Origin of the sequence: Methanobrevibacter sp. (assembly GCA_022775905.1) — an archaeon.
Classification (GTDB): Archaea; Methanobacteriota; Methanobacteria; order Methanobacteriales; family Methanobacteriaceae; genus Methanocatella.
Window position 1 is genome coordinate 1 of sequence record JALFJX010000014.1, and the last position, 50,509, is coordinate 50,509.

General features: G+C 31.4%; 52 protein-coding genes and 1 pseudogene. 27 read left to right on the forward strand and 26 right to left on the reverse strand.

Annotated elements, in window-relative coordinates; translation table 11 throughout:
• The first annotated feature begins 281 nt into the window (after window positions 1–281).
• A complete protein-coding gene (locus tag MR875_04870; GenBank protein ID MCI6994173.1) occupies window positions 282–851 on the forward strand; it encodes a hypothetical protein in 570 nt (189 codons plus the stop codon).
• 37 nt (window positions 852–888) lie between these two features.
• Complete coding sequence (locus MR875_04875; protein ID MCI6994174.1) at window positions 889–1,803, forward strand: DUF4868 domain-containing protein; 915 nt, start codon at window positions 889–891, stop codon at window positions 1,801–1,803.
• Between the two features lie 269 nt (window positions 1,804–2,072).
• Here MR875_04875 and MR875_04880 read toward each other — a convergent pair whose 3' ends face one another.
• The 5 genes from MR875_04880 to MR875_04900 form a co-directional block, all read right to left on the reverse strand.
• Window positions 2,073–2,879: a hypothetical protein gene (locus tag MR875_04880; GenBank protein ID MCI6994175.1), complete on the reverse strand. Its 807-nt coding sequence runs from the start codon at window positions 2,877–2,879 to the stop codon at window positions 2,073–2,075.
• A 43-nt stretch (window positions 2,880–2,922) separates the two neighbouring features.
• Complete coding sequence (locus MR875_04885) at window positions 2,923–3,468, reverse strand: hypothetical protein (protein ID MCI6994176.1); 546 nt, start codon at window positions 3,466–3,468, stop codon at window positions 2,923–2,925.
• Between the two features lie 62 nt (window positions 3,469–3,530).
• Window positions 3,531–3,839, reverse strand: a complete 309-nt coding sequence (locus MR875_04890; GenBank protein ID MCI6994177.1) for a hypothetical protein — start codon at window positions 3,837–3,839, stop codon at window positions 3,531–3,533.
• Between the two features lie 59 nt (window positions 3,840–3,898).
• Window positions 3,899–4,141, reverse strand: coding sequence for a hypothetical protein (locus MR875_04895; GenBank protein ID MCI6994178.1), 243 nt, complete (start codon window positions 4,139–4,141; stop codon window positions 3,899–3,901).
• A gap of 256 nt (window positions 4,142–4,397) precedes the next feature.
• Window positions 4,398–5,420 carry an aminopeptidase P family protein gene (locus MR875_04900; GenBank protein MCI6994179.1) on the reverse strand — a complete coding sequence of 341 codons (1,023 nt, stop codon included), beginning with the start codon at window positions 5,418–5,420 and terminating at the stop codon, window positions 4,398–4,400.
• Between the two features lie 59 nt (window positions 5,421–5,479).
• Here MR875_04900 and MR875_04905 point away from each other — a divergent pair, with 59 nt between their 5' ends.
• Genes MR875_04905 through MR875_04915 form a run of 3 tightly spaced genes read left to right on the forward strand, consistent with a single transcriptional unit; the run spans window position 5,480 to window position 7,983 of the window.
• The gene (locus MR875_04905; protein ID MCI6994180.1) at window positions 5,480–6,121 is read left to right on the forward strand and encodes a site-2 protease family protein; all 642 of its coding nucleotides are present in this window, start codon (window positions 5,480–5,482) and stop codon (window positions 6,119–6,121) included.
• A gap of 1 nt (window position 6,122) precedes the next feature.
• A complete protein-coding gene (locus MR875_04910; protein MCI6994181.1) occupies window positions 6,123–7,325 on the forward strand; it encodes a YcaO-related McrA-glycine thioamidation protein in 1,203 nt (400 codons plus the stop codon).
• Between the two features lie 4 nt (window positions 7,326–7,329).
• Window positions 7,330–7,983 (forward strand): TfuA-related McrA-glycine thioamidation protein, encoded by a 654-nt coding sequence (locus MR875_04915; protein ID MCI6994182.1) that lies wholly within the window; start codon window positions 7,330–7,332, stop codon window positions 7,981–7,983.
• Window positions 7,984–8,401: 418 nt separating this feature from the next.
• Here the strand turns inward: MR875_04915 and MR875_04920 are convergent, their stop codons facing one another.
• The 4 genes from MR875_04920 to MR875_04935 are packed head-to-tail and all read right to left on the reverse strand — an operon-like array spanning window position 8,402 to window position 11,381.
• The gene (locus MR875_04920) at window positions 8,402–8,863 is read right to left on the reverse strand and encodes a hypothetical protein (GenBank protein MCI6994183.1); all 462 of its coding nucleotides are present in this window, start codon (window positions 8,861–8,863) and stop codon (window positions 8,402–8,404) included.
• Between the two features lie 7 nt (window positions 8,864–8,870).
• Window positions 8,871–9,716: a CBS domain-containing protein gene (locus tag MR875_04925; GenBank protein ID MCI6994184.1), complete on the reverse strand. Its 846-nt coding sequence runs from the start codon at window positions 9,714–9,716 to the stop codon at window positions 8,871–8,873.
• Window positions 9,717–9,761: 45 nt separating this feature from the next.
• A complete protein-coding gene (locus tag MR875_04930) occupies window positions 9,762–10,184 on the reverse strand; it encodes a universal stress protein (GenBank protein MCI6994185.1) in 423 nt (140 codons plus the stop codon).
• Between the two features lie 42 nt (window positions 10,185–10,226).
• Complete coding sequence (locus tag MR875_04935) at window positions 10,227–11,381, reverse strand: amidohydrolase family protein (GenBank protein MCI6994186.1); 1,155 nt, start codon at window positions 11,379–11,381, stop codon at window positions 10,227–10,229.
• A 283-nt stretch (window positions 11,382–11,664) separates the two neighbouring features.
• Here MR875_04935 and MR875_04940 point away from each other — a divergent pair, with 283 nt between their 5' ends.
• Window positions 11,665–12,090: a zinc ribbon domain-containing protein gene (locus MR875_04940; protein MCI6994187.1), complete on the forward strand. Its 426-nt coding sequence runs from the start codon at window positions 11,665–11,667 to the stop codon at window positions 12,088–12,090.
• Window positions 12,091–12,109: 19 nt separating this feature from the next.
• Here the strand turns inward: MR875_04940 and carB are convergent, their stop codons facing one another.
• On the reverse strand, window positions 12,110–15,286 hold the full coding sequence (gene carB, locus MR875_04945; protein ID MCI6994188.1) for a carbamoyl-phosphate synthase large subunit: 3,177 nt from the start codon (window positions 15,284–15,286) through the stop codon (window positions 12,110–12,112).
• Window positions 15,287–15,309: 23 nt separating this feature from the next.
• Window positions 15,310–16,392, reverse strand: a complete 1,083-nt coding sequence (carA, locus tag MR875_04950; GenBank protein MCI6994189.1) for a glutamine-hydrolyzing carbamoyl-phosphate synthase small subunit — start codon at window positions 16,390–16,392, stop codon at window positions 15,310–15,312.
• A gap of 228 nt (window positions 16,393–16,620) precedes the next feature.
• Here carA and MR875_04955 point away from each other — a divergent pair, with 228 nt between their 5' ends.
• Window positions 16,621–18,141 (forward strand): DEAD/DEAH box helicase, encoded by a 1,521-nt coding sequence (locus MR875_04955; protein MCI6994190.1) that lies wholly within the window; start codon window positions 16,621–16,623, stop codon window positions 18,139–18,141.
• On the opposite strand, the gene nadC is transcribed toward MR875_04955, so the two are convergent.
• Window positions 18,136–18,966 carry a carboxylating nicotinate-nucleotide diphosphorylase gene (gene nadC, locus MR875_04960; protein ID MCI6994191.1) on the reverse strand — a complete coding sequence of 277 codons (831 nt, stop codon included), beginning with the start codon at window positions 18,964–18,966 and terminating at the stop codon, window positions 18,136–18,138. The genes MR875_04955 and nadC overlap by 6 nt on opposite strands.
• Before the next feature lie 69 nt (window positions 18,967–19,035).
• Here nadC and rnz point away from each other — a divergent pair, with 69 nt between their 5' ends.
• From rnz to nadA, 3 genes are read left to right on the forward strand one after another with little or no spacing between them, the layout of a single operon-like run.
• Window positions 19,036–19,929 carry a ribonuclease Z gene (gene rnz / locus MR875_04965; GenBank protein MCI6994192.1) on the forward strand — a complete coding sequence of 298 codons (894 nt, stop codon included), beginning with the start codon at window positions 19,036–19,038 and terminating at the stop codon, window positions 19,927–19,929.
• Window positions 19,930–19,939: 10 nt separating this feature from the next.
• A complete protein-coding gene (locus tag MR875_04970; protein MCI6994193.1) occupies window positions 19,940–20,686 on the forward strand; it encodes a mechanosensitive ion channel family protein in 747 nt (248 codons plus the stop codon).
• Complete coding sequence (nadA, locus tag MR875_04975; protein MCI6994194.1) at window positions 20,686–21,603, forward strand: quinolinate synthase NadA; 918 nt, start codon at window positions 20,686–20,688, stop codon at window positions 21,601–21,603. The genes MR875_04970 and nadA overlap by 1 nt, the downstream gene beginning before the upstream one ends.
• A 40-nt stretch (window positions 21,604–21,643) precedes the next feature.
• Here the strand turns inward: nadA and MR875_04980 are convergent, their stop codons facing one another.
• The 4 genes from MR875_04980 to MR875_04995 form a co-directional block, all read right to left on the reverse strand.
• Entirely contained in the window at window positions 21,644–22,270 is a 627-nt protein-coding gene (locus MR875_04980) for a hypothetical protein (protein ID MCI6994195.1), read from the reverse strand.
• 36 nt (window positions 22,271–22,306) lie between these two features.
• The gene (locus tag MR875_04985; GenBank protein MCI6994196.1) at window positions 22,307–22,618 is read right to left on the reverse strand and encodes a hypothetical protein; all 312 of its coding nucleotides are present in this window, start codon (window positions 22,616–22,618) and stop codon (window positions 22,307–22,309) included.
• Window positions 22,619–22,713: 95 nt separating this feature from the next.
• A complete protein-coding gene (locus tag MR875_04990) occupies window positions 22,714–22,992 on the reverse strand; it encodes a hypothetical protein (protein ID MCI6994197.1) in 279 nt (92 codons plus the stop codon).
• Window positions 22,982–23,932: an alpha/beta fold hydrolase gene (locus tag MR875_04995; protein ID MCI6994198.1), complete on the reverse strand. Its 951-nt coding sequence runs from the start codon at window positions 23,930–23,932 to the stop codon at window positions 22,982–22,984. Before MR875_04995 ends, MR875_04990 begins: the two co-directional genes overlap by 11 nt.
• Before the next feature lie 126 nt (window positions 23,933–24,058).
• Here MR875_04995 and nucS point away from each other — a divergent pair, with 126 nt between their 5' ends.
• Window positions 24,059–24,841: an endonuclease NucS gene (gene nucS, locus MR875_05000; protein MCI6994199.1), complete on the forward strand. Its 783-nt coding sequence runs from the start codon at window positions 24,059–24,061 to the stop codon at window positions 24,839–24,841.
• Here nucS and MR875_05005 read toward each other — a convergent pair.
• Window positions 24,838–25,317: a hypothetical protein gene (locus tag MR875_05005; protein ID MCI6994200.1), complete on the reverse strand. Its 480-nt coding sequence runs from the start codon at window positions 25,315–25,317 to the stop codon at window positions 24,838–24,840. The two genes, nucS and MR875_05005, sit on opposite strands and share 4 nt — an antisense overlap.
• A 92-nt stretch (window positions 25,318–25,409) precedes the next feature.
• Between MR875_05005 and MR875_05010 the strand changes: the two genes are divergently transcribed.
• On the forward strand, window positions 25,410–26,126 hold the full coding sequence (locus tag MR875_05010) for a zinc ribbon domain-containing protein (GenBank protein MCI6994201.1): 717 nt from the start codon (window positions 25,410–25,412) through the stop codon (window positions 26,124–26,126).
• 45 nt (window positions 26,127–26,171) lie between these two features.
• Window positions 26,172–26,999, forward strand: a complete 828-nt coding sequence (locus MR875_05015) for a carbon-nitrogen hydrolase family protein (protein MCI6994202.1) — start codon at window positions 26,172–26,174, stop codon at window positions 26,997–26,999.
• Here MR875_05015 and MR875_05020 read toward each other — a convergent pair whose 3' ends face one another.
• Together MR875_05020 and MR875_05025 are read right to left on the reverse strand one after the other, a co-directional pair.
• Window positions 27,000–27,848: a HEAT repeat domain-containing protein gene (locus tag MR875_05020; GenBank protein ID MCI6994203.1), complete on the reverse strand. Its 849-nt coding sequence runs from the start codon at window positions 27,846–27,848 to the stop codon at window positions 27,000–27,002.
• A gap of 77 nt (window positions 27,849–27,925) precedes the next feature.
• Window positions 27,926–28,695 (reverse strand): annotated as a pseudogene (locus tag MR875_05025) (SDR family oxidoreductase).
• 316 nt (window positions 28,696–29,011) lie between these two features.
• Here MR875_05025 and MR875_05030 point away from each other — a divergent pair.
• Genes MR875_05030 through MR875_05045 form a run of 4 tightly spaced genes read left to right on the forward strand, consistent with a single transcriptional unit; the run spans window position 29,012 to window position 32,912 of the window.
• Window positions 29,012–31,609: an ATP-dependent helicase gene (locus MR875_05030; protein MCI6994204.1), complete on the forward strand. Its 2,598-nt coding sequence runs from the start codon at window positions 29,012–29,014 to the stop codon at window positions 31,607–31,609.
• Window positions 31,610–31,617: 8 nt separating this feature from the next.
• Window positions 31,618–32,079, forward strand: coding sequence for a flavodoxin (locus MR875_05035; protein MCI6994205.1), 462 nt, complete (start codon window positions 31,618–31,620; stop codon window positions 32,077–32,079).
• A 20-nt stretch (window positions 32,080–32,099) separates the two neighbouring features.
• Complete coding sequence (locus MR875_05040; protein ID MCI6994206.1) at window positions 32,100–32,468, forward strand: DUF5518 domain-containing protein; 369 nt, start codon at window positions 32,100–32,102, stop codon at window positions 32,466–32,468.
• 18 nt (window positions 32,469–32,486) lie between these two features.
• Window positions 32,487–32,912 (forward strand): hypothetical protein, encoded by a 426-nt coding sequence (locus MR875_05045; GenBank protein MCI6994207.1) that lies wholly within the window; start codon window positions 32,487–32,489, stop codon window positions 32,910–32,912.
• Between the two features lie 72 nt (window positions 32,913–32,984).
• On the opposite strand, the gene MR875_05050 is transcribed toward MR875_05045, so the two are convergent.
• Window positions 32,985–34,076: a formate--phosphoribosylaminoimidazolecarboxamide ligase gene (locus MR875_05050; protein MCI6994208.1), complete on the reverse strand. Its 1,092-nt coding sequence runs from the start codon at window positions 34,074–34,076 to the stop codon at window positions 32,985–32,987.
• A gap of 136 nt (window positions 34,077–34,212) precedes the next feature.
• On the opposite strand from MR875_05050, the gene MR875_05055 reads away from it, so the two are divergent.
• Both MR875_05055 and MR875_05060 read left to right on the forward strand, forming a co-directional pair.
• Entirely contained in the window at window positions 34,213–34,743 is a 531-nt protein-coding gene (locus MR875_05055; GenBank protein ID MCI6994209.1) for a metallophosphoesterase, read from the forward strand.
• Window position 34,744: 1 nt separating this feature from the next.
• Window positions 34,745–35,383 carry a 23S rRNA (uridine(2552)-2'-O)-methyltransferase gene (locus MR875_05060; GenBank protein ID MCI6994210.1) on the forward strand — a complete coding sequence of 213 codons (639 nt, stop codon included), beginning with the start codon at window positions 34,745–34,747 and terminating at the stop codon, window positions 35,381–35,383.
• On the opposite strand, the gene MR875_05065 is transcribed toward MR875_05060, so the two are convergent.
• Window positions 35,380–35,799 (reverse strand): hypothetical protein, encoded by a 420-nt coding sequence (locus tag MR875_05065; GenBank protein ID MCI6994211.1) that lies wholly within the window; start codon window positions 35,797–35,799, stop codon window positions 35,380–35,382. The genes MR875_05060 and MR875_05065 overlap by 4 nt on opposite strands.
• A 131-nt stretch (window positions 35,800–35,930) precedes the next feature.
• Between MR875_05065 and MR875_05070 the strand changes: the two genes are divergently transcribed.
• From MR875_05070 to MR875_05090, 5 genes are all read left to right on the forward strand, one after another.
• Window positions 35,931–37,931, forward strand: a complete 2,001-nt coding sequence (locus MR875_05070; GenBank protein ID MCI6994212.1) for a minichromosome maintenance protein MCM — start codon at window positions 35,931–35,933, stop codon at window positions 37,929–37,931.
• Window positions 37,932–38,062: 131 nt separating this feature from the next.
• A complete protein-coding gene (locus tag MR875_05075; protein ID MCI6994213.1) occupies window positions 38,063–38,470 on the forward strand; it encodes a translation initiation factor IF-2 subunit beta in 408 nt (135 codons plus the stop codon).
• Window positions 38,471–38,503: 33 nt separating this feature from the next.
• The gene (locus tag MR875_05080) at window positions 38,504–39,547 is read left to right on the forward strand and encodes a hypothetical protein (GenBank protein MCI6994214.1); all 1,044 of its coding nucleotides are present in this window, start codon (window positions 38,504–38,506) and stop codon (window positions 39,545–39,547) included.
• A gap of 8 nt (window positions 39,548–39,555) precedes the next feature.
• Window positions 39,556–40,518 carry a tyrosine--tRNA ligase gene (locus MR875_05085; GenBank protein MCI6994215.1) on the forward strand — a complete coding sequence of 321 codons (963 nt, stop codon included), beginning with the start codon at window positions 39,556–39,558 and terminating at the stop codon, window positions 40,516–40,518.
• Window positions 40,519–40,728: a hypothetical protein gene (locus MR875_05090; GenBank protein MCI6994216.1), complete on the forward strand. Its 210-nt coding sequence runs from the start codon at window positions 40,519–40,521 to the stop codon at window positions 40,726–40,728. It abuts the gene before it with no gap.
• A gap of 18 nt (window positions 40,729–40,746) precedes the next feature.
• Here MR875_05090 and tmk read toward each other — a convergent pair whose 3' ends face one another.
• On the reverse strand, window positions 40,747–41,325 hold the full coding sequence (gene tmk / locus MR875_05095; protein MCI6994217.1) for a dTMP kinase: 579 nt from the start codon (window positions 41,323–41,325) through the stop codon (window positions 40,747–40,749).
• 79 nt (window positions 41,326–41,404) lie between these two features.
• Here tmk and MR875_05100 point away from each other — a divergent pair, with 79 nt between their 5' ends.
• The 3 genes from MR875_05100 (at window position 41,405) to MR875_05110 (ending at window position 48,325) form a co-directional block, all read left to right on the forward strand.
• Window positions 41,405–43,903 carry a DUF3656 domain-containing protein gene (locus MR875_05100; GenBank protein ID MCI6994218.1) on the forward strand — a complete coding sequence of 833 codons (2,499 nt, stop codon included), beginning with the start codon at window positions 41,405–41,407 and terminating at the stop codon, window positions 43,901–43,903.
• Entirely contained in the window at window positions 43,903–46,320 is a 2,418-nt protein-coding gene (locus MR875_05105) for a U32 family peptidase (GenBank protein ID MCI6994219.1), read from the forward strand. The genes MR875_05100 and MR875_05105 overlap by 1 nt, the downstream gene beginning before the upstream one ends.
• Window positions 46,321–46,399: 79 nt before the next feature.
• On the forward strand, window positions 46,400–48,325 hold the full coding sequence (locus MR875_05110) for an endonuclease MutS2 (GenBank protein MCI6994220.1): 1,926 nt from the start codon (window positions 46,400–46,402) through the stop codon (window positions 48,323–48,325).
• 31 nt (window positions 48,326–48,356) lie between these two features.
• Here MR875_05110 and MR875_05115 read toward each other — a convergent pair whose 3' ends face one another.
• The 4 genes from MR875_05115 to MR875_05130 form a co-directional block, all read right to left on the reverse strand.
• Complete coding sequence (locus MR875_05115; GenBank protein MCI6994221.1) at window positions 48,357–48,914, reverse strand: sensor histidine kinase; 558 nt, start codon at window positions 48,912–48,914, stop codon at window positions 48,357–48,359.
• Window positions 48,915–48,976: 62 nt separating this feature from the next.
• Window positions 48,977–49,153 (reverse strand): hypothetical protein, encoded by a 177-nt coding sequence (locus MR875_05120; protein MCI6994222.1) that lies wholly within the window; start codon window positions 49,151–49,153, stop codon window positions 48,977–48,979.
• Window positions 49,132–49,503, reverse strand: a complete 372-nt coding sequence (locus tag MR875_05125) for a hypothetical protein (protein MCI6994223.1) — start codon at window positions 49,501–49,503, stop codon at window positions 49,132–49,134. Before MR875_05125 ends, MR875_05120 begins: the two co-directional genes overlap by 22 nt.
• 100 nt (window positions 49,504–49,603) lie before the next feature.
• Window positions 49,604–49,864 carry a hypothetical protein gene (locus MR875_05130; protein ID MCI6994224.1) on the reverse strand — a complete coding sequence of 87 codons (261 nt, stop codon included), beginning with the start codon at window positions 49,862–49,864 and terminating at the stop codon, window positions 49,604–49,606.
• Window positions 49,865–50,509: the final 645 nt, after the last annotated feature.

Below are 50,509 nucleotides of genomic sequence, written 5' to 3' on the forward strand. Positions count from 1 at the left end.
TCCAAAAAACAATGCCAAAATCAAGGAAACGAACATTCAAGACCAAACGAGGTGTTTTAAAACGAATATATCGCAGAGATTTAATTTGGAACCAAAATCGAAAAAACGATTTTGAAAATCAACAAAGTTTTTGAAAGAGTCTCATTTTATATTTTTTATTATATTATTTATTATATTTTATATATAAAATATATAATATTTTTTTATATGAGTTTGATAAAAAATAAGTCACTTAATATATTCCAACAAATTAATAACTTTGAAAATTCAATTAATATAATATGAATGCCACTAAAGAGTTAAAAAGAACATTGTCAATAAATAAATTATTATTATTTATTAGTGCATATAGTCCTTTATTATTAATCATTGCCATTAAAACAAGTCATTACAAAATAAAAATTCTTTTAAATAACGTATTGTACGAGATTCATATTGTATCAATAATATTTGTAGCTTTATTCATAATATTTATTTTTATTTCATATAAAATGATAAACAATTCTAAATCAAATACAAAAAAATATTTCAATGTAAATAAAGTAGATGAAAAAACAGACATAATTTTATCTTATTTAATCCCATATATAATATCCTTTATATCATTAGGAACCCCTGAAGAGATTTTTTCTGCAGCAATCATATTTACATTTGTATTTTTAATATATTCCAATTCCGAAATTATTTATATAAATCCGATTTTTATGTTATTTGGGTATAAGTTTTATTATTTATACACTGAAAAAAATTATGTGATATTGCTATCAAAACAAGATATATATCGGAATATTGGGGAAAATATAAAAGTTAACCAACTTAGTTCAAGATTATATATTGTTGATGGTGAATAAAATGCAAGAATTATTAAATAAAGTAACTCAAAGTGATATGAATGACATTAATTTATATTTATTCTCAAAACCTAGAAAAAGGGAAAATTTTGAAGTGTTTTCAACTATAATTGATGATGATGAAGTTAAAAAAGATATGAAACACATTCTCCAAGATCAAATTAGAAATTATATCACTAATGACAATTATGAGACAATAGACTATAATCCTCTATTTGAAGAAAAAGGAATTGTGCAATTTATAAAATGTGATGAACTAGAATACTTGCCCAAATTTATGGATAAGATTTGTTTGGATTGTGTTGTTTATGATGAAAAAAAATTAAAAAAAGGTCATGAGTTATGGTTAGCTGCTATTGTAATTGATAATGGGAACGATAAAATAATATCTTTTCAGAAAATAAGATCAAAAACTTTGTTAAAAAATGAAAAATATTTATTTTCCTTTGGAGATAAAAAACTTAAAAAATTAAATTCTCCATTATTACAATTAGAACAAAAAATGGATTGTATTTGTTATTTAGATAAAGATAATGAATTACATAATCAAACAATGTATATATTTGATAAATATAACTTTGAACTAATTTTTGGCTTTGAAAGGAAATTTAAAAAAGAAATAAATGAAATGTTAAAAAAACTTGAAGAAAATGAAAGTTATGATGTAAATTTATTAAACCTTCAACAATTATATTACAAGGTTGAAAATAATAAAAACCATCTGAAAAAATTATATGTAATCTTAAAAAACGATAGTTTTAGATATCTAACTAATGAAAATATTGAAAAAATTGAAAATAAAAGTAACATCAAATTTAATAGGCCAACAGGAAAACTTGAACTGGAAACTAATGACGATGTTAAAAAAATATTGAATTTTTTAAATGATGATTTTTTAGAAGGGATAGTTTCTGAAAAACCTTTTTTATCATCAAATAAAAGAGATATATAATATTAAATATCTAATCATGTTTAATCAACATGTCTGGTAAGTAATATATGATATTACTCTAATAAAAATTTTCATACAATCCTATTTTGTGATATTCTCCGTAATTCCTATATCAATTATTTTTACCATATTATTTATTATATCCATTATATAAAACAAATAATATACCAACTGAAATATCACAACCTTATCCACAAATTTAATTAACCTGCCAAATCTAAACTATAGTATAGAAAGGTTGAGAGAGAAAGCATATAAGCAACTGATATTTAGAGTGATATAATGATGTTACCATCATCATCAGTCACATCAGTTAAATTTAGAATTATTTCAACATCTTTTCTTACCACCAATGAAACATTTTGACCTGCTTCATTGGAATTGCATTGGAATACCACATCACTTGCAGGAGAAACAGTTACTCCATTTGCACCCCAGTATGTTACATTATTTAAAGTAACCGGAGAATTAGATGAAATAGCATTAATAACTGAATTCCCACCAGAAAGTCTAATCTGCAATTCAGTACAATTAGAATTCAAAGATCGGGACAAACCAGTGACTCTTGCCTTATTTTCCAAAAGAGTACAGTTAGTAAGTTTAGGAGATTGACCTTCCACATATATAGCACTACCTTCAGCAAATGCACAGTTATACATGAAAGTAGAATTAATGATATTACTTGCAGTATTATTACCAAAATACGCAACAGCAGCACCAGAAGATGCATTATTGTATTTGAATGTTGAATTTATAATATCGCATTTAAGATTATCTCCTTCATATCCAATAGCACCTCCACGGCTGTATTCAGCAATATTGTTAATGAAATCAGCATTGATTATTTGATTTTCCTTTGATTCCCTGTAATAAATAGCACCACCTTCACAGTTAACACTATTGCTATCAAATAAAACATTATTTATACTATTATAATTGGATAAATCATAATAAATAGCACCACCATATCCTTGATAGAAACTGTAAGGTCTATCCTTTGCATCATTTCCTTTAAAAGTGACATTATTGGAAATTGTATTATAGGAGGATTTATAATAATAAATTGCACACCACAAGAGTAAGGAGTAGCAGTTATTATTTCATAATATGCAGTATTATTTATAAACTTAACATTATCTGAGATAGTATTGATGAAGACCAATAATAATATATAGCTCCACCCAATTCAAGAGCAGTATTGTTTATAAATTCAGATTGCTTTATTATACTTGTCATTTGACCGTTTCCATCAATAAAAACAGCACCACCATTTTTAGCAGTATTATTTAAGAAAGTAGAATTTTCTATAGTCCAAAACTTATTGTTTATTCTAATTATTACTGCACCGGCACTTTTAGCTGCAGAATTGTTTTCAAAGTAGGAATTAGCAATAGTTGAACCACAAGCACCTCCAATTGCACCACCACTACCAGCAGCATGATTTCCAATGAATTTAGAGCCATTGATTAAAATTGAACCAGAACTTAACGGAGAAGTCCAGATTGCACCACCAGACTGATCATTAGTTTGTATTGCATTGTTTTCAACAAAAGTACAATTGTTTACAACAACAGAAGGCCCAATATCCAAAGCACCACCATACATAACAGTGTTGTTTTTGAAAGTACAGTTTTCAATTAAAATTGAACTGGAACCTTTCATCATATATATTGCACCAGCAGAATACTTGGATAAACTATTGTTGGCAAAGACTGAATTGATTATTTTTACATTGCAGCATTTACATAAATAGCCCCACCATTAGATTGTCCACCAACAGAACCAGTGATTGAATTTCCTTCAAAAGTACAGTTATCCAATAAACCATCATTTCCATTCCAGTAAATTGCACCACCATACACATCTGAAGACCCATCAATGAAATTTAAGTTTTTAATGATGACATTACTTCCAGATATGTTGAATATTCTTGAAATATCATTACCACTGACAGTAAATCCATTACCATTGATTGTAATTCCTTGAGTAATTGGAATACCAGTTTTATAATCATTATCACTGGACGTCAAATGCATAATTCTTTTCCAGATTCAAGATTCCATTTTCAGGAGTTGTATTTATTAAATTATTTAATTCATGAATTACCTGAATCAATTGTTTCGCCTTCTTTTAGAACATTAGCATTACCATCATTACTAATGACATCACCAAGTCCATCATTTGTATTAAAATTAGTTTTTTCAATAGCCAATCCATTATCATCCAATGAACCAGCTGTTGTATTGTCTTGTGTAGCGCATACTGCACCTATGCTTAAAACAAATATTAATAATATTGATAAGAACAGTAGCCTGCATTTCAAATTATTATTTTCCATAATAATAACCTTTTAAGTTTTTCCGAACATTTTGTAAAATTAAACATGATTTATAAAATCATAATACTTGATTAACTAAATAAAAAAGCATAGATCCACTATTATATAACTTTCAACTATTATATAAATCTGTATAATTTAAATTATAAACTGAATAATATGTTTAAAAAATATATGGAAATAAAAAAATATCCAATATCCTGAAAATTAACTGAATTATTCCAGTTATGAACAAAAAAAGAAAAAAATAATAAAATTAGTCAATGTTTAAAGGCAAATCACCAATAACATTGGCTTTTTTTGAGATACTGACAGTATCTTCAAGGCGAACTCCAAATTCCCCTTCCAAGTAGATTCCAGGCTCAACTGTTATAACCATACCATTTTCAATCATAGTATCATCACGGGCGGAAAATCCAGGATTTTCATGAATATCCAAACCTAAACTGTGACCGGTTGTGTGAATGAACTTATCACCATAGCCATATTCAGTTATGATATCACGAGCCACTTTATCAACTTCACAGCATTTCATACCCACTTTAGCTGCTTTTATTGCCTTGTCATGGGCTTCTGCAACAATGTCCCAAATTTCCTGTTGGCGTTCAGTATAAATCATTGTACGAGTATTATCAGAACAGTACCCTTCAAATATTGCACCCCAATCAATTAAAATAGGCTGTTCCAGTTTTTTGACCTCTGGAATTGCATGAGGAAGACTTGAATTAGCACCACTTGTGACGATTGTATCAAATGACTCCTTTGAAGCCCCATTTTCAATCATATACCGTGCAAGGTCAAAAGCAATTTCCTTTTCGGTGTTCTTATTGTTCAGGATATCCAATTGCAAGAATGATTTTTGAGCTATTTCAGTTGCTTTTGTAATCTTTGCAATTTCATCATCAGTCTTGATCATACGTTGCTTGTCGACATATGTTTTTGAGGACACATCAAAATCATCCCTGAAGCGAACATATGTGCTGTAAGGAAGTGTAGGTTCAATTGCGAGGTTTTTGATACCCTCTTCCTTTAATTCATTAATCATCAATTCATATGATTCATATTTTTTAACTTCAATAGCCGAATCACGGACCGCAAGTTCCATATCCATTCCTGATGCATAGATAATCGGATTTTCCTTGATTATGCAGAAAGCGAAACTTGTCGGCTTATATCCTGAAAGGTATTCGACATTGGTAAATTGTGTAAGTAAATAAGCTTGAATATCATCTTTTTTTATATCATTTAAAATATTGTTCACATGTAAGTCCATGTTTATATATTTTAGACAAAATATTATAAAAAATTATATTAAAGTCAAATTAGATATTTTAACATATGTTTAAATTTACAACTAGTGAAATAAGAGATTTGATAATTGCATTTGTCGTTATTTCTCTAAGTTTTGCAATAGTAAATGGTGGTAGAGACCCATCTGCCGTACTTACAATATTGCCAATTGTTATGGTTGGCGTAGGTGCAGGTTTCATCTTGCATGAACTCGGACATAAATTTGTCTCAATGAAATACGGATATTGGGCTGAATTCAAATTATGGCCTCAGGGATTGATTTTTGCACTAATCAGTTCATTTTTAGGATTCGTATTTGCAGCACCAGGTGCAGTATACACTTATGCAAACTACATGACTGATGAAATCAATGGTAAAATCTCCATTGCAGGACCTATTGTCAATATTGTTCTTGCATTAATATTTTTAGCAATTTGTATAGTTATTTATCCATCCGCATTCACTTCAGAAACTTCAGTATTGATATTTGTCATCTGTTCAGTTGGTTATTCAATCAACAGTTTCCTTGCTGCATTTAACTTAATACCAATCGGAAACTTGGACGGATCCAAAGTATTAACCTGGAATGCTGGAATTTGGGTTGCTACAATTGCAGTTGCTGGAATAATGACCTTGATGTCTATGACAATGGGCGTTGAAACCATAGTAAGAATTATTTTAGGATTTTAAAATGAGAGAAGAACTCACATATTTTGAAGGAACACACAGAGTTATTGCTCCAAAAAAAACAATAGAAATTAACGAAGGAAAGTTAAGAACTGCTGGAATTACCCGTATTGCAGACATTACTGATTTAGATAGAATTGGGATGCCTGTTTTTACTGCAATAAGGCCCACTGCAGAAGATGGTGCAATCAGCATTTATGGTGGAAAAGGAATCACAAAAGACCACGCTAAAGCTTCAGCAATGATGGAAGGATTTGAGAGATATTCCGCTGAAAAGCAAAATGACGACGAAACCATAATTGCAACAGTCAGCGAAATTTCAGATAAAGGAAAATTCATTGATCCTAAATCATTGAATTTACCTCAAAAATATGAAAAGGAAGACATTTCAGAAATTCAATTGGAATGGACTCTTGCAACAGATTTAATATCTGGTGATGAATACTACGTTCCTTCAAATGCAGTGTTCCACCCATACATTCATGAAAATGATGTTCAAAGCTTCTTTAAGTCAAACACCAATGGTCTTGCATCAGGAAACATATTGGATGAAGCAATATTGCACGGAATATTTGAAGTTATCGAAAGAGATGCATGGAGCATTTTTGAATTGACCCATAAGAACTATTCACAGATCAATTTAGAAAGCATTGAAAGTGAATTGATAAATGATGTGATTGGAAAATTCGAATCAAATGGAATTAAAATCAAACTGATGGATTTTACTGCAGACATCAAAGTTCCGACAATAGCTGCTTCAGCAGACGATACAGTTACAAGGGATGCAGGACTGTTGACACTAGGCATGGGAACACATTTGGATCCTGAAGTTGCAATACTAAGAGCATTGACTGAAGTTGCACAAAGCAGAGCAACACAAATCAATGGTGCTCGTGAAGATACCGTTAGGGCGGACTTTGCACGTGAAGCAGGCTATGAAAGGATGAAAAGAATCAACAAATACTACTTTAGAGAGGAAGAAAAACAAATCAACCTCCAAGATATTGAAAATAAGTCAACAACATCAATTAAAAAAGATTTGGAAATTGTAAAAGATGAATTGATGGCCAATGACATCAAGCACATTCTATACACAAATCTTACAAGAGAAGAACTTGACGTTAACGTTGCAAGAGTAATAATTCCTGAAATGGAAATTTATGCACTTGACCCTGAAAGAGCAGGATACAGATTTTTAAGAGTATGATATCATGGTTAAAATCATAATTTATACAGGACTTTCACTTCCTTTTGATAAAGCTCGAGAAATCCTGGATTCACACGATGACATTGAAGTAATCTACAAAAGACCAATTAAAAGAGGAGATTTAGGCCAGGACATAAAAGAAAATCCTGATATAATTGGAATTATTGATGGAGTATTTCACCAAAACTCCGCTGTTGGACACAGAGAAATCCTCAGCGTTATGAAAAAAGGAGTTAAGGTATTTGGAGCTTCAAGTATGGGTGCACTTAGAGCATCCGAGCTTGACAGTCTTGGAATGGAAGGAATAGGTTATTGCTATAACGAATATGCAAGTGGAAATGTTGACTCCGATGATGATGTTGCAGTAATGCTTGACTCAGAAAGCCTGGAAGCACTTTCAGTTCCATTAATCAGTATGAATTATGTATTTAAAAATGCAGTTAAGGAAGGAATCATCACCCAAGAGGAAAAAGAGGAATTGAGCAAAATTTCAAAAGAAACTTTTTATCCTAAAAGAACTTATGCTCAAACACTATCCCAATCAAGCTTAAATAGCGATAAAAAAGGTGAACTGATTGATTTCATCCGTACTTCCAAAAACATCAAAGAAGAGGATGCAAGAGAATTAATCACCCATATTAAAACATTGGTAGAATAAAATAAAATATACTATCACCAAAAATAACCAAAATATTGTTAATACTGACTGTGAACTGGCCAAAGTTAATGACTTTGGAAGTCTTAGTGATTGTAAAGTTGACAAGATTTGTGAAATTGTTAACTAAAATAAATTTAAAGACATTAACGATGAATTAAAAAGTAAGTATTATGAAAAAACTATCTTTAAATTTATCCAAAAATAAAAATAACAATAGAATAATTCCTGATTATACGAATGGTTTATTTTCATATTAATAACAAACATGAAAAATACAAAACACTGTTCACTCAGAAAATTATCAATAAAAACAAAAAGAAAAAATAGAAAATATTGATATTTTCAATACAGGAATAAAATTATGAAAATGCAGTAAAATAGTTTTATGCACACCACAATCTAAATTGAGAAGAAACATTTAGTTTCCTTTCATTTCCCTATATTTTTTTAAAACAATATCTGGAGTTTCGATACAATGATCAAAAGTTGTTGAAAATTCCTTAGGTTCAAAATCCTCTTCGACATTTCTTAAATCTTTAAGGAAAATAGACCCACCATCAATTTTAAACCCTACATCATCTGCCGAGATAGAAATCAAATTTATTTCAATTTGAGAAGCATTATCCAAAATTGCATCTGCTTTTACCTCATATTTTAAGTTTAATGTTTTATGAGGCATTATCTCATTGATAGTTCTTTTGATAACAGAATCAAAAAGTTCTAAAAATTTAACGGCTGGAGGCATATTATTTGCCCACCAATAAGCAAGTACAGAGTTTAAAACAATGTTGTGTTCAGAGAAATCATCATATAATCTCGCACGAACACCAACACTAGTATTGTCAACTACCTTAATCACTAATACTGGATTTACAGCCATTATACCACTATTCTTGTGGGACTAATGCTTTGATTAAATCACTAGCTCTTACAAGACCTACTAAATTGCCTTCAACACCAATAACAGGAATTTGTTCAATGTTTAAGGTTTTCATTTTTTTAGCACAGTCTGAAACTTTGGTTTTGGAGTTAGCTACTTCAACATTACCAACAGCAACATCACAGACAGCTTTATCAGTGAATTTTAAATGATTTTTCTCAATGTATAATACAGAAGTACTGTCCCAAGACCATTTGTCTCCTTCAGTACCTACAGTAGAACTGTGTTCACTTCTTTCAGAAATGATTTCGATTTCAGAGATAAAATCAGTTTCAGTTAAAATTCCAGATAATTTTGCTTCATCATCAAGAGTTAAAACAGATTTTAATCCAAATTGATTCATAGTTTCAAATGCAACATTCAATGGAGCTTTTTCCCAAGTGGTTGGCACAGTTGTAATCATGTAATTTTCAACTGCATCATCAATTTCAGTTTTGGTTAATGCGTTAGATACTAAATCGAAAGAAGTAATAATTCCAACTAATTTTCCTTCATCATCCACTACAGGAACTCTTCTAACATCATTTTCCATCATTTTACGAGCAGCATCAATTACATCATCACCAGGAGCTACTGTAATTAAGTCTCTACTCATTAACATTGCAATTTGTTCTTCATCAGGATTATTAATTAAGTCAGAACGAGTTACGATTCCTACTAAAATATCAGTGTCTCCTTTGACAACTGGTAATACTGCTTTTTTTTCTTTCCTCATTAAGTCTAAAACTTTGTCCCTGTTACCTGGAACAGAAACACTAACAACATTTTTAGACATTGTTCTTTTAACTAACATAAAAAACACCTTTTATAAATACAATAATAAAATGGTAAATTAAATTTAATGAACTACAAGTACTGCACATTTAGCTGAATTGACAACCTTATCTGCTACACTACCCATAATAAATCTATCGAATCCAGATTTACCAGAACTACCCATTACTATCAAATCAATATTTTCTTCTTTTGCTACCTCGAGAATAACTTTAGCAGGTGACCCTTCTCTAACTATGTGGGTAATCTTCAACTCATCTTCATTTAATTTATCAAATTCTTTAAGATTTTCTTCAGATCTTTCTTTTAAGATTTGATTTAACTGGTATACTTCATCATCTAATGGAAGCCCGTTAACAAAATTATTCTCTGTAACACTTATAGCAATAATTTCCGCTCCAGATACCTTTGATAAAAACAAAGCATGTTTTTGAGCTTTTTTTGCGAATTCAGATCCATCAGTAGGGACCAATATTTTTTTATACATTATTAACATCTCCCATAATATATAGATTAATATCCATTTATATTATATGGTTGTTTTTTTATTAATTCTATATAATATATTTTTCGTTTCACAGCGATTTATTATATTAATGTAATGATTTTTAGAAAAAGAATTGAACACATTGAATTCTGCAAAATTATTTTCATCAATTACAGACTTTTGAATTACATCATTAATACCGAATCGGCAAACATTAGTTGTTGCCATCTTTAAGAGACCACATGGGTCAATATACTGTTTATAATATACAGACATTATCTTTAAGACAAATTCCAATTCACGAAGCATGTTTGGAGAATTAAGCATTACATTATCAGTTCCAAGCATCGGCTTTATGCCCAAATCAATCATCTGAGGTAATGGTACAACACCAACATTCAATGTAGCGTTAGCCCTTGGACAAACAACAACATTTTGACCAGATTCTGCAACGGATTTCAAATCATCATTTTTTGGATTAGTAAGATGAACCAGTTGGGAAAATTTATTTGAAACTCCCTTTCCAATTTCACTTAATCCACTGTTTTCCAAGGATTCAATCTGATTGGATTCAGATTCTGCCACATGAATTGAAGAGATCTTACCTGCTTTTTTACATTCAGCCACAATTATCTCAGCAACATCCACAGTGATTTCACCAAAACCACTTGGTGCAATTCCATCGGCATATTTTAAGAGTTTACGAATAGCTACTTTAACTTTACTTAAATCCGGGTCATCACCATAAAAACTGTCGTCACGTCCTAAAATTATTGGTGTTATTGGAATACCTTCAGCAGCTTTTCTTAAAAGCCTGACCCCATTTAGACCACCTTCACGATAATCAATGAAATGAGTTGTTCCACCATAAACCATATCCCACATTGAAGATTTCATTGCCTCAATTAAATCATTATCACTGGCGTTAGCTAATGCAACATGCTTAACACCATAAGGAGGTTTTACCATTTCACTTAAAGACAATCCATAACCTTCATCTTTTATAATAGAATCCCCTATATGCATATGACCATTTATAAATGATGGGCAAACAACAGCACCATCGACATCAATAATTTTACCTTCAGAGGATTCTTTTCCAATTTCAATTATTTTTCCTTCATCAACAACAATATTTTCACGGGTTGGAACCAAATCTTTGCCTTTTAATATGATTCCATTAGCTATAGTAAACATTAAAAGAAAATCTAATTTTTTTTATTAATATAATTATCTTTATTAAATTGTAAAAACAAAATTAAGATATATCAGAGAACAATTTAACTTAATACCACATGTCTTTAAACCATAAGGTGATACTATTAACTCTCAAGAAATAAGATACTTTTACAGGAATATTATAAAAACTGGAGACGTATACAGAGTTAAATACAATAATAAAGATTATGGAGAATTTAAAAAGTTATCTGATGCATTATACGAAAGAGATGCACTATTTTTTTGTAATTTTGATTATGATTTGCTTGTTGAATGCGACCTTGAAAACAAGTATGAAAATAAAGTTCTACCACCATTTCCAGAAAAAAGACCAAAAGGCAGAATCAAAGGAACCAAAGTCAACAAAAAAGAAAGGGAAGGGGAAATTCTCTTTGACCACAAGCTTAGAAAGTTCTATATTCAGAAAGGTGATGAAACAATTGGCCAATATGATACTATGACTGAAGCGTTTTATTATAAGAAGATACTGATGGCTAATAATTGGGACATAAATGCCCTGAAAACAAATATCACTCAGAAAATTGAAGTCAATGCAGTTATTGATCCTAATATTGAATATGAAGTACAATTAAACTTCTGTCCTAAATGTAAAAACAGATTAAAAATTGGAGAAACAGAATGTCCTTCCTGCGGTATTAATATCCAGGAATATTTATTCAATAATTAAAAAAAAGGATAGAGAATAATTATTCTCCATCAACATAATCATTTAAAGATTTTACATTGATTTCATTATTTTGAACAGCTTTAATAGCATTTAAAACTGCTCTTGCTCCTGCAAGTGTGGTAACGTATGGTATGCCCAGTTCAATTGCAAGACGTCTGATGATATAACCATCTTTTGCAGACTGTTTACCTTCAGATGTGTTAATAATTAAATCAACTTCTTTGTTTAAGATAGCATCTCTGATGTTTGGAGATCCTTGAGATACTTTCAATACTTTTTCAACTGAGTCAAGACCAGTAGCTTTAGCAGTACCATCAGTTGCAATTAAATCAAATCCTAAGTTAGCTGCGGTTTCAGCAATAGGTCTGATTTTCTTTCTGTCTGCTTTTTTAACACTGATGAATATTTTACCTTCAGTAGGCAATTCCATACCTGCGGAGAGTTGTGATTTATAGAATGCCATTCCATAATTCTCATCGATACCAATACTTTCACCAGTGGATTTCATTTCAGGTCCAAGGACAGTATCGGATTCTGGGAGTTTTAAGAATGGGAATACAGATTCTTTTACTGCAACATGATTTAATTTAATCTCTTTGGTTAATCCGAAGTCTTTTAATTTAGCTCCTTGCATAATCCAGGTTGCAACTTTTGCAAGTGGCACACCAATTGCTTTACTTACAAATGGCACAGTTCTACTTGCACGAGGGTTAGCTTCAATAATGTAAACCATTTCCTCATCGAGTTTTACTGCATATTGAATGTTCATTAAACCTTTGACATCTAATTCAAGAGCTAATTTTGTTGAATTTTCACGAATAGTGTCTAAGATATATGCTGGAATAGTTTGAGGAGGTATTACACATGCGGAGTCTCCAGAGTGAACACCAGCTTCTTCGATGTGTTCCATGATTCCTGCAATGAATACATCTTCACCATCACATAATATATCTACATCAAGTTCAATAGCATCTTCCAAGAACTTGTCAACTAAAATTGGGTGTTCAGGAGAGACTTTTACAGCTTCTTTCATATATTCTTCAAGCTCATTGTTATCATAAACAATTTCCATTGCTCTTCCACCAATTACATATGATGGACGTACGAGAACTGGGAAGGTAATTTCTTCTGCAATAGCTTTTGCTTCTTCAAATGAATTTGCAGTTCCGTATGGAGCTTGGTGAATGTGTAATTTTTCCAAGAGCTCTGCGAATAATTCTCTGTCTTCTACTCTATCAATACTTTCATATGGAGTACCTAAAATTTTAACTCCAGCATTTGCGAGTGGAACAGATAAGTTAATTGATGTTTGACCACCAAATTGAACAATTACCCCATCAGGTTTTTCCTGTTCAATTACTCCCATCACATCTTCAAATGTAAGTGGTTCGAAGAATAATTTATCAGAAATGTCGTAATCAGTACTTACAGTTTCTGGGTTGTTGTTGATCAATATTGTTTCAATTCCTTTTTCTTTTAAAGCTAAGGAAGAGTGTACACAGCAGTAATCGAATTCAATACCTTGACCAATTCTGATTGGTCCTGCTCCAAGAATTACAACTTTTTTCTTGTTTGTTGATACAAGTTCATTTCCTTTATCATAACTGCTGTAGTAGTAAGGAGTTTTTGCTTCAAATTCGGCAGCACATGTATCTACCATTTTATAGGATGGTTTTATGTTGAATCTTGAAAGTAAGTTTTTAACATATTCTTCAGTTTGACCAGATAAAGTAGCTAATCTTTTATTGGAACAACCAATTTGTTTAGCTTTTCTTAAGAAGTCTTCATCTTCTAATTTTTCAGCAGTTACGCTGTTTTCGAAGTTAACAATGTTTCTAATTTTGTATAAGAAGAAATTGTCGATTTTTGTGAGTTCTCTGATTTTATCAATTTCCATTCCATCTTTAATAGCTGAATAAATTTGGAAGTAGATTTTATCAGTAGGGTGTTTTAAGTCTTCTTCAGTGTAATCAATGTATTCAAAACCATCGAATCCCATATCAAGTGATCTAAGTGCTTTTTGGAATGCTTCTTCAAAGGTTCTTCCAATAGCCATTACTTCCCCAGTAGCTTTCATTTGAACTCCGACTTCACGACTTACACTTTTGAATTTGTCAAATGGCCATCTTGGGATTTTAATAACGACATAATCAATAGCTGGTTCGAAAGATGCTGGTGTTTCTTTGGTAATATCGTTTTTAATTTCATCCAAGGTTAATCCTAAAGCTATTTTGGAAGAGATTTTTGCAATTGGATAACCAGTTGCTTTAGATGCAAGTGCACTACTTCTGGATACACGAGGGTTTACCTCAATAACTTTGTATTCATCAGTTTCAGGGTTAAGTGCGAATTGAATGTTACATCCACCTCTAATTCCTAATGCTCTGATGATTTTAATGGATGCATCTCTCATTTTTTGAATGGTTTCATCACATAAGTTTTGGATAGGAGCAACTACAACACTATCCCCTGTGTGGATACCCATAGGATCAATGTTTTCCATAGTACATACAATGATACAAGTGTCTTCTTTGTCCCTCATTACTTCAAATTCTATTTCTTTCCATCCGAGAACAGATTCATCGATGAGAACTTGATTGATGAAACTCATATCTAATCCGTGAGTTGCAATTTCAATTAATTCTTCTTCATTGTGAGCAATTCCCCCACCAGTACCACCTAAGGTGAATGCTGGTCTTACAATAACAGGATATCCAATGTCCTCTACTGCTTCAAGTGCTGCTTCTACACTTTCAACCGCATGACATTTAGGGATTTTTTCTCCGATTTTGTCCATGAGGTTTGCAAATAAGTCACGGTCTTCCACGTCTTTAATTGTTTGAACGTCAGAACCTAATACTTTAATTCCGTCAAGTAATCCTAAGTCTCCAAGACCTGTTGCAATGTTCAATCCAGTTTGTCCACCCATAGTAGGTAAGATGGAATCAACTTTTTCTTCTTCGATGATTTTAGCAACAACCTCAGGAGTTAATGGTTCTGTGTAAACAGTATCTGCCATATCAATATCAGTTTGAATTGTAGCAGGATTACTGTTAACAAGGACTGTTTCAATTCCCTCTTCTCTTAATGATTTACATGCTTGTGATCCTGAATAATCGAACTCAGCTGCTTGTCCGATTTGAATAGGTCCAGAACCAATAATTAATACTTTTTTAATATCCTTATCAACTGGCATATTATAATCCTCATTAAATTTATTTAGTAATCATCCATCATTTGATTAAATTTGTCAAAAACATTTCTTGTATCGTTTGGACCTGGTCCTGCTTCAGGATGGTACTGTATACAATGTAATGGTAATTCTTTATGTGAAATTCCTTCAGGAGTTCCATCGTTTAAGTTAATTTGGGTTAAAACTAAATCAGTTTCTTTTAATGATTCTTTGTCAATGGTAAATCCATGGTTTTGTGAAGTAATAAATACTTTTCCAGTAGTTAAATCTTTAACTGGTTGGTTTTCTCCCCTGTGCCCAAATTTCATTTTGTATGATTTTGCTCCGAAAGATTTAGCGATTAATTGTTGACCCATACAGATACCGAAAATTGGTAATCTGTTTGATAATTTTTTCATGGTCTCGATAGTTTCAGACACTCTGTCAGGGTTTCCCGGTCCTGAGGTAATCATCAAACCATTAGGAGAATAATCCAAAATAGTTTTATAATCAGTATCGTAAGGGAATAAAATTACACCAATGTCCCTTTCTAAAAATGAGTTGATAATATTCTTTTTAACACCACAGTCAATTAATGCAACTTTTTTGTCAGCATCTTCATTGAACAATTTTATTTCTTTTGTAGATACCAATGGAACAACATCCATTTCTTCGATACTTGGCTGGGAACGTGCCATTTCGAGTAATTTGTCATCACCAATGTCTTCAGTTGTTAATGCTGCTTTAAGTGAACCTCTTTCACGAATTTTGAGTGTTAAATCACGAGTATCAATTCCACTGATTCCCGGAGTTTTGAATTCTTTTAAGAAATCATCCAAAGTTTTTTGAGGTCCGAAGTTAGAAACTTCACGACAAACTTCACGACATACAAAACCTTCAGCTTGAATTTTATCTGATTGATACCACTTCTCACTTACACCATGATTTCCCTCTAATGGGTAAGTAGACATTAAAATTTCTCCTTTAAAAGACGGGTCAGTTAAAGATTCAGTATAACCACCCATACCGGTTGAGAAAACAAGTTCTCCCAATTTAGTGGTTTCATAACCGAATGCGTCACCTTTTAAAATAGTACCATCTTCTAAAGCTAATTTAGCTATTTTTACCATTAAATCACCATCATAAAAAATATAAAATTACTTTCTATCTTTAATATATATTATTTTACTATATTATTAAAGTTTGTTTTTTAGAAAAAAATGATGTATTCCGAAAAACAATGAAAATATATTTGGTGACTTATTATCAAAAAACCGCAAAAAGATTAAACCAAATGTGAAAAAATATTTAATAAATATCATCAAACATTCATTTATTAAAATCAAAGGGCAAGGACAATGGATTCAAAATCTGAAGAAATATTTAAAAAACACTTAAAAAATGCCAAGGAATATTCTAAATTCAAAAAATTAGTTGATGAAACAAAAGTTTATGACATTCCAGATGATTTGACTGCTGAATTAAGGCCATATCAAAAGATGGGTTATTCCTGGCTTGTTCAAAACATCAAATATAACTTCGGATGCATTTTGGCAGATGATATGGGACTTGGAAAAACAATTCAAGTTTTAACAACAATTCTTCATTTCAAAGAGCAAAATCCATACGACAATGAGCCTTCACTCATTATAGTTCCTCCAGCATTGCTTTCAAACTGGGAAAATGAGATTAAAAAGTTCACACCAACTCTTTCATATTATATTTATCATGGATCAAACAGAACATTCCCCTTAGAAGAGTATGACATTATTTTAACATCATATGGTGTAATTAGACTTGATTTGGACATGTTTTCAGACAAGAAATGGTTCATATGCGTCATTGATGAAGCACAGAATATTAAAAATCCAAATACTCAACAAACCAAAGCGATTAAAAAAGTCCCAGCAATCAATAAGATAGCATTAACAGGTACTCCTATTGAAAATAAATTAACTGATTACTGGTCAATATTTGATTTTGTAAATAAAGGATACTTATCAAGTTTAGATAACTTTAAAGCAAATTATGTCTTTAGAATCGAAAGACTTGAAGAAGAATCCACCTTGGAAAAATTCAAAACAATAACAAAACCATTTGTTTTAAGACGTCTTAAAACAGACGACAACATCAAGGATGAACTTCCAGACAAAATTGTTAACGACATTTATTGCAGCATGACTAAAAAACAAATTTTGCTTTATAATGCAATTATGGAAGGAATATTCGAAGATCTGGAAGGAAAAACCGGTATTGAAAGGCGTGGAATAATTTTAAATATTATTACTGGATTAAAACAGGCATGTAATCACCCCGCACAATATTTGCGCTCAGACAATCCCAAAATCAATGAATCCGGAAAAATGGAATTGTTGATTACTCTTTTGGAAAATATCCTATATGCAGATGAAAAAGTCATAATATTTACACAATATGCAAAGATGGGAGAAATCATACAGAAATTAGTTTCCAAAAAGTTAAAGACAGACGTGTTATTCCTGCACGGTTCACTTACACAGGAAAAGAGAACAGAAGTAATTTCCACATTCCAAGAGGACGAAAACCATAAAATTTTAGTTGCAACCCTTAAAACTGGTGGTGTTGGATTAAACTTGACTGCCGCTCAAAACGTTATCCATTACGATTTATGGTGGAATCCTGCAATTGAAAATCAGGCAACCGATCGTGTACATCGTATAGGTCAGGAAAAAGATGTTATGGTATATAGATTCATAACAAAAGGAACATTAGAAGAAGTAATAGATGAAATGAGTAAAAATAAATTGAATTTGGCTGAAAAAGCCATAAGCAATGATGAAACTTTCATTACCGAAATGAGTGATGATGAACTTAAGGAAAAATTATCATTAAGATTATAATTTTTCCATTTTCAAACTGAAGTTTAGGCTTCTGGATGAATGAGTTAAAGCACCTATTGAAATAATATCCACACCATATTCAACATAATCCAGGATATTATCCTCAGTAATTCCACCGGAAACTTCAATTAGTGAATTTTGACGGATGTTTAATTTTTCAAGTTCATCAATGACATCCTTAACTTCATGACCAGTCATATTGTCAAGCATTACAATATCTGCTTTGTTTTCAACACATTCAATAGCATCATGCAATGTTTCAACTTCAATTTCGATTTTTTTGGAAAAGCTAGTAACTTTTTTTGCTTTTAAAAGTGCATCCAATGGAGAATCACACATTGCAATATGATTGTCCTTAATTAGAACCATATCATCCAAACTAAAACGATGAGTATCCGCACCACCTACTTTAAGCGCATATTTGTCAAATTTAGAGATTGCTGGAGAAGTTTTACGGGTTCCCGCAATTCTTACATCATAATCTTTAACCAAATCAACATAATGGTTAGCAGCACTAGCTACCCCACTCATTCTCATTGACAAGTTAAGCGCAGTTCTCTCAAGAAGCAATATTGTTCTAGCATCACCTCTAACAGACATCAATAAATCTTTTTTTGAAATTTCACAACCATCATTTAACCAGAATGTGACTTCCACACCAAACTCTTCAAATAATTCACGAACAATATCCATTCCTGCTAAAATACCATCATCTTTTGAAATAATATATGCATTAGCTTCCAAACCTTTTTCAACAGTAGATTCAGAAGTGATGTCTCCAAATCCCTTATCTTCTTCAAGCATATATTCAATTATTCTATCCAAAAAAATCACCAAAATTTACTTATTATAATTAATATATACTATTTTTATAATATAAAAATAAGTGATTATATGGAAATTATATTTTTAGGAACATCCTCAGCAGTACATTCATATAACAGAAACCACCCTGCAATTATTTTAAAAGCATTTGGTGAGACAATGTTATTTGATTGCGGCGAAGGAACACAAAGACAACTAATTTTTGCTAAAGTAAGTCCTATGAAAATATCCAAGATATTTCTTAGCCATTATCACGGAGATCATATTTTAGGCCTTCCAGGATTGTTGCAATCCATGAATTTCAGAGGAAGAGAAACAAAATTAACAATATATGGTCCAAAAGGTTTAAACACACTAAAAAATGCAATATTTAACTTAGGATACTGTAAAATTGATTTTCCAATTGAATTTATTGAAATAGGTACAGAAACTATTGAAAGCTGTGAAGAATACATTATCAAATCACAGGACGTCAATCACCAAGTTCCATGCTTAGCATACACCGTTAAAGAACTCAAAAAGCCTAGGTTTTTACGTGAAAAAGCTATTGAATTAGGCGTTCCAGTAGGTCCTGCCTTCGGAAAACTTCACAACGGCGAAGAAGTTGAAGTTAACGGCAAAATTATAAAACCAGAACAGGTTTTAGGCCCTGCAAGAAAAGGAAATAAAGTAACCTATTCAGGAGACACAACACCATGTGAAGAAATGATTGAATTTGCAAAAGATTCAACCCTCCTCATTCACGAGTCAACATATGTAAATGAAGATGCCGACAAGGCAAAGGACAATTTCCATTCAACATCTTCTGATGCAGCAAGAATAGCTAAAAAAAGCAATTCAAAACAATTAGTTTTAACACATTTCAGTACAAGATACACTTCATTGGATGATCTGCTTAAAGAAGCAAAGGAAATCTTTGAAAATACCAAACTTGCAAAAGATTTCATGAAGATAGAAATTTAAAGATGATATTATGGACATTCCGCTAATAGATAACCCAACAAGAACTCTAATTTATATTTTAATAGTTATCATTGGAACATCAATTCTAACAAGAGTTGTTGCTTTTTTAATGAATAGAATGAATCGTTTTCATGGAAATCAAGCAGCAATCTATCTCACAAGAGACATAATAAATTATGTAATTTATTTTGTTGCATTGATGATTATTTTACAGTTCTTTGGAATCAATCTTGCAGGAACACTATTGAGTTTAGGAATAGCAGGTATTGCTTTGAGTTTTGCAGCTAAAGACATAATATCAAATTTATTTTCAGGAATAATATTGATTATCGGAAGAAGTATTCAAGTTGGAGACACCATTGAAATAAACAATAAAAAAGGTGTTGTTGAAAGACTTACACTTAGATCAACAATTATTTCTGATGACAATGGAGTTAAAGAAATCATTCCAAACTCCACATTGACAAATAATCCTTATTATTACTTTAAAACTCCTGAAAAATATAGGGCAGATTTGGAAATCTGCTTAACATTAGATGTTGATGTTGAGGAGTTTGAAGAGTATATTGTGGATAAAATGTTAAAGCAGGATGGAATATTAGAAAATCCAAAGCCTGCTGTTTACTCAAAAGGAACTGCATTTGATGAAAGCCAACTAAAAGTTTCATTTTGGGTAAAAGACTTTAATAGTAAAGATAAATATAAATTAATAATCACTAACGAAATAAGAAAATTTATAAAAATGGGTGAAAAATAATGACTAACGCTCTTCAAGACGAAATTTTAAAATTGAAAGATGAAAAAAATGCAATCATACTTGCACACAATTACCAACCAAAAGAAGTTCAGGAAATCGCAGACTTCCTTGGAGATTCATTAGAATTATGTATCAAAGCTTCTGAAATTGACGATAAAGATTTAGTAATATTCTGTGGTGTGGATTTCATGGCAGAAACTGCATTCATATTAAATCCTGACAAAAAAATTGTCATTCCAACATTAGAAGCAGAATGTCCAATGGCACACATGTTACCTGAAGAAGTTCTTTTAGAAGTTAAAGAAGAGCATCCTGATGCTGGAGTTATCCTTTATGTAAACAGTATTGCTGAAGCAAAACAACATGCAGACACATTATGTACTTCAGCTAATGCAGTGAAAGTTGCTGAAAGCATACCTCATAAAAAAATATTATTTGGACCAGATAAAAACTTAGGAGCACACGTTGCAGCTAAACTTGATAAAGAAATCATTCCAGTTCCAAAAGATGGTCACTGTTACGTTCACAGATTATTCCATATTGAAGATGTCGAACTTAAAAGAGAACAACACCCTAATGCAGAAATAATATGCCATCCAGAATGTGACATGAAAGTTCAAAAAGCATGTGATCAAGTAATGTCCACCGGAGGAATGTTAAGATACATTGCAGCAAGTGATAAGGAAGAATTCGTAATCGGAACTGAAATTGACATGATTACAAGAATCAATGCAGAAGTTCCTGGTAAAAAATTATATCCTTTACTTGAAGGAGCTATTTGTGAAACTATGAAGTTACACACACTTGAAAAAATTAGAGATTCCCTTGTAAACGAAGCTCCACAAGTCACATTACCTAAAGATGTTGCTGACAAATCAAGAAAAGCAGTACAACATATGCTTGATGCTTCAAAATAATTAAAAAAAATTATAAAGCTAATTTCTAATTAGCTTTTTCTTATTCTATTTCATATTCATTTACAAATGAGAGTATTTTGTAAATGGAATCATTTTTGTTATTATAATCAAATTCTTCAGCTTCTGGAGTAATTACTTTTATAACCACATTATCAATTGTTCCTTCTAAAGGCAATACATCATTTTCAATATCCATATAAAATAGATCAGATGTAGTTACAATTAAAGTGCTTGCTTTAATATTGGATAGTTTATCTACGACATCATACTCCAAGAGACACTTTGTGAGGTATTTCAAATCAAAAATATCTCTGAATAAACCTGCTTCAACAAAATCCTCAAGCATAGCATCAACTTCTTCTCTGGATGCATTAGCAAGTTGGTCTCTAGACAAATAATTTAAAAACAGCAAACGATTGATTACCACAACCAATTGTGATAAAGAAGAATCATAAACATCAGAATAAAGGGCATCGTTAGATTCCAAAATCGCTTCTATAGATTTAAAAAATACATAATTCCTTCCAGACAATTTAGACATATTATTCAAAGACACAATATGTTCCATGTAATCAGGATATTCAGCAGCCCATGTAAATACTTCACAGCCTCCAATACCTTCACCAATTATTGCCAAAACATTATCTATGTCAAATTTCTCTTTCAAGAATTGTTTTTTAAAGTTGACAGAATCCCTAAAAGTTTATACTGGGGATTTATATTTTAAACCTGTTGTGGATGGTGAACAGGATTCAGGTGAACCTAATGCAAGAATCCTTATAAAAAAGTATTTATTATTACGAATAAACTCAAATTCCTCACCCTCATGAAGAATTTCCTTTGTTAAATTATTATGAAGATTAAGTAAAGCAGAGCGTTCTCCTTTAAGAGTAGAACAAAATACAATTGCATTAATCATATTTCCATCTTCATCATATTTTGGAATCCCCATTGTACTATATTCAACATTTACATCCTCAAGAACTGCACCGGATTCAAATTCAAAAGAAGACATGGCATGATTACCAAATTCAACATTCAATTCTCGAATAATAATAACACATCCCTTATTTAATTAATATAATACAAATAATTTAGAATATAAATAGTTTATACCATATCCTCTAAAAAACTAGACAAAAATACAAACATTTCTATTTCTTCCCTTACAATGAAATCATCAAGCCTAAACTGTGCAACATCACTTTGAAAAGGATATAATTTTTCATCAAAATACATTTTAATTATTAAAATATTTTCATTGATTACTATATTTTCAGACAAATTGTTCATAAGATAATCCATTTGTGCAGGTAACAATCCAGACACACTATACTCAACGAATTTGCGATTATTTTCATCACCATAATTTGAAATCTTAACAATCATTAAATTCCCCCATAAACTCTTTTAATTCATTTGAAATTGTATCTAATTCATTGAAACACAAATGCCCCAAGTCAGAATCCATAATTATTAATTGAGAACCATCAATCATTTGAGACATTGGAATAGCATCTAATTCTGGAGGAAAATGTGGATCTTGCTTGCATGCAATTATCAATGTCTTTGATTTGATTTTATCCAATTCATTTTCAACATCAAAATACATGCATGCTTCATTGCAGTACTTCAAATCATAGATATCTGTTTCTATGCTTTCATTGCCGAAGTTTTCAAATTCAGAATGCAATTCTGCTTTAGACATATTCCTTAAAGCTTCTTTAGACAATCCAAAATTAAATTCCGCCAAACTAGCTATCCTCAATGTTCTATTTAAAGAATAAGTTAATTCACCACGATTATAATCAGGGTCAGATTCTATTATTTCATTTACAAAGTGAGATAGAATGAAATCATGACCTGCAACTTTATAACTGCTAACACCACAAATGATAAAATCAGCATAATCCTGGAAGTTAATTGCTGAAGTAAGAGCAACAAAACCCCCCATAGAGTTACCAATCATGCCTAAAACATGATTAATGCTGAATTTTTGTGCCAGGAATTCCTTTTGAAAGTTCACAACATCATTAATTGAATATTTTGGAAACCTGTTTTTTAAATCAGTAGTTGATGGTGAACAGGATCCAGGAGAACCAAGAGCTGAAATACAAATGAAGAAATATTTATTTTCATCAAAAGCATCATTTTCACCAAGTAATGGTGCAAGTTTTTTTACTGAAGAATAGCTGCCCAAAGAACCGTGACAGTACACTACAGCATTTTTTATAAAGCCATTTTCATCATAGACAGGAGTTCCAAAAGTCATGTATTCCACAGTTACATCAGTCAATACATCACCATTTTCAAATTCAAATGAATCCATCACAAAGTATTCATTTTTTGATATAAAATAATCATCATCGTAAATTAAAATTCCTCCATCCCAAATTGAATTAAATTATTCTTTAAAAAACAAATTATTTAAATTAAACTAAACAATGTTATTGTAATGAAATATAAAATCTTAGAAAAACCTAGTTGCGAAGAAGGATACGACCTTGTTCAGGAAGCTTTACGTAAAAAAGCAACAATATTAATCTTTGCTTGCTGTAAAGTCAGCTATGAAGGAAGAGCATTAAGTGAACTCAACTGGGGAGAACGTATAATAATGATTAAGCCAGACGGTGCATTCTTAATTCACCAAGAGAAAAAAGTAGAACCTGTTAACTGGCAACCACCAAAATCAAGGACTAGAAGTTACATCAAAAATGACAATCTATTTTTAGAAAGTCACAGAAGAACCCCAAAAGAATTGTTAACCGTTGAAATTAGGAAAATCCAATTTATCAATTATGCCAATATTGAAGACTTTGAAGAGCTTGAACAGGCAGGATACGAAAAAGATATGAGTGACATGATAATGGAAAAACCTCACATGATTGAAAAAGGTTTTACTCCAACTACCCGTGAATACAGCGTAGACCATGGATTCATTGACATTTTAGGAAAAGACAAAGACAATAACCTAATGGTTCTTGAATTAAAAGCCCGTAAAGCTGGAGTTACAGCAGTAAAACAACTCAGAAGATATCTTCAAGATTTAAAAAATACAGATAACGACTATTTAAGAGAGTGCAAATCAGAGAAAAAACAGATTAGAGGATTACTTGTTGCACCTTCAATAATGGACGATGCTTTGGAATTGCTTGAAGAAGAAGGCATTGAATTTGTGTCCGTGGAACCTCCACGTGAGCTAAAAAGAGATAAAAAAGTAACATTAGATGCATTCTAATCCAATGCATCCTCAATTTTTTTCAATTCATTATTATAATAATTTATTGTGTATAAATTAGCAGGTGTAGATTTAACCACATGACAGTCTTTTTCTAATTTATAAATAAGATAATCTTCACCATCTAAAGGAATGGTTGCATCTTCATCCAACAATTCTAAATTTTCAAGTTCTTCCAAGATATTTTGATATTCTTTTTCTTCAAGAGCAATCAAATCATCCAATTCCATGTCCTGAGCCTTAGGGTTTAAATGAGTTGCAATAGCTACAAACCCATTGACCATTTTATCTGACAATTCAAATATTGCAGTTCTAATTTCAACCATAGACATTTTTACATGAATTAAAGTGTTTTTGGTGACTGGAATTTCCTTAGACAAACCTATTTGGTTAATTTCATAGTTATTTTTCCACTCCCCAATTTTGTAAACTGCATAATTTATATCATTAACATTAATAATTTCTTCATTGGTCATTCTATCACGATTATAAATATCTATTTATAATAATAAATAGATTATTATAAATATTGTTAATAATAAATGTAAATTTTAATGGAGGTTAAACAGTGAAAAAATGTCCTGAATGTGGAAATCCTAGTTATGATGGAGCCCCAGTTTGTGGAAACTGTGGATATAAATTCCCTATGGCTAAAAAAATAGTGCCTAAAGGTGAAGATATATTCAAAAAAGAACCCAAAAAGGTCAAAAAACAATCCAAAAAGGGAAAAACTTCCAATGACGAAAGTACACTTAATATTTTAAAACAAAAGAAACTTATTATTGGAATAATCTTAGTTATAACTTTAATTATAATTTGTGGAATCTTTTTAACAGGATCAAGTGACAAATCTTCCCCAATTCAAAGTATTGACTCCGCTCAATACAGTGCAGGTGATTTTTCATTCAAATATCCTAACAATTGGCAGCAAATAAACCAAACTGATGCTGAACACCCTGGTGCAATATTCTACAAAACAACAAACAATACAACTGTTGAATACTATAATGTAAGCAGCAGTGCATCATCCTTGAAAGAAATAAATCAAAACAGAATCAGCCATGCTCAAAGCGTAGGTGCATCCGTAACACTTCTTGAAACTATAACATTAGACGGAAGAAATGCATCAAATATCATCTTAGAGAATGCTGATGGAAACTACACAAGATATGTTTCAATGTTTAGTGATGGTGAACTATATGTATTTAGACTTTCTGGCGATTCTGTAAATTCCGTTACATCTGATGAAATTACCGGAATGATAAACTCTGCAGATATTGCTTAAGTATGATTTAAATCATACTTCTTTTCTATTTTTTAAGTGTTTAAAATGACAAAAATTAAGCTTGCTTTATGTCAAATGAATGTTGTCGACAATAAAGAAAAAAACATAAAAACAGCTCGTTTGATGATTGAAGAAAGCATATCTAAAAATGCTGATTTTATAATATTACCTGAAATGTTTAACTGCCCATATTCCAACGACAAATTTATTGAATATGGTGAAAAAGAGAAAAGCAGTGAAACACTTTCTGAAATTTCCAAATTAGCTAAATCAAACAATGTATACATCCTTGCAGGATCAATTCCGGAAATAGAAGAAGACAAATTATACAATACCAGTTATCTTTTCGATAGACAAGGAAATGTTATTGCAAAGCATAGGAAAATGCATCTCTTTGATATTGACGTTAAAAGAAAGATAACATTTAAAGAGTCAGATGTGCTAACCGCAGGTAATGACTTTACAATAGCTGATACTGAATTTGGGAAAGTTGGTATTGGAATATGTTATGACATTCGTTTCCCAGAGCTTGCAAAAATCATGGTTGAAAACGGAGCATTAATCTTGATTTATCCAGGTGCATTCAATATGACAACAGGCCCAGCACATTGGGAGTTGCTATTCCGTTCAAGAGCAATGGACAATCAGGCATTCTGTATTGGCGTTGCACCCGCATTGAATAATGATGCAAGTTACCATAGCTATGGACATTCAATAATTACAAATCCTTGGGGAGAAGTAATAGCCCAAGCTAGTGAAAAAGAAAGTTTAATAATTTCAGAAATCGATTTAAGTGAAATAAAAAAAGTAAGGGAAGAGTTACCTCTTTTAAAGAATAAAAGAGATGACCTCTACGAAGTTATTCAAAAATAACTATTTTAATTTTGCCAATCTTTTCTCGAAGTAAGATAATTTTTTATCATTGTCTGCAAATACTTCAATTGCAGTTTCAATTACTCTAACTTCATTGTCATAGTCATTATCTTTCCTATATAATACACATAATCTTTTGTATGGAGCATCTTTAGCCTGTTTTGACTCAACATACCTTTCGTATTCTTTAATAGCTTTTTGCATATTGGTTTTTTCCCATTCTTTAATGGTACTCATTGGAATGACTTTAACAACAGATTTTCCAGATGCTTTTGCTTTTTGTCTTTTTTGTGCCTTTTTAATAGCTTTATTACATGATTTTTTGAAGTCTTCATCTTTTTCTGCTTTTCTTGCATCTTTAATTGCTTTAATTGATTCATCAGTTGCAAGGTCTCCTAAAGATTGAATAGCTGCTAATCTAACACCCCAATCCTCATCCTGAAGACATTTTGAAATTGAATCAAGTTCATCTGCAGCTTGAAGTTCACCTAATGCACGTACGGCAACTTTCCTAACTCCAAAATCCTCATCTTCAGTTGCTTCAACAAAATAAGGTACAACTTTACTATTTTCAGTTTCTTTAAGTGCAAAAGCTAAAAATCTTTTGTTTTTACCTTCAGCATTGCTAAATTCCTCAATTAATTTATCAACAGCCATTTCACCCATGTTACCTAAAATTTCAGCTGCTTTGAATCTGACTTGTGCATTATCATCAGTAGTAGCTTTAATTAATGGTTCAATAGCTGATTCATCAGTAATTCCAACTAATGATTCTATAGCTTCTTTTCTAACTTTGACATCCTCATCAGATAGTTTAGAAATAGCATCATCAAAACTTAAATTAGTCATGATAATAAGTTAGTTTTTAAGAATATATAATCTTTTAATAAAAATAGGAAATTAAATAAGAGAAAAAATTCTCTTATTTAAATAGCAGTCCAACCACCATCGATACATATTAATTGACCAGTACAATAACTGGATGCATCGGATGCCAAGTAAATTGCAATACCATCCAATTCACCAGGTTGACCTAAACGACCAGCCGGACAGTATGCTTTAATAAGATCCATGAATCCATCGAGTTCAATAGTATCAATAGTCAATTCTGTTTCAAATACCGCAGGACCAATTGCATTTACGGTAATGTTGTATTTTGCCCATTCAACAGCCAATTTTTTGGTTAAGTTCATTACGCCACCTTTAGCTGAAGAATATGCGCTGATACCTCCACCAGGGAAGATTACTCTGGAGTGGATTGAACCAATGTTTATGATTTTACCATATTCTTGTTCAATCATAATTTCTCCGACAGCTTTACACATGTAGTATACACCACTTAAGTCAATGTGAATGTGTCTTTCCCATTCTTCATTGCTTTGATCGGTAACCATTTTGTTATTTCCCATACCTGCTGCGTTAACTAAAATATCAATTCTTCCATATGCATCCATAACTTTTGCAACAGCAGCTGTGATGCTGTCGTAGTCACCTACATCACATACAGCATACATTACATCGAAATCGAATTTTTCTTCTATTCAGCGACATTTTCTTGAAGTCTTTCTTCTCTTCTAGCAAATAATGCTACTTTAGCACCTTGACTTGCATATGCTTGTGCAATTTGCCAACCAAGACCAGAAGAAGCACCAGTAATTACTGCAACTTTGTCTTTAATATCAAAATAGTTTTTCATTTTCAATACCACCTAAGCACTAAGCCCATGAATGAATATATTATAAATTAAACTATTTAACTATTTTATTTAGTTTTTTATATATTTGATAAATTATATTCAATAAATAGAATAATAACTATATAATATTCAAATAATTTGATTAAATAAACCCTTAAAAAAATAGCGATATGAATAAAAAATACCAATGAAAATTACTACACTGGAAAAATATTCCGACAATATTATTAAACTGAACATGACTAGTTATAATAAAATTAAATACTATAAAGATTAAAAGGTTAATAATATTCAAATTAAAATCAGGAGAATAACAATGATTGAAGAACAAACCAAAGTCTACACCAAAAAACAAATATTCAAAACCCTACACCCATGGGTTCAAAAATGGTTTGATTCAAAGTTTGAAGATTTTACTCCCGCACAAAAGATGTCAATCATAGATATCCACAAGAAGAACAACATTTTAATTTCATCACCAACAGGATCAGGAAAAACATTAACAGCATTCCTATCAGTGATAAGTGAATTGACAACACTTGCAGAAAAGGACCAACTAGAAGATAAGGTATACTGCATTTACATTTCACCACTAAAAGCATTAGACAATGATATTGAAAAAAATTTAGAGGAACCCCTAAAAGGAATTGAAGAAATATCCGGTCAGGATTTAGGAATCAGAAAAGCAGTAAGAACCGGAGACACTTCACAATACCAAAGGCAAAAGATGCTTAAAAAACCACCACATATTTTGATTACAACACCCGAAACATTATCCATTTTACTCGTAGCACCAAAATTTAGGGAAAAATTGAGCGGAGTCAAATATGTGATTATTGATGAAATCCACTCACTAGCCGAAAACAAACGTGGAGTTCATTTAAGCTTATCATTAGAAAGATTACAACACTTAATAGGACAATACACAAGAATTGGACTTTCAGCAACCGTAAGTCCTCTTGAAGAAGTTGCGAGATTCCTTGTAGGTTACGAATATGGCGTTGAGCGAAACTGCAAAGTCGTTAAAATAAACTATCTAAAAGAGTTGGATATGGAAGTTATGTGTCCCGTAAGTGATATTGTGCTAGCTGACGAAGAGGACACCCGACTTGGAATGTATGATTTACTTGATGATTTAATTCAGGAAAACAAAACAACATTAGTCTTTACAAACACACGTAGTGGAACAGAACGCTTTGTCTACAATCTAAAGAAAATGTATCCAATGAATTACAATGATTCAAACATCATGGCTCACCATTCCTCACTTTCAAAAGAAGTAAGATTAGATACTGAAAACAAATTAAAGGAAGGAAAACTCAAAGTAGTAATCTCATCAACATCTTTGGAGCTTGGAATTGATATAGGATACATTGATCTTGTTGTTTTGATAAACTCCCCAAAATCTGTTGCAAGAGCACTTCAAAGAATCGGAAGAAGTGGACACAAACTGCATGAAAAGTCAAAAGGAAAAATAATTGTAACAAACCGTGACGACCTGGTTGAATGCTCAGTATTACTTAAAAATGCAAAAGAAGGAAAAATTGACAAAATCAATATCCCAACCAACTGTTTGGATGTTTTAGCACAGCACATTTACGGAATGGGGATTGAAAACCCATGGGATATCGATTATGCATTTGATGTAATCAAAAAGAGTTATTGCTATAAAGACTTATCAAGAGATGATTATGAAGATGTTTTAAGTTATATGGCAGGAGAATATCCTGAACTTGAAGAAAGATACGTCTATGCAAAAATCTGGATTGACTATAAGGAAAACACATTTGGAAAACGTGGAAAACTAGCTAGAGCAATCTATTCAACAAATATAGGAACAATACCTGACAGTTCGGGAGTTCTCGTTAAATGTGATGGAGAAACTGTTGGAAAAATCGAAGAAAGTTTCATGGAAAGATTAAAAAAAGGAGATACCTTCGTTTTAGGAGGTAGAACATACAGATTCAACTACGGAAAAGGAATGACAATCAATGTATCTCCTGCAAGTGGACCTCCTACAATACCATCATGGTTTTCACAGCAATTGCCATTATCTTTTGACCTTGCAATGGACATTCAACGTTTTAGATCCCACATGGAAAGTAGATTTGAATACAGAAGAAGCAAAGAAGATATCATGGAATTCATTTACGATTACTTGTATGTTGATGATTTTGCAGCCAATTCAATCTACGAATACTTTGTTGAACAATACAAATACGCTAAAATTCCAAGTAACCGTATTTTACTCATCGAATATTATAAAGGGTTTGGTGGAAGGAATTTTGTAATATTCCATTCATTATTTGGAAGAAAAGTAAATGATGCATTATCCCGTGCCGTCGCATATGTTGTTGCACGCCAATACAATACAAATGTAACAATATCCATTAGTGACAACGGATTTTATTTAAGTTCAGATGGCAAAATCGGAGGATTAGAGTCATTTAAAGAATTAACACCTGAAAACTTTGAAACAATATTAACAAAATCATTAAACAAGACCGAAACACTTGCATCCAGATTCAGACACTGTGCTGGAAGGTCCCTCATGACCTTGAGAAGATACAAAGGAGAATCCAAGTCTGTTGGCCGCCAGCAAGTCCGTGGGAAAATATTGCTTAAATTCGTTCAGGACATGGATGAAAATTTCTCAATTCTAAAGGAAGCTCGAAGAGAAGCACTTGAAGACTATATGGACATCAAGAATGCCAAAAAAGTAATAGATATGGTGGCTAACGGTTCAATGGAAATAAAGACAATAAATACTGTAATTCCAAGTCCTTTTGCATTTAACCTAGTTTCACAAGGATATTTAGATGTTCTTAACCAAAATGATAAAGCAGAATTTACAAAAAGGATGCATAAAGCAATACTTGATCAAATTAAAGACAAATTAAAAGACATATATTAGGTGAAAATATGAAAACCTTACTCGTTTACTATTCAAGAACAAACATTACAAAAGAAATAGCTGAAACAATACAGAAAAAACTTGATTGTGATATTGAAGAGATAACAGACAACAACAAATATTCCGGAAAACTTGGATTTTTAAAAGGAGGAATGAATGCTGCAATGGGAAGAACAACAGACATCAATCCCATATCAAAAAATCCATCAGATTATGATTTAATCATCATTGGAACTCCAGTTTGGGCTTCAAATATGGCAACTCCAATTTATACATATCTAATGAAATACAACAGTGAAATTAAAAATGTGGCATCATTCTGTACCTGTATGGGCAACGGATATGAACAAACTTTAAAGAATATTTCAGAAGTATGTGGTAAAGAACAAATTTCAACAATGTTTTTGACTGCAGAAGATATTAAAAACCCAGAAGAAAAAATAAATATTTTTATTAATGAAATCAGATAATTATATATGATGGTGATATTATGACTAAATGGAAAGCAGTAATTATAGGTTTCATATTAGCTATAATAGTTAAATCATTTTTCGCCCAATATGAATTTATTGGATTATTAATTGTTGGATTTATCACAGGTTATATTGCACATGACGGAGCACTTAGCGGATTATGGAATGCTGCTGTTGCAGGAGCATTAGGTACAATTGTTAGTGCAGTATTATTTGTTTTAGTCGCAACTTTCGGTGGAAGTTTATTCGGTATTTTCGGAGGATTGACTGGATTTACCCTCTCCGGAATCACAAGTATAACCATAGTAATAACATATTTGATTTATTACGCAATTGTAATGGGAATAACTGGAGCATTCGGTGGAATAATAGCTTCTAAAAAATAAGGATTTGGAGATTAAATTATGAATATGTTTTCAGAGCTAAATGTAAAAGCATTAGTTTTTGGAGCAGCAATAGCTGCAGGATTTATATTACTCGGATGGCAAATCAATGATTGGTTATATCCATTTTCAGCATTAGGACTTATTTATGCAGGGTATGGCCAACCAGACATTAAAACTGGAACCATTATGGGTGCATTAGCTGCAACACCAATTGTAGTATTGACATTTCAAGGATATTTAGGACAATTTGACGGAGTTTTCTTAACTGAAAATGGAATAATTGCAGTGACCCTTATAATTATCGGTGTTGGAGCATTTGTTGGTTTTGTTGGTGCATGGGGTAAAAGAGACCGTGTTAGAGCATTAGAACAATATGAAAAGAAACAAAAAATAGGCAAAAACAAAACCAAAGCAAAAAAAACAAAACAAAGTTCAAACAACTGAACCTAAAAAAGGATTTTTAAATAAAATCTTAAAAAAATAAAATTTAAAAAAAAATAAAAAATAATAACGAACTTATGTTATTATTTTTTCTAATTCTTCTCTTTCTATACCGTTTTTGATTTCAAGAGCAATTCTTCTACCCATACTCATTGGTTTTCCATAAGTTAAATAGGAATAAGGTGAACCGTCCATGAATGTGTTTGTTCCACCGTCAGTTCTTGCACTGATTTCAAAACAAATTACTTCTAAGTTATCGTTAACTAAAGTTTGCATACAGAAAGGACCATTTAATCCTGGAGCAACTAATTTTTTAGCACTTTCAGTTAATTTGTCTGCAATGTCAAATACTTGTGTAAGTAATGATTCACGAATTACAGCAGGGTGGTTACCAGTTACTACATAAGATGGACTTAAATCAATGTCCAATTGATCTTTTGCAGGCATTCTTACAAAACCATCAATACTGGATTCGTATCTTGTATCCATACCCATTAATTCAACAGTATCATCTAATGCAGAGTAGAAATAGTGTATACAGTAGTTACAACCAGATACATATTCTTCAATGTGAGCTGCTTCAACATCACTGTCTTCTAACCATCCACGTGCTTTCATAGCTTCAATTTTTGAGTCGAACTCTTCAGTAGATGAAGCAACAAAGTAACCTCTTCCACCTCTTGCACCTGGGAATTTTACCATTACAGGTCTGTCGATTTCAGAAGGACTGTCATATTTGAAAGGTATTCTTACGCCACCTTCAACAAGCAATTGTCTTTCTTTGTCTCTTTCAGCTTCCCATCTGAGCACATCACGGTTTCCGAACATTGGAACATTGAATTTATCTTCAACATTATCCAAACCGGCATATGCAACAAAAGATCCATGAGGAACAACAATAGCATTCATATCTCTGAGTTTTTGTTGTACATCTTCATTTACAATGTCCTTGAATTTGTCAACCATTATAAATTCATCTGCAACTCCAAATCTTTGATATGGAATTTCACGTCCTTTTTCACAAACAACAGCAGTTCTAAAACCCTCTTCTTTTGCACCTTGCAAAATATGTAAGGATGTATGGCTTCCAAGGGTAGCTATTGTTATATCACTTTTGTCATATTTAGCCAAGATATCTAAGATATCTTCCTTTTTCACTTTTCCCATTTTATCTCTCCTAAAAAGAATGATGATTTTATATATATTTTTCTGAATTAATAATAGTTTTTATTTAATTAAGCAAATATGATTAAAAAGGATGATAGACAAATATCTTAAATGAATAAATAAGGATTGAAAAATTATGTTAATCGGTTTGATTTCAGACACCCACATTCCTGATAGAGCAAAAGAAATACCTCAAAAGGTGATTGATACTTTTAAAGATGTTGATTTAATATTGCACGCTGGAGATTTAACTTCAATGGAAGTTATTGAGGAATTAGAAAAAATAGCTCCAGTAATGGCAATCCAAGGAAATATGGATAGAGTAAATGGAATTGACCTTCCAAAAGCCAGAGTGATTAAAGCAGAAGATTTAAGAATTGGTCTGGTTCATGGAGAAGTTTATCCAAGAGCAGACACACAGCAATTATTATATCTTGCAAGACAATTAGATGCAGATATTTTAGTGTCAGGACATTCACACCAACCGAAAATCGAACAGATTGAAGGAATTTTACTTTTAAATCCTGGAAGTCCAATCGTGCCAAGACTTGCAGATAGAACTGTAATGTTACTTGAAATAAACAAAAAAGAAGTAGACGTTGAAATAATAAAAATTGGTGCGCCAGTTTGCAGTGCACTTGACTTTGACAAATACAAGAGGGATTAAAATGGGAAGCAGATGGCAAATGGAAAAACACAATGACCCATATTATAAACAAGCTAAAAAAGAAGAATACCGTTCAAGAGCATCATATAAACTCAAACAACTTGATAAAAAATATAAACTCATTAAAGAAGGAAATACCGTAGTTGATCTTGGAGCAGCACCCGGAGGATGGTCTCAAGTTGCTCTTGAAAAAGTTGGTGAAGAAGGAATTGTTGTTGGAGTTGACTTAAACAGATTCAAAAAATTCCATGAACCTAACTATTATGGACTTAGAGGAGATTTCACAACCCCTGAAGTTCAGGAAAAGATTATGAGCATCATTGGTGGGAAGGCAAAAGTAGTAATGTCTGATGCATCACCATCATTATGTGGAATCAAGAATATTGACCAATTAAGATCAATTGATTTAGTCAATGTTGTAATTGAAATCGCTGAAAACATTCTAGAAGAAAAAGGAAACCTTGTAATGAAAGTATTCCAAGGCCCAGAATACAAAAATATGTTAGAATCACTAAAAGGTAAATTTAGACATGTTAGAACTACAAAACCCGCATCATCACGTAAAAAAAGTTCTGAAATGTATGTTGTCGGCTTAGAATATATGCCAAATAAAAGAAATAGAAAAAAAAGAAAAAATTAGAGACTATTATAAGCCTTTTGAGCAGTTTCAAGTTTTTCTTTAGCGAAAACTATTCTGCTATCAACATCATTTGATGGTTTACCTGCATCCAAAGCACTTTGAACATTTTCAATAGCGGAATTGGCCCGAGATAGTTCCAGTTTAGCATCATTGTAAACTTGCACATCATCAGAATCGCCAGCATAATAAGTGGATTTAGCATTGTCAAACTTGACAGATAAATTACCATATTCTGCTTTAAGCTCAGCGAGCTCATCATATTGTGTTCCAGAGGATATTTCATTTGTAATGCTGGAAGAAACCATACTGTATCCCACATATGCCACAACAATAATTGTTGAAATTATCATTATGATTCCGACAACAGAAATCATCATGGAAGTGGATTTGAATAAACTTAACCTAGATTTTCTCATTTTATCCTCGCATAATATTAATATAAAAAAAATATTAGATTATACTATATTAATTTTAGTATATAATTTTTATTGCCAACACCACAAATATCAAAATTTTTTTTAACTATGAAAAAAATAATAATAAGATAATGAATTCAACTACTAAATCACAAACATCAATTGCAAAATTCGAAGAGTTTTTTGCTACATTATATAAGGATGATGTATTTGACATCCTTGAAAAATATCCTGATGAACGATCACTTAATGTGGATTATCGTACATTGGAAATATTTGATCCAGACTTGGCAGATTTATTAATCGACAAACCAGAGGAAGTTATTGATGCTGCTAGATTAGCTATTAAGAACATTGACCCTCTCGTTAAAGATGCGGATATCAACATCCGTTTTGAACATTTAAGCAATGTCATTCCATTGAAAACACTTTTAAGTAAATACATTGGAACATTTGTTGCTGCAGACGGAATCGTTAGAAAAACTGATGAAATCAGACCACGTATCGAAACAGGTGTGTTTGAGTGTAGAGGATGTATGAGACTGCATGAGGTAGACCAAACTTCCGCAAACACCATAATAGAACCTTCATTATGTAGTGAATGTGGTGGAAGGTCATTTAGATTACTCCAAGAAGAATCAAAATACGTAGATACACAAACTGCAAGGATGCAGGAACCATTGGAAAACTTATCTGGAGGAACTGAACCTAAACAGATGTTAATGATTTTAGAAGATGATTTAGTAGATAGATTAAATCCTGGAGACAAAGTAAGAATCACCGGGACATTAAAAACATTCAGAGAAGAAAGAAGCGGCAAATTCAAGAATTATATTTATGTAAATCACATTGAACCGCTTGAACAAGAGTTTGAAGAATTGCAACTCTCTGAAGAAGATGAAGAAAAAATCATTGAATTGTCAAAAGACCCACATATTTACGATAAAATTATCAAATCAACAGCACCTTCAATTAAAGGTTATAGGGATGTAAAAGAAGCTATTGCATTGCAGTTATTTGGAGGAGCTTCCAAACAGCTTGAAGATGAAACTAAACTGAGAGGAGACATTCATATTCTCATTGTAGGGGACCCTGGTATCGGTAAGTCCCAGATATTGAAATATGTTTCAAGACTCGCTCCAAGAAGTATTTACACAAGTGGTAAAGGTACAACAGGTGCGGGTTTAACTGCAGCAGCTGTAAGAGATGAACTTGGTGGATGGTCTCTTGAAGCAGGTGCATTAGTACTTGGGGACCAAGGTAACGTTTGTGTTGACGAGCTCGATAAAATGAGATCTGAAGACAGATCCGCGCTCCACGAAGCATTGGAACAACAAACAGTAAGTATTGCAAAAGCAGGTATTATGGCAACATTGAACTCAAGATGTTCAGTACTCGCAGCAGCAAACCCAAAATTCGGAAGATTTGACAGATATAAAGTACTTGCAGAACAAATTGATTTGCCAGCACCAATTATTTCTCGTTTCGATTTGATTTTTGTAATTGAAGATAAACCAAGTAAAGAAAGAGATTCAGAATTAGCAGAGCATATTTTGAAAACTCACCAGTTCAATACTGTTGATTATGAAATTGAACCAGAATTGCTTAGAAAATACATCGCATATGCACGTAAAAATGTTAATCCTAGATTAACTGAAGCAGCAAATGAAGTTTTAAAAGAGTTCTATGTAAGTACAAGGAACAGTAACCCAGAAGAACAAGGTGCAGTTCCTATTACCGCAAGACAGCTCGAAGCAATTATTCGTTTATCTGAAGCTAGTGCTAAAATCAAACTTAAAGAAACCGTTGACAAAGAAGATGCGGAAAAAGCTGTTAGATTACAATTAGCTTGTCTTAGAGAAGTTGGTGTTGATCCTGAAACCGGTGAAATGGACGCTGATATCGTAAGTGGTGGAACCAGAAAATCAGAAAGAGACAAAATAAAAATTGTATCTGAAGAAATCAAATTCCTTGAAGAGGAATATGGTGGACAGGCTCCTTTAAACGTATTGATATCCAATATGAGTGACAAGCATGGAATAAGTGAAGATAAAACAGAACAAATCATTAGAAACTTAGTCCAAAAAGGAGTCATATACGAACCATCAACTGGATACTTTAGACTTGCTTAAAGTATCTGCCTTTTTATTTTTTTATTAAACTTTTTTTATAAAATCCTTTAAATAACAATACATTAATAAATGATTAAAATAAAACTTAATATATTATATTATACTTATACTAATTTTCACGGAGAGATAACATGGATAAATACGAAGATTTATTAGAAAGAGCAATTGACCAATTACCTCCTGAAGTATTTGAACACAAAAGGTTCAAAATCCCTAAAGCTTATTCAGACATCCAAGGTAATAGAACTTTCATTAAAAACTTTAAAGACGTTGCAGAAGGTTTAAACAGAGACCCTCAACACTTATTAAAATTCTTAATGAGAGAATTAGGTACTGCAGGAAACATAGAAGGTCAAAGAGCAATCTTACAAGGTAAATTTACTCATTACTTAATTAATGAAAGAATTGAAGATTACGTAGACAAATATGTAATTTGCCACGAATGTAACAGACCAGATACTAGAATTATCAGAGAAGGTAGAATATTCTTACTTAAATGTGCTGCTTGCGGAGCAACTGCACCTTTAAAATCATTATAATCTTACCTTTTTTCTTATTTTTTTATTGATACTATGTTTTGTCCAGAGTGCGGAAGTACTGATAAGAAGATGGTTGGCAACATCTGTATAGACTGTTTTTTAAAAGATTTTCAGATGATTGAACTACCTAAAAGAATTGAAGTTCAAATATGCAGCCATTGTAATAGTAAACTTGAAGAAGGGAAATGGAGTGAAGAGTTCATTCCCGAAGAAGAGATTATTTACAGAGCACTTGAGCGAAACATAAAAATCTCTGATGAAGTTTCAAATGAGATTGTCAATTTGGAAATTGACCAGATGAAAGGTACAATAGCTGAATGCTATGTGGAAATTGTTGGAGAAGTTGAAGGAACTGAAATTGAAGAAACCAAGGAAACCGAGGTTAAAATTTTAAAAACAGTTTGTCCAACATGCAGTAAAGTGCAATCAGGATATTATGAAGCAGTTATTCAATTCAGAGCAGACAAAAGAGAAATAAAAAGCGAAGAATTCCAGAAAGCTGATGAAATAGTTGAAAGAACTTTAATAAAACAGCAAAAAACTGACAAATTAGCATACTGCCCACAAATAGCAAGACCTAAAGAAGGTCATGATTATTATATCGGTTCTTTAAAAAGTGGTAGAAAAGTTGCAGAAGCTTTAAAAGAGGAATTTGGAGGAGTAATCAAAGAATCTCCAAGACTTATAAGTGAAGACAAATCTACCGGAAAAGGACTTTACAGAATTTGGATTTCAGTTAGAATTCCAGAATTTGAACTTAATGACTTCGTCAAATTTGAAGATAAAATAATCCAGGTAACTGGTATTGACAAAAATAGAGTTGTTGGTAAAGATATCAAAACAAATAAGAAACAAAATATTCCTTTAAAGAATATTGAGAAAATAGAACTTCTCAAAAAGTCATCAGATGTCGAAACAACAACAATAATTTCAATGTCTCCAAGCACAATTCAAATATTGGATCCTGTTGATTACTCAGCAGTTGATTTGGAAATGAGCGAAGAGTTTGCGAACTACAATATCGGAGACGAAATAAAGCTTATAAAAATTGATAATTACACATATTTATTAAACTAAGTGATAAAATGAATATTGAAGAAAAAATTCAGTTAATCGAAGAAGGAACCTTAGAAGTTATAGACACAGAAGAATTAAAAGAAGTACTTGAAAAAGACCAACCTATAGCTTATACAGGTTATGAACCTTCTGGTAAAATCCATTTAGGGCATGCAGTGACTGTACAAAAACTTAAACAGTTACAAAAATTAGGATTTAAAATCAAAATCCTCTTAGCAGACTACCATGCATTTTTAAATGGAAAAGGAACTATTGAAGAAATTGCTGAAACTGCTGAGTACAACAAAAAATGTTTCCAAGCTCTTGGTCTTGATGAAACAACTGAGTATGTTTACGGTTCATCATTCCAATTAGAATCAGATTATACTGATAAAGTTTATCAATTAGCAACCATGACTACTTTAAAAAGAGCAAGAAGAAGTATGGATCAAGTAAGTCGTGCTGATGACAATCCAAAAGTAGCTAGTGTAATTTATCCAATCATGCAAACCGTAGATATGGCTGCACTTAAAGTAGACATTGCTCTTGGTGGTATGGAACAGAGAAAAATCCAAATGTTAGCCCGTGAAAACTTAGAAAAAATTGGAGAAAACGTTCCTGTCTGCATTCACACCCCATTATTACACGGTCTTGACGGAGATGCAAAAATGTCCTCCAGTAAAGGAAACTACATTGCAGTAGATGACTCCGTTAAAGAGATAACTAAAAAAATAAACAAAAGTTACTGCCCACAAGGTGAAATCAAAGGTAATCCTATGATTGAAATTGCAGAAACATTTGTTTATCCAAATCAAGAAAAATTACTCATTAAAAGACCTGAAAAATTCGGTGGAGACATTGAGCTTACCCATGATGAATTAATCAAAGACTTTAGTGAAGGTAATTTACACCCAATGGATTTAAAAAATGGAATCAAAGATTTTTTAATTGAATTCTTTGCTCCGGTAAGAGAATACATGGAGGAAAACTAAATGGTTGAAGAAAAAGAAGAATTTGAAATGGGTTTACCAAATGGTGTTGGCGAACAAATGCTTGCTCATGCATTCGAAAAATTTGACATCACACTAGAACATAGTGAATTTGGACCTAAAATCATAGGAGAATACGATGAACTTGTAAAAGTAAAAGAATTCTTAGAAACTGCAATTCGTGACAGACTAAAAGAATTAGAAGGAGAATAATCTCCTTTATATTTTATTTTATAGTATACAATCAGGACAGATTCCAAGATAGGGTGCAACTGCTTTTTTTATATCTGAAGATACCTTATTAACACCATTATTTGCATTGATAATTTCAGTAGTATAATTTTCAGCTAATTTTAAATAATTGTCTTTAACACCAGTTAAAAATTCCTCATTTTCAAATGTGTCCTCACCATAGGTTCTTGAAACTGACCTTTTAACATCCAAATCAAGCAATAATAACAAATCTGGTTTTTTAGCATATTTATTTAAGACTCCAATCCAATCTGCAGGTTCCTGATAAGCTAAACTTGATATGAATGATCTGTCAGAAATGATTATTTTTGATTTGTCTTCAAGTTTATCCATTATTAACATCCGATCAGCTGCAAAGAGTAATCCTAATGTTTTTTGAACCCTATCATTTGTTGCATCCGGACGTTGCAGTATTTTTCTGATTAGTTTTCCAATTTCTGAATCAGTCGGTTCAACCAATGTTTCAACTCTAAATCCATTTGCTTCAAGCCATTCTTTTAATAATTGGATTTGGGTTGATTTTCCAGCACCATCAATTCCTTCAAATACAATATACATAAAATAGAATATGTTTTAAATTTAATATATAATTAATTATAAAAATATAAATGAATAATCAATCAAGGTGTAAAAATAAATGGTTTTAGAAGAATTATTAGCCCCTGCAGGCTCATATGAAGTATTGATTACAGCAGTAAATGCTGGTGCAGATGCAGTATATATTGCAGGGCCAAATTACGGTGCAAGAGCATATGCCAAAAATTTTACCATGGAAGAATTGGAAAAGGCAGTTAATTATGCTCATTTAAATGGTGTTGACATCCATGTAACTGTTAACACATTAGTCAATAACTTCGAAATAGTAGATGTATTGAAATACTTATTTAAATTATATCAAATTGGAGTAGATGCAGTTATTGTGCAGGATTTCGGATTAATCTGGCTTTTAAGGACATTCATTCCAGATTTGGAAGTTCATGCATCAACACAAATGGGATTGAACAATTACAGCTGCATCAAATGGGCTTCAAACAACAACATAAAAAGAGTTGTTCTTCCAAGAGAAGTAAACATCAACCAAATAAAAGAAACCTACGAACAGCTTAAAAAAGATAATATCAACATGGATATTGAAGTATTCGGGCATGGAGCATTATGTTACTGTGTCAGCGGAAAATGTTACATGTCATCATACAATAGTGGCAGAAGCGGTAACAGAGGAGCTTGTGCACAACCATGCAGAAGACAATACCGCTTGAAATACAGAGGATACAACATAGGAAACGGATTCCTTCTTTCAACACACGATCTTGCTACATACAAGAATATACAAGAAATTTCAGATGCTGGAGTAAAGTCTCTCAAATTAGAAGGTAGGATGAAATCCAAAGATTATATTGGAACTATAGTAAACAGCTACAGAAACATCATTGACGGAAATCCGGGAGATTATGAAAAAGATTTACACCTTGTTTTCAACAGAAAATTCACCGACGGATACATAATGGGAGACAAACCCGGAGAAGTAATGGGTAGAGGAAGTTCTGGTCATGAAGGATTATACATCGGAGATATTACCAACATTGACGGAACAAAAGTCACCATTGAAATCAAAAACAAAGAAATTCCAGTTATTTTAGAGCCAGGTGACGGAATTGCATTTAAATACAATGGTAAAATCAAAGGGATTTACTTGGAAAACATTATCAAACAGGATGAAAATGAAATCATAATAGATACTACACGTCTTGTTAAAGAAGGAACCGAAGTATTTATCAGTTATTCTGCATCAACTCACGAATATTTAAAACAATTCGAAAAAGAAACCATTAAAAATCATATTGGACTTAACTTATCCTTGACTTGGGATGCTGATTTGAACTTATACACCAAAGTTGAATATCATGTCGGTGATGAATTAATTAATTTCAGACACAAAGCTCTCGATATGTTTGAAAAAGCTAAAAATAAACCAATTGATGAAGAAACAATTGAAGTACAGCTCAACAAAACAGGGGGAACACCATTTTATATTGAAAACATTCGTTTCAACAATATGCCAAATGACATGTTTACACAAATTCGTAAGATTAACCAGATTAGGCGTGAAATTTTGGATACTGCAACAGAAATGCTGATGAATCATTACACACCGACCAAAAAGGCTGTAAAAGAAGTGCGTAAGAATTTAACAAAATTTTTCGATGATTACGAAAATAGCGGAAAAATCAAACCAAAAACACCTAAATTATCAATATTCATCGATGACTTATCACAAATAAGAGCAGCATCAGGATTTGACTTGAAAAGAATCTATTTTGATGGAACTTGCCACTACAACAACCCAGATGACTACTTCAAAAATATTAAAGACACATTAATGAAAGGTAGTCTAATGGCATCTCAGGCAGAATTTGTCTGGGTTTTATCTTCATTTATCTCAGAAGAAGATGCTATAAAATGCAATGAAATTGTGAAAGAACTTGAAAATAAAGGAATAATCATTTCAGTAATGGGAGATTTCCCTGGAATGAATGACATATTTGACTGTCCAATCCACGGAAACCATAACTTAAATGTATGGAACAGTTTCTGCGTTCGTGACTTAAATGAAGCAGGATTTAAATCTTTAATATTATCTTCTGAACTCTCAGGCAAGGAAATTAGGGAAGTTGTCCTCAAAAACCACGACAGGAATATAGATCTTGGAATGATTGTTAATGGAAACCTGGAAGTTATCGTAAGTAAAGATGATTTCACCAATTTGAATGACGGTAAAGACTTTATCATTTCAAATGATGCCGATTATGCCATTCTTGAAGATAAAAAGAGGAAAAAATTCAAATACAAAGTGTTCTTTGACTACAACAGACAAAGCCACATCATCAACAAGGATTGCTTATGCTTGATTGAGGAAATAAATGAAATAAAAGAGTTTGGTCTTGATACATTGATTCTCGATTGCAGATACTCAAATGAACAGTACACCAAACAAATATTATCAATCTATAATGAAAGCCTCAGCAATAAAGATGAAGAGGAATTGAGCAAATACAAATACCAGATTATGGATTTCTCACAGTCTTACATTAACAAAGGAAATTATATTGAAGGTAGATTACACGAGGATAAATAATGAGAATTCCTGAATTACTTGCACCCGTTGGGTCTATGGATCATTTGAAAGTTGCAATAAATGCAGGAGCAAGTTCAGTTTACTTATCTGGAAAAGATTATGGTGCTCGTAAATATGCAACAAACTTTACTTTAGATGAGATTGATGAAGCAGTAAATACTGCACACATACATAATGTCAAAGTTTACGTTACCGTAAACACATTGATAAAAGAAGATGAATTAGAAGATGTGATTAATTATGTTTATCACCTATATGCTATTGGAGTTGATGCTATTTTAGTACAAGATTTAGGACTGGTTGAGTTGATCAACAAGCACGTACCTAAATTAAAAATCCATGCATCAACACAGATGACCTGTGAAAATCAATTGAAATTAAACTATTTGGAAAGTAAAGGGATAAAACGTGTTGTACTTCCACGTGAAATGAAAAAAGAAGAAATCAAGGCACTTGATACAAATATGGAATTTGAAATATTTGCTCATGGAGCTTTATGTTATTCTTACTCAGGACAATGCCTAATGAGTAGTTTTAAAGGTGGAAGAAGCGGAAACAGAGGAACCTGTGCTCAACCTTGCCGTCAAAAATATAGAATCGACGGAATTAAAAAAGAAAATTATTACTTATCACCATGTGATTTAAGTTTATTCAATCAGCTAAAAGAAATTTCAGAAATGAATATTACATGCATTAAGATTGAAGGCAGAATGAGAAACAAGGAATATTTAGCTATTGTAATAAGTTCCTATCGTAAAGCATTGAATAAACTAAAAAGCAACAAAGAAACAAAAAGTGAAAACATAAATCTCGTATTCAATAGAGGACTTTGTGAAGGATTATTCAATGAGTCACCACAAAGAAGCCTTAAAGCAGGCCATATTGGACTGAAAATAGGTAGAGTCATAAAATCCGAGAAAAATCAAATCGCAATTAGATTAGATGATTCCATAAAGACCATTCCTGAAAAAGGAGATGGACTATTAATAATCAAAAACAACAATGATTACGGATTTGAAGTATCTCAAAATCCTCTCGTCACTACATTGAATCACTTTAAAACCGGAAAAAATAAACCTGTGAAAGATTTATCAAGAAAAGACAAGGTTTTAGTTGTTAAAAAAGTATGGCAAAATAAGAAAAGTACATTTAATTTGAATGAATCTGATGTGTACCTAACAAAAAGAAATAGTTTAACCAAAAAAGTTAAGAAAATAGAAACTAAAGGATCAAGCTTTGTAAAATCCAAATTGATACTTACTTTTTCAGTTAAAAATAAGTTCCCTGTGCTTAAAGGAAGATTAACTCTTGCAAACAGAAAAGAGTTTGAATGTGAAGTTGTAGGAAATACCCCATTTGAAAAACCTCTCAAAAAGAGCGTTACAAGAGAAACAATCAAAAAACAGCTTCAAAAAATTGATAATTATCCCTATCAAATAGTTCAAATCAACATAAATTATGATGGAACATTATTCATACCGATAAGCAAAATAAATGAACTCAGAAGGAATTTATTTGAAAAAATAGAATATGACGTTGTCAATTCATTTAAAAATAACAGTAAGAAAATCAAGTTAGATGAATGCAACAGCAAAAATAATGAAACAGAATGCAATATTTCATTTTATACAAATAACTTAAAACATTTAGAGCATGTAAAAAATGTTAAAAGAGTTTATTTGGAAATTCCAAATCCGGATGATTCATTGGTTCTTTCAGATGAAAATCCAAACCTCAATTATATGATTAGTTTCATTAAGAAAGCATACGAAATATCCTATGACAAAGATTATGAATTAGTCTGGAAGTGGCCAGACATAACTCATGACAGCTTAATAAAGTCATTGAACAAGGTAAGAGGAATATTAAATAAAATGCATTATACTTTGCCTATAATGAGCAACAGTTTTAATGGACAGTACGGATTTTATTCCATGAACATCACAAATAATGAGACAATAAACAGTCTTGAAGGATATGAAATACTAACATTATCTCCTGAATTAACAAAAAAAGATTATGAAAACATAATTAAGCACTGCAAATATCCTCAGAAAGTTGAAATATTGGTTCAAGGATCTGTTGAACTTATGAAGACAAGATATCCATTACTTTATGGATTTGAAAAAGACAAGAACTATAAAAATTATTTGATTGATAAGAAAAACAACAGATATCCAATTCACAAAAGCATTTCATCACAGGAATTGACAATATTTAATGATAGTGAACTTTCATTAATTAATGAGATAGAACATTTAAAAAATATCAATTATTCCAATTTTGCAATTGACGGTAGATATAAAGATGATAACTATTATAAAATTGTTGATATCTATAATGATGCTCTTAACGGCAATGTCAATGAAAAAGAATTGAAAAAATATAGTTCTAAAAACACTGCTGCAAACTATTAAAATATTACTTTTCAAATGCTCTCGGCAATGTTGAATATATATTAAAAGAAATATCATATGACAGAAAGGGTTGGTAAAAATGCAAAGGGAAAGAATTACATTGCAAAACATAAAAGGAATTGGAGATAAAATATCTGAAAAAATCATAAAAAGTGTTGGAGGTGAAGAAGAACTCCAGAAGATAGTCGATAATGTTGATGTTGAAAAAATAATCAATATCGATGGGATAAGTCAAAGAAAAGCAATTGACATTATGAACCAATTGTTAAACAATCCAAAATATGAATTCATAAAAAGCGACAGAGCTATGGAACTTTATGAAGATATCATCAATAAAATACTAGCATACTCTAACACAGCATATTCAAAAAATAGAATTTTATTACTTTCCCCTTCAAAAGATATTAAAAAAATTAATTCACAGCTTGATTTTGTAATGGATGCTAAAGAACACGTTTCACAACTTCCAATAATCAAATTAAGAGGATTAATGAAAAATCTAAAAGAAGTTGAAGAAGTAAAAGCAGAATATGATCCAAGTAAAGCAATTCTTGTTGAAAGTGAAGAAGACAATTCATACCTTACTGATTTAGGATTAAACCAGTATTATCCAATAATAACTGCAAACGATTCACCATTACTTCAAGAAGAAATGATGAATTATGATTTGGTATTTTATGTATATTCACAGGGAGTACTTGATTTTGAAGGAATGCCAAATCTTGTAATGGTAAGTATTGAAGACAATGATTATGAGATAGTTCCTGAAAAAATTATCAATTTCTTTATTCAAAATAAAGATTTATTCACAAGAGTTCATGAGATACAAAAAATTAGAAATAAGGAAAGTGTGCTTGGAGAAATCATTCCTATTATCGATGAAGTAAATATTATTGATAAGAGAGAAGTAGATATTGAGAAACTTGTTTATTCTCTTAAAGATGATATGGATAGTGAATTAGAAAAATCCATAAAACAAGTTGATCTTGAAGGAGATGAAATTCTCAATCTATTAAATAATAACTTCCCTCCAAAGATTAGCAAAATATTTGATGAAATTATCAATAAAAGAAAAGAAATTATTCGTGAAAAAACTGGAATAAGTTTTGACCCTTTTTTAAGAAAATATCCAATTGAAATAGATGATAGTGAAATTCAAAGAATTACACTTGAACAGTCATCTAAAAAAGAAAATGATATTTTCGACATTAAAAGAAGTGCTGCAATTGAATTGAATTCAATGAAAAATAAAGCTATTGCAGAAGTTGAAGATGCAATCAAATTTGATTACGAATTCAGTTTAGGTAGTTTCGCATATGAATATGACTTATGCAGACCGGAATTTAGCGAAGAAATTCAATTAGACGGAGCCCTTCATTTAGAATTAGCACTTAAAAAAGACAAAGAGTACATTCAAAAAGTAGATTATCAATTAACACAAGATGAAAACATTGCACTTTTAACAGGGGCAAACAGTGGAGGTAAAACAACATTACTTGAAACATTAACACAAATATCCATTATGGCACAAATGGGACTTCCAGTAAGTGCAAATAGTGCAAAAATTAAATTATTTGATGAAATTTATCATTTCTCCAAGAAACGATCCCTTGATGCTGGAGCATTTGAATCATTCTTAAATGTGTTCATACCAATTGTCACCACAAATAGTGAAAAGTTAGTGCTGTTAGATGAACTTGAAGGAATAACTGAACTTGATGCAGCAGTTAAAATCATATCCACATTCATAGATATGATAAAAGAATCCAATTCTTATGGAGTAATTGTAACCCATATGGCAAGAGAACTCATGAACTATACTGATATCCGAGTTGACGGTATTGAAGCAAAAGGATTGGATGAAAATTATAATTTAATTGTTGATAGAACACCTAAAATGAATTTCCTTGCAAAAAGTACACCAGAATTAATTCTAAAAAGAATATATGAAAAATCAGATGATGATTTAAAAGCAGTATATGCTAGGATTTTAGAAAAATTCTAACCTACTTTTTACTATTTTTTAAAAAAAAAGATTAATCTAATGGAAATGTCAATCTGAAACACATTCCATCATCCTTATAAACTTCATATTTACCCTTAAGCTGATCAACTAATGCATTAATAATAACCCAACCTAAACCTGAAGTTTCTTTAGGATTAAAATCATCAGGGACACCAATACCATTATCACGATACAATATTTCACAGCAATTATCCTTTTTATAAATAGCACCATGAATCATTTTACGATTAATAGGAAAATCAACATAAGCATGTTTAATAGAGTTAGTAAGCAATTCATTAGTTATTAAACTAAAAGGAACAATTTTATCGGCAGATACCATAAAATCACTATCATCCTCACTAGTAAAAACAATATCCTCATAAGTAGGATAGACATCAGTTATTTTAATAGCAAAATTTTTAAAGTATTCCATAATCAATACCTCGTCAGAACTAGGACCTGTATAAAGTAAATTATGGAATAAATCCAATGATTTAATTCTAAATTCCATTTTATTAATTACTTCAGCGAGATTGTCCTTATTAAGTCTTTTTTCTAAAGAAATATATCTAAGTAGAATATTCAAGTTATTTTTAATTCTGTGATTAGATTCTTTTATTAATAAGTTTAATGAATCATTTGCCTTAATTAATTCATTTTGACGCTTATATTCATCAGTAATATCCTGAACTCCAGAAGGAAATAAATTTCACCATCAATCAATTCTTTTTGAATAATAAAATGTAACCTACGTAATTCTTCACCATCTTCAAAATTATAATCAAAGACACGATCCATCTTATCTAATTTACCAGCAAACAACATTGCAATTTCATCACTAAAATCTCCATTATCGACAACTTTACTCCAAAATTCTTCAAAAATTTCATGAAATGAACTCCATCGAAGTATTTATGGAAAGCCAATTCTGAGACATAGTTTTTGCAGTAATGTAAATTAGTGATTTTTTCAACTTCAGGAGTAAAAAGTGCACCTCTTTCAGGGTGAACGACAAAATTACCAGTACCCAATTCCAAATTAATTCTGGATACCAAAATATCTAAAATAGCACTATCCTGCTTTTCCAATGTCTCTTTGGTAACATCTAGAACATATATCAATTTAAATCTGAATTTTCCAAATGTATCATAAGAAGTTGTAGTATAAAACTGCAAGATTTTATTTATATTATTTTCAGTAGTAATAGTTGCAACGAATTTATCCTGACCTAAATCATTCTCATATTCTTCCAGTTTTTTTAATTTTTCAAAATCATCAGGTTTTCATTACATCTTTTAATATATTATAGGAAGTATCTTCAGTTCTTGGTTTACATTCTAAAATTTCATAGATACTTGGATCCCAATAATAACTGCCATCAATTCCTTTAGTAAATAATATCCCCTTATCTTCATCATACAAAGTGTGAATCAAACTATTTTCCTGATTTCTTAAAATAACATTAGTCTCATCAATATGAAGTAAATAAATGTATCCTTTATTGTATATTATCTCTATTTTTAAATTTTCAATCAATTGATCATCATTTAGATAACAATTTCAAGGAATTCAGTTTTATGAGTTTTATAAACACGAACTAAAGGAGGAATCAGATATTCTTTCATATAACTCAAATAATCCCCCATAATGTAATCCAGGGATTTTTTCATATTTAGAAGAAATAACCCTACCTGACAACAGTTTATTTATTTTAGAGTATACAATAACAAAATCTTCAAAATCAGGCAACGGTTCTAAAATAAGAACATCCAAAGATGAATTATCAATAAAAGTAGTATCTAAATCTATATCTAATTTAGAAGGTTTAGAATTCTTAAAATTTTTATCTTTTTTGATTTTTAACCAATTTTTTCATCTTTAGCAAAAACCCAAATAATTGCAGGGTCTTTATTATATTGAATTTCGAATACCATAATAATACCTGATTAAAACAATTATTATAAAATAATATTGATCATCACAATATAATAATCTTTCCGTAATATAAATAAAACATCAAAAATATCAATAAAATTAAACAAAATAAGTAAAGTAAATAATTGTAATATAGAAGGCTTGCAGCGAAATGAAATTCCCATAGAAAACCATAGTACACAAACAAAACACAAAAGGACTTCACTACTGGGATCGAAACGAGACCAGGTATAACCCCCATGCTAT

Excerpts from the sequence above, each read along its gene's own strand:
- MR875_04905 (MCI6994180.1), top strand. The coding sequence starts at position 5,480 with ATGTTTAAATTTACAACTAGTGAAATAAGAGATTTGATAATTGCATTT.
- MR875_04955 (MCI6994190.1), top strand. The coding sequence starts at position 16,621 with ATGGATTCAAAATCTGAAGAAATATTTAAAAAACACTTAAAAAATGCC.
- MR875_05040 (MCI6994206.1), top strand. The coding sequence starts at position 32,100 with ATGACTAAATGGAAAGCAGTAATTATAGGTTTCATATTAGCTATAATA.
- MR875_05035 (MCI6994205.1), top strand. The coding sequence starts at position 31,618 with ATGAAAACCTTACTCGTTTACTATTCAAGAACAAACATTACAAAAGAA.
- MR875_05080 (MCI6994214.1), top strand. The coding sequence starts at position 38,504 with ATGTTTTGTCCAGAGTGCGGAAGTACTGATAAGAAGATGGTTGGCAAC.
- rnz (MCI6994192.1), top strand. The coding sequence starts at position 19,036 with ATGGAAATTATATTTTTAGGAACATCCTCAGCAGTACATTCATATAAC.
- MR875_05070 (MCI6994212.1), top strand. The coding sequence starts at position 35,931 with ATGAATTCAACTACTAAATCACAAACATCAATTGCAAAATTCGAAGAG.
- MR875_05055 (MCI6994209.1), top strand. The coding sequence starts at position 34,213 with ATGTTAATCGGTTTGATTTCAGACACCCACATTCCTGATAGAGCAAAA.
- MR875_05085 (MCI6994215.1), top strand. The coding sequence starts at position 39,556 with ATGAATATTGAAGAAAAAATTCAGTTAATCGAAGAAGGAACCTTAGAA.
- MR875_04870 (MCI6994173.1), top strand. The coding sequence starts at position 282 with ATGAATGCCACTAAAGAGTTAAAAAGAACATTGTCAATAAATAAATTA.
- MR875_05100 (MCI6994218.1), top strand. The coding sequence starts at position 41,405 with ATGGTTTTAGAAGAATTATTAGCCCCTGCAGGCTCATATGAAGTATTG.
- MR875_04875 (MCI6994174.1), top strand. The coding sequence starts at position 889 with ATGAATGACATTAATTTATATTTATTCTCAAAACCTAGAAAAAGGGAA.
- carA (MCI6994189.1), bottom strand. The coding sequence starts at position 16,392 with ATGGTAAAAATAGCTAAATTAGCTTTAGAAGATGGTACTATTTTAAAA.
- carB (MCI6994188.1), bottom strand. The coding sequence starts at position 15,286 with ATGCCAGTTGATAAGGATATTAAAAAAGTATTAATTATTGGTTCTGGA.
- MR875_05030 (MCI6994204.1), top strand. The coding sequence starts at position 29,012 with ATGATTGAAGAACAAACCAAAGTCTACACCAAAAAACAAATATTCAAA.
- MR875_04935 (MCI6994186.1), bottom strand. The coding sequence starts at position 11,381 with ATGTTTACTATAGCTAATGGAATCATATTAAAAGGCAAAGATTTGGTT.
- MR875_05110 (MCI6994220.1), top strand. The coding sequence starts at position 46,400 with ATGCAAAGGGAAAGAATTACATTGCAAAACATAAAAGGAATTGGAGAT.
- MR875_04970 (MCI6994193.1), top strand. The coding sequence starts at position 19,940 with ATGGACATTCCGCTAATAGATAACCCAACAAGAACTCTAATTTATATT.
- MR875_05050 (MCI6994208.1), bottom strand. The coding sequence starts at position 34,076 with ATGGGAAAAGTGAAAAAGGAAGATATCTTAGATATCTTGGCTAAATAT.
- MR875_05045 (MCI6994207.1), top strand. The coding sequence starts at position 32,487 with ATGAATATGTTTTCAGAGCTAAATGTAAAAGCATTAGTTTTTGGAGCA.
- MR875_04885 (MCI6994176.1), bottom strand. The coding sequence starts at position 3,468 with ATGATGAAAGGTTCCAGTTCAATTTTAATTGAAAACTGTACTTTCAAA.
- MR875_04990 (MCI6994197.1), bottom strand. The coding sequence starts at position 22,992 with ATGATTGTTAAGATTTCAAATTATGGTGATGAAAATAATCGCAAATTC.
- MR875_05020 (MCI6994203.1), bottom strand. The coding sequence starts at position 27,848 with ATGACTAATTTAAGTTTTGATGATGCTATTTCTAAACTATCTGATGAG.
- MR875_04910 (MCI6994181.1), top strand. The coding sequence starts at position 6,123 with ATGAGAGAAGAACTCACATATTTTGAAGGAACACACAGAGTTATTGCT.
- MR875_04895 (MCI6994178.1), bottom strand. The coding sequence starts at position 4,141 with ATGGAAAATAATAATTTGAAATGCAGGCTACTGTTCTTATCAATATTA.
- MR875_05065 (MCI6994211.1), bottom strand. The coding sequence starts at position 35,799 with ATGAGAAAATCTAGGTTAAGTTTATTCAAATCCACTTCCATGATGATT.
- MR875_04925 (MCI6994184.1), bottom strand. The coding sequence starts at position 9,716 with ATGTTAGTTAAAAGAACAATGTCTAAAAATGTTGTTAGTGTTTCTGTT.
- nucS (MCI6994199.1), top strand. The coding sequence starts at position 24,059 with ATGAAATATAAAATCTTAGAAAAACCTAGTTGCGAAGAAGGATACGAC.
- MR875_04915 (MCI6994182.1), top strand. The coding sequence starts at position 7,330 with ATGGTTAAAATCATAATTTATACAGGACTTTCACTTCCTTTTGATAAA.
- MR875_05015 (MCI6994202.1), top strand. The coding sequence starts at position 26,172 with ATGACAAAAATTAAGCTTGCTTTATGTCAAATGAATGTTGTCGACAAT.
- MR875_04985 (MCI6994196.1), bottom strand. The coding sequence starts at position 22,618 with ATGTCTTCTTTTGAATTTGAATCCGGTGCAGTTCTTGAGGATGTAAAT.
- MR875_04995 (MCI6994198.1), bottom strand. The coding sequence starts at position 23,932 with ATGGATTCATTTGAATTTGAAAATGGTGATGTATTGACTGATGTAACT.
- MR875_04920 (MCI6994183.1), bottom strand. The coding sequence starts at position 8,863 with ATGGCTGTAAATCCAGTATTAGTGATTAAGGTAGTTGACAATACTAGT.
- nadA (MCI6994194.1), top strand. The coding sequence starts at position 20,686 with ATGACTAACGCTCTTCAAGACGAAATTTTAAAATTGAAAGATGAAAAA.
- MR875_05075 (MCI6994213.1), top strand. The coding sequence starts at position 38,063 with ATGGATAAATACGAAGATTTATTAGAAAGAGCAATTGACCAATTACCT.
- MR875_05060 (MCI6994210.1), top strand. The coding sequence starts at position 34,745 with ATGGGAAGCAGATGGCAAATGGAAAAACACAATGACCCATATTATAAA.
- MR875_05005 (MCI6994200.1), bottom strand. The coding sequence starts at position 25,317 with ATGACCAATGAAGAAATTATTAATGTTAATGATATAAATTATGCAGTT.
- MR875_04890 (MCI6994177.1), bottom strand. The coding sequence starts at position 3,839 with ATGCATTTGACGTCCAGTGATAATGATTATAAAACTGGTATTCCAATT.
- MR875_04930 (MCI6994185.1), bottom strand. The coding sequence starts at position 10,184 with ATGTATAAAAAAATATTGGTCCCTACTGATGGATCTGAATTCGCAAAA.
- MR875_05090 (MCI6994216.1), top strand. The coding sequence starts at position 40,519 with ATGGTTGAAGAAAAAGAAGAATTTGAAATGGGTTTACCAAATGGTGTT.
- tmk (MCI6994217.1), bottom strand. The coding sequence starts at position 41,325 with ATGTATATTGTATTTGAAGGAATTGATGGTGCTGGAAAATCAACCCAA.
- MR875_05120 (MCI6994222.1), bottom strand. The coding sequence starts at position 49,153 with ATGTTGTTTGCTGGTAAATTAGATAAGATGGATCGTGTCTTTGATTAT.
- MR875_05105 (MCI6994219.1), top strand. The coding sequence starts at position 43,903 with ATGAGAATTCCTGAATTACTTGCACCCGTTGGGTCTATGGATCATTTG.